46 protein-coding genes and 2 pseudogenes are annotated in these 57671 nt (G+C 62.8%); 24 read left to right on the top strand and 24 right to left on the bottom strand.

Going from position 1 to position 57671, the window contains the following annotated elements:
* The first annotated feature begins 6 nt into the window (after window positions 1-6).
* The 4 genes from CAG22_RS23410 (at window position 7) to CAG22_RS23395 (ending at window position 4415) form a co-directional block, all read left to right on the top strand.
* Window positions 7-708 (top strand): NAD(P)H-dependent oxidoreductase, encoded by a 702-nt coding sequence (locus CAG22_RS23410; RefSeq protein WP_025338748.1) that lies wholly within the window; start codon window positions 7-9, stop codon window positions 706-708.
* A gap of 236 nt (window positions 709-944) precedes the next feature.
* Complete coding sequence (locus CAG22_RS23405; RefSeq protein ID WP_085706272.1) at window positions 945-2048, top strand: polyamine ABC transporter substrate-binding protein; 1104 nt, start codon at window positions 945-947, stop codon at window positions 2046-2048.
* A gap of 34 nt (window positions 2049-2082) precedes the next feature.
* Entirely contained in the window at window positions 2083-3495 is a 1413-nt protein-coding gene (locus CAG22_RS23400) for an aminotransferase (protein WP_085706271.1), read from the top strand.
* 53 nt (window positions 3496-3548) lie between these two features.
* Entirely contained in the window at window positions 3549-4415 is an 867-nt protein-coding gene (locus tag CAG22_RS23395) for a LuxR C-terminal-related transcriptional regulator (protein ID WP_237140983.1), read from the top strand.
* A 138-nt stretch (window positions 4416-4553) separates the two neighbouring features.
* On the opposite strand, the gene CAG22_RS23385 is transcribed toward CAG22_RS23395, so the two are convergent.
* From CAG22_RS23385 to CAG22_RS23365, 5 genes are all read right to left on the bottom strand, one after another.
* Complete coding sequence (locus tag CAG22_RS23385; protein WP_085706270.1) at window positions 4554-5633, bottom strand: helix-turn-helix transcriptional regulator; 1080 nt, start codon at window positions 5631-5633, stop codon at window positions 4554-4556.
* Between the two features lie 228 nt (window positions 5634-5861).
* Window positions 5862-6833: a PDR/VanB family oxidoreductase gene (locus tag CAG22_RS23380; protein ID WP_085593086.1), complete on the bottom strand. Its 972-nt coding sequence runs from the start codon at window positions 6831-6833 to the stop codon at window positions 5862-5864.
* 77 nt (window positions 6834-6910) lie between these two features.
* A complete protein-coding gene (locus tag CAG22_RS23375; RefSeq protein WP_085706269.1) occupies window positions 6911-8032 on the bottom strand; it encodes an aromatic ring-hydroxylating dioxygenase subunit alpha in 1122 nt (373 codons plus the stop codon).
* Window positions 8033-8172: 140 nt separating this feature from the next.
* Window positions 8173-9771: a BCCT family transporter gene (locus CAG22_RS23370; RefSeq protein WP_025338755.1), complete on the bottom strand. Its 1599-nt coding sequence runs from the start codon at window positions 9769-9771 to the stop codon at window positions 8173-8175.
* Window positions 9772-9965: 194 nt separating this feature from the next.
* Window positions 9966-11057, bottom strand: coding sequence for a tartrate dehydrogenase (locus CAG22_RS23365; protein WP_085706268.1), 1092 nt, complete (start codon window positions 11055-11057; stop codon window positions 9966-9968).
* Window positions 11058-11154: 97 nt separating this feature from the next.
* On the opposite strand from CAG22_RS23365, the gene CAG22_RS23360 reads away from it, so the two are divergent.
* A complete protein-coding gene (locus CAG22_RS23360; RefSeq protein ID WP_025338757.1) occupies window positions 11155-12066 on the top strand; it encodes a LysR substrate-binding domain-containing protein in 912 nt (303 codons plus the stop codon).
* Between the two features lie 178 nt (window positions 12067-12244).
* On the opposite strand, the gene CAG22_RS23355 is transcribed toward CAG22_RS23360, so the two are convergent.
* Both CAG22_RS23355 and catR read right to left on the bottom strand, forming a co-directional pair.
* Window positions 12245-13579, bottom strand: a complete 1335-nt coding sequence (locus tag CAG22_RS23355; RefSeq protein ID WP_085706267.1) for a D-serine ammonia-lyase — start codon at window positions 13577-13579, stop codon at window positions 12245-12247.
* 214 nt (window positions 13580-13793) lie between these two features.
* The gene (catR, locus tag CAG22_RS23350) at window positions 13794-14666 is read right to left on the bottom strand and encodes an HTH-type transcriptional regulator CatR (protein WP_085692766.1); all 873 of its coding nucleotides are present in this window, start codon (window positions 14664-14666) and stop codon (window positions 13794-13796) included.
* A gap of 135 nt (window positions 14667-14801) precedes the next feature.
* On the opposite strand from catR, the gene CAG22_RS23345 reads away from it, so the two are divergent.
* From CAG22_RS23345 to CAG22_RS23320, 5 genes are all read left to right on the top strand, one after another.
* Window positions 14802-15923: a muconate cycloisomerase family protein gene (locus tag CAG22_RS23345; protein ID WP_085692767.1), complete on the top strand. Its 1122-nt coding sequence runs from the start codon at window positions 14802-14804 to the stop codon at window positions 15921-15923.
* A gap of 234 nt (window positions 15924-16157) precedes the next feature.
* On the top strand, window positions 16158-16448 hold the full coding sequence (gene catC / locus CAG22_RS23335) for a muconolactone Delta-isomerase (RefSeq protein ID WP_013973066.1): 291 nt from the start codon (window positions 16158-16160) through the stop codon (window positions 16446-16448).
* 43 nt (window positions 16449-16491) lie between these two features.
* Complete coding sequence (catA, locus tag CAG22_RS23330) at window positions 16492-17427, top strand: catechol 1,2-dioxygenase (protein ID WP_085692769.1); 936 nt, start codon at window positions 16492-16494, stop codon at window positions 17425-17427.
* 221 nt (window positions 17428-17648) lie between these two features.
* Window positions 17649-18143, top strand: coding sequence for a GNAT family N-acetyltransferase (locus CAG22_RS23325; protein ID WP_025338763.1), 495 nt, complete (start codon window positions 17649-17651; stop codon window positions 18141-18143).
* Window positions 18144-18270: 127 nt separating this feature from the next.
* Window positions 18271-20367 (top strand): bifunctional diguanylate cyclase/phosphodiesterase, encoded by a 2097-nt coding sequence (locus tag CAG22_RS23320; protein ID WP_085692770.1) that lies wholly within the window; start codon window positions 18271-18273, stop codon window positions 20365-20367.
* A gap of 173 nt (window positions 20368-20540) precedes the next feature.
* On the opposite strand, the gene CAG22_RS23315 is transcribed toward CAG22_RS23320, so the two are convergent.
* Window positions 20541-21365, bottom strand: a complete 825-nt coding sequence (locus tag CAG22_RS23315) for an aldo/keto reductase (protein ID WP_085706266.1) — start codon at window positions 21363-21365, stop codon at window positions 20541-20543.
* Window positions 21366-21612: 247 nt separating this feature from the next.
* Here CAG22_RS23315 and CAG22_RS23310 point away from each other — a divergent pair, with 247 nt between their 5' ends.
* Window positions 21613-22491, top strand: a complete 879-nt coding sequence (locus tag CAG22_RS23310) for a DMT family transporter (RefSeq protein WP_015270753.1) — start codon at window positions 21613-21615, stop codon at window positions 22489-22491.
* Between the two features lie 106 nt (window positions 22492-22597).
* On the opposite strand, the gene CAG22_RS23305 is transcribed toward CAG22_RS23310, so the two are convergent.
* The gene (locus CAG22_RS23305; RefSeq protein ID WP_085593106.1) at window positions 22598-23194 is read right to left on the bottom strand and encodes a hypothetical protein; all 597 of its coding nucleotides are present in this window, start codon (window positions 23192-23194) and stop codon (window positions 22598-22600) included.
* Window positions 23195-23293: 99 nt separating this feature from the next.
* Entirely contained in the window at window positions 23294-24199 is a 906-nt protein-coding gene (locus CAG22_RS23300) for a LysR family transcriptional regulator (protein WP_085593108.1), read from the bottom strand.
* Between the two features lie 451 nt (window positions 24200-24650).
* On the opposite strand from CAG22_RS23300, the gene katG reads away from it, so the two are divergent.
* A complete protein-coding gene (gene katG / locus CAG22_RS23295) occupies window positions 24651-26909 on the top strand; it encodes a catalase/peroxidase HPI (protein WP_085692773.1) in 2259 nt (752 codons plus the stop codon).
* Window positions 26910-27119: 210 nt separating this feature from the next.
* Window positions 27120-28448, top strand: a complete 1329-nt coding sequence (gene pssA / locus CAG22_RS23290; protein WP_085593112.1) for a CDP-diacylglycerol--serine O-phosphatidyltransferase — start codon at window positions 27120-27122, stop codon at window positions 28446-28448.
* Window positions 28449-28531: 83 nt separating this feature from the next.
* On the opposite strand, the gene CAG22_RS23285 is transcribed toward pssA, so the two are convergent.
* The gene (locus CAG22_RS23285; RefSeq protein ID WP_085692775.1) at window positions 28532-29536 is read right to left on the bottom strand and encodes a DMT family transporter; all 1005 of its coding nucleotides are present in this window, start codon (window positions 29534-29536) and stop codon (window positions 28532-28534) included.
* 259 nt (window positions 29537-29795) lie between these two features.
* Entirely contained in the window at window positions 29796-30143 is a 348-nt protein-coding gene (locus CAG22_RS23275; RefSeq protein WP_039613879.1) for a hypothetical protein, read from the bottom strand.
* Between CAG22_RS23275 and CAG22_RS28580 the strand changes: the two genes are divergently transcribed.
* Complete coding sequence (locus CAG22_RS28580; RefSeq protein WP_155951618.1) at window positions 30142-30285, top strand: hypothetical protein; 144 nt, start codon at window positions 30142-30144, stop codon at window positions 30283-30285. The genes CAG22_RS23275 and CAG22_RS28580 overlap by 2 nt on opposite strands.
* A 165-nt stretch (window positions 30286-30450) precedes the next feature.
* Window positions 30451-31593 carry a GGDEF domain-containing protein gene (locus tag CAG22_RS23265; RefSeq protein ID WP_085692776.1) on the top strand — a complete coding sequence of 381 codons (1143 nt, stop codon included), beginning with the start codon at window positions 30451-30453 and terminating at the stop codon, window positions 31591-31593.
* Window positions 31594-32004: 411 nt separating this feature from the next.
* Here CAG22_RS23265 and ppnN read toward each other — a convergent pair whose 3' ends face one another.
* Window positions 32005-33378 carry a nucleotide 5'-monophosphate nucleosidase PpnN gene (gene ppnN / locus CAG22_RS23255; RefSeq protein WP_085623623.1) on the bottom strand — a complete coding sequence of 458 codons (1374 nt, stop codon included), beginning with the start codon at window positions 33376-33378 and terminating at the stop codon, window positions 32005-32007.
* Between the two features lie 209 nt (window positions 33379-33587).
* A complete protein-coding gene (locus tag CAG22_RS23250) occupies window positions 33588-34649 on the bottom strand; it encodes a YeiH family protein (RefSeq protein WP_085706264.1) in 1062 nt (353 codons plus the stop codon).
* 111 nt (window positions 34650-34760) lie between these two features.
* Between CAG22_RS23250 and CAG22_RS23245 the strand changes: the two genes are divergently transcribed.
* Window positions 34761-35648, top strand: a complete 888-nt coding sequence (locus tag CAG22_RS23245; RefSeq protein ID WP_015270743.1) for a LysR family transcriptional regulator — start codon at window positions 34761-34763, stop codon at window positions 35646-35648.
* A gap of 114 nt (window positions 35649-35762) precedes the next feature.
* Here the strand turns inward: CAG22_RS23245 and CAG22_RS23240 are convergent.
* From CAG22_RS23240 to CAG22_RS23225, 4 genes and pseudogenes are all read right to left on the bottom strand, one after another.
* Window positions 35763-36290 (bottom strand): annotated as a pseudogene (locus CAG22_RS23240) (nicotinate phosphoribosyltransferase); the annotation flags it as partial.
* A gap of 459 nt (window positions 36291-36749) precedes the next feature.
* Window positions 36750-38246, bottom strand: coding sequence for an FRG domain-containing protein (locus CAG22_RS23235; protein WP_085706263.1), 1497 nt, complete (start codon window positions 38244-38246; stop codon window positions 36750-36752).
* A 172-nt stretch (window positions 38247-38418) separates the two neighbouring features.
* On the bottom strand, window positions 38419-39783 hold the full coding sequence (locus CAG22_RS23230) for a reverse transcriptase domain-containing protein (RefSeq protein WP_085706262.1): 1365 nt from the start codon (window positions 39781-39783) through the stop codon (window positions 38419-38421).
* Window positions 39780-40346 (bottom strand): SLATT domain-containing protein, encoded by a 567-nt coding sequence (locus tag CAG22_RS23225; RefSeq protein WP_085706281.1) that lies wholly within the window; start codon window positions 40344-40346, stop codon window positions 39780-39782. Before CAG22_RS23225 ends, CAG22_RS23230 begins: the two co-directional genes overlap by 4 nt.
* Before the next feature lie 579 nt (window positions 40347-40925).
* On the opposite strand from CAG22_RS23225, the gene CAG22_RS23220 reads away from it, so the two are divergent.
* Together CAG22_RS23220 and CAG22_RS23215 are read left to right on the top strand one after the other, a co-directional pair.
* Window positions 40926-41978: a nucleoid-associated protein gene (locus CAG22_RS23220; protein WP_085706261.1), complete on the top strand. Its 1053-nt coding sequence runs from the start codon at window positions 40926-40928 to the stop codon at window positions 41976-41978.
* On the top strand, window positions 41947-43446 hold the full coding sequence (locus CAG22_RS23215) for a hypothetical protein (RefSeq protein ID WP_178081532.1): 1500 nt from the start codon (window positions 41947-41949) through the stop codon (window positions 43444-43446). Before CAG22_RS23220 ends, CAG22_RS23215 begins: the two co-directional genes overlap by 32 nt.
* A 330-nt stretch (window positions 43447-43776) precedes the next feature.
* Here CAG22_RS23215 and CAG22_RS23210 read toward each other — a convergent pair whose 3' ends face one another.
* From CAG22_RS23210 to CAG22_RS23200, 3 genes and pseudogenes are all read right to left on the bottom strand, one after another.
* Entirely contained in the window at window positions 43777-44805 is a 1029-nt protein-coding gene (locus CAG22_RS23210) for a DUF4238 domain-containing protein (RefSeq protein ID WP_085706260.1), read from the bottom strand.
* Between the two features lie 285 nt (window positions 44806-45090).
* Window positions 45091-46290: pseudogene (gene pncB / locus CAG22_RS23205) on the bottom strand (nicotinate phosphoribosyltransferase).
* Window positions 46287-46937 (bottom strand): isochorismatase family protein, encoded by a 651-nt coding sequence (locus CAG22_RS23200; protein ID WP_085706259.1) that lies wholly within the window; start codon window positions 46935-46937, stop codon window positions 46287-46289. The pseudogene pncB and the gene CAG22_RS23200 overlap by 4 nt, the downstream one beginning before the upstream one ends.
* 138 nt (window positions 46938-47075) lie before the next feature.
* Here CAG22_RS23200 and CAG22_RS23195 point away from each other — a divergent pair, with 138 nt between their 5' ends.
* Window positions 47076-47780, top strand: a complete 705-nt coding sequence (locus CAG22_RS23195; RefSeq protein WP_025338779.1) for an NUDIX domain-containing protein — start codon at window positions 47076-47078, stop codon at window positions 47778-47780.
* A gap of 219 nt (window positions 47781-47999) precedes the next feature.
* Here the strand turns inward: CAG22_RS23195 and CAG22_RS23190 are convergent, their stop codons facing one another.
* Entirely contained in the window at window positions 48000-48929 is a 930-nt protein-coding gene (locus CAG22_RS23190) for a DMT family transporter (RefSeq protein WP_025338780.1), read from the bottom strand.
* Window positions 48930-49224: 295 nt separating this feature from the next.
* On the bottom strand, window positions 49225-49818 hold the full coding sequence (locus CAG22_RS23185; protein ID WP_075044957.1) for a cupin domain-containing protein: 594 nt from the start codon (window positions 49816-49818) through the stop codon (window positions 49225-49227).
* A gap of 314 nt (window positions 49819-50132) precedes the next feature.
* Between CAG22_RS23185 and glnT the strand changes: the two genes are divergently transcribed.
* The 5 genes from glnT to CAG22_RS23160 all read left to right on the top strand — a co-directional run bounded on the left by glnT (window position 50133) and on the right by CAG22_RS23160 (window position 55940).
* Window positions 50133-51467 (top strand): type III glutamate--ammonia ligase, encoded by a 1335-nt coding sequence (glnT, locus tag CAG22_RS23180; protein WP_015270738.1) that lies wholly within the window; start codon window positions 50133-50135, stop codon window positions 51465-51467.
* Between the two features lie 66 nt (window positions 51468-51533).
* A complete protein-coding gene (locus tag CAG22_RS23175; RefSeq protein ID WP_085706258.1) occupies window positions 51534-52439 on the top strand; it encodes a glutamine amidotransferase family protein in 906 nt (301 codons plus the stop codon).
* A gap of 27 nt (window positions 52440-52466) precedes the next feature.
* Window positions 52467-53141 (top strand): protein glxC, encoded by a 675-nt coding sequence (locus tag CAG22_RS23170; protein WP_025338783.1) that lies wholly within the window; start codon window positions 52467-52469, stop codon window positions 53139-53141.
* Window positions 53142-53156: 15 nt separating this feature from the next.
* Window positions 53157-54482, top strand: a complete 1326-nt coding sequence (locus CAG22_RS23165; protein WP_085706257.1) for an FMN-binding glutamate synthase family protein — start codon at window positions 53157-53159, stop codon at window positions 54480-54482.
* Between the two features lie 153 nt (window positions 54483-54635).
* A complete protein-coding gene (locus CAG22_RS23160; RefSeq protein ID WP_085706256.1) occupies window positions 54636-55940 on the top strand; it encodes an ammonium transporter in 1305 nt (434 codons plus the stop codon).
* A 124-nt stretch (window positions 55941-56064) separates the two neighbouring features.
* On the opposite strand, the gene CAG22_RS23155 is transcribed toward CAG22_RS23160, so the two are convergent.
* Window positions 56065-57477: a cytosine permease gene (locus tag CAG22_RS23155; protein WP_025338785.1), complete on the bottom strand. Its 1413-nt coding sequence runs from the start codon at window positions 57475-57477 to the stop codon at window positions 56065-56067.
* Window positions 57478-57671 lie beyond the last annotated feature (194 nt).

The raw sequence follows: 57671 nt of genomic DNA, 5'->3' as shown, positions 1-57671 counted from the left end.
ATGTTTGTGAATGTACTGATCGTCCACGCTCACCCCGAGCCGCAATCGTTCACGGCTGCCCTGCGTGACCAGGCCGTGGAAACCTTCCGCGCCCAGGGCCACCAGGTGCAGGTCAGCGACCTGTACGCCATGGGCTGGAACCCGGTGGCCAGTGCCGATGACTTCAGCCAGCGCGAGAACCCCGAGTACCTGGTGTATGCCCTGGAGCAGCGCCAGGGGGTGAAGCGTGGTGCCATTGCCGCGGATATCCAGCAGGAGCTGGACAAGCTGCTGTGGGCCGACTTGCTGGTGCTGAACTTCCCGATCTTCTGGTTCTCGGCGCCGGCCATGCTCAAGGGCTGGATCGACCGTGTGCTGGTGTCGGGGGTGTGTTATGGCGGCAAGCGCTTCTACGACCAGGGCGGGTTGGCGGGCAAGAAAGCGCTGGTGACCGTGACCCTGGGCGGGCGCGAGCACATGTTTGGCGACGGGGCGATTCATGGGCCGCTGGAAGACATGCTGCGGCCGATCTTGCGCGGCACGCTGGCCTACGTGGGGTTCGAGGTGCTGCCGCCGTTCGTGGCCTGGCATGTGCCGTACATCAGTGACGAGGCGCGGCAGGCGTTTTTGCAGCAGTACCGGCAGCGCCTGGAGCAGCTCTCGGACGACCAGCCACTGGTTTTCCCGCGCCTTGAGCAGTTTGATGAGGCGCTTTACCCGCTGGCGTGATTGACTGTTCTGGCCCAATCGCCGGCAAGCCAGCTCCCACAGGGAAATCACAGGGCTTCAGGACTGTGGAGGACCTGTGGGAGCTGGCTTGCCGGCGATTGGGCCTGTGGCCTTCATACAAAATTCACCTGCCAAAAAAACGACCACCCACACATTCGGGGTATGTCCCCCTTCGGCAAATCCCTCGATAGTGCCCCCATCGGCTCGATCCCGAGCACTCACACGATGGAGTTGCCATGCGCAAGGTACTGAAGGTGATTGGCGGTCTGCTGCTGGCGTCTGGCGCCAGCCTGGCCCAGGCGGCAGAGGTGGACAGCGGTAACACGTTGCGGTTGTACAACTGGACCGACTACATCGGCGAAACCACCCTGGCCGACTTCGAGAAGGCCACCGGCATCAAGGTCATCTACGACACCTTCGACGGCTACGAAACGGTACAGACCAAACTGCTCACCGGCCGCTCCGGCTACGACCTGGTCATGCTCAACGCTTCCCTGGTACCCCCGCTGATCAGCGCCGGGGTATTCCAGGCGCTGGACAAGCAGCAACTGCCCAGCTGGCACAACCTCGACAAGCAGGTGGTGAACAACCTGCAAGGCTACGACCCCGGCCTGAAATACTCGGCGCCCTACACCTGGGGCAGCTCGGGGGTAACCTACAACGTCGACAAGATCACCGCGCGCATGCCCGATGCCCCCATCGGTTCGCTGGCCATGCTGTTCGACCCCAGTATCGTCTCGCGCTTCGCCGACTGTGGCGTCACCCTGATGGACGCGCCGACCGAAGTCATCCCGCTGGCCCTGCAGTACCTGGGCAAGGACCCACGCAGCGCATCGCCGGCCGACCTCAAGGCGGCCGAACAACTGCTGCTGGGCATTCGCCCATACATTCGCAAGTTCGACTCGGTCAATTACCTCACCAGCCTGCCCAACGGCGATGTCTGCCTGGCCCTGACCTGGTCCGGTGACTACGCCACCGCCCAGGCCCGCGCGGTGGAAGCGAAGAAGGACATCAAGCTGTCGTTCTTCATCCCCCAGGAAGGCTCGCTGATCTGGTTCGACAACCTGTACATCCCCAAGGATGCGCCGCACGCGGCCAACGCCCACCGCTTCATCGAGTTCCTGCTGCAGCCGCAAACCATGGCCAAGGTCACCGACTACATCCACTACGCCAACAGCAACGCCGCCGCCACTGCGCTGGTGCGCGACGAGATCCGCCAGGACCCGGCCATCTACCCCGACGCGCAAACCCGCGAGCGCCTGTTCGCGCAGAAAACCCAGAGCCCGAAGGACATGCGCGCCATCACCCGGGTCTGGAGCACGGTCAAGACCGGTTTCTGAACACTGCCCAACGATCACTGCCAAGGAGCTGCCCATGGCCACCCCAAGCAAAGCATTCGCCATTGCCCACGACCCGCTGGTGGAAGCCGACAAGGCCCACTACATGCACGGCTACCACGTGTTCGACGAGCACCGCGAGCAAGGCGCGCTGAACATCGTTGCCGGCGAGGGCGCCTACATCCGCGATACCCACGGCAACCGCTTCCTCGATGCCGTCGGCGGCATGTGGTGCACCAACATTGGCCTGGGCCGCGAGGAAATGGCCCTGGCCATCGCCGACCAGGTACGCCAGCTGGCCTATTCCAACCCGTTCTCCGACATGGCCAACGATGTGGCCATCGAGCTGTGCCAGAAGCTTGCGCAGCTGGCGCCGGGTGACCTGAACCATGTGTTCCTCACCACCGGCGGCTCGACCGCGGTCGACACTGCCTACCGGCTGATCCAGTACTACCAGAACTGCCGTGGCAAGCCGCACAAGAAGCACATCATCGCCCGCTACAACGCCTACCACGGCTCCACCACGCTGACCATGTCGATCGGCAACAAGGCCGCTGACCGGGTGCCGGAGTTCGATTATCACCACGACCTGATCCACCACGTGTCCAACCCCAACCCGTACCGCGCCCCGCACGACATGGACGAGGCCGAGTTCCTCGACTTCCTGGTGGCCGAGTTCGAGGACAAGATCCTCTCGCTGGGGGCCGACAACGTGGCGGCGTTCTTCGCCGAGCCGATCATGGGCTCGGGCGGGGTGATCATTCCGCCCAAGGGCTACTTCCAGCGCATGTGGCAGCTGTGCCAGACCTACGACATCCTGTTCGTCGCCGACGAAGTGGTGACCTCGTTCGGGCGCCTGGGCACCTTCTTCGCCAGCGAGGAACTGTTCGGCGTCACCCCCGACATCATCACTACCGCCAAGGGCCTGACCTCGGCCTACCTGCCGCTGGGGGCGTGCATCTTCTCCGAGCGCATCTGGCAGGTGATCGCCGAGCCGGGCAAGGGCCGCTGCTTCACCCACGGCTTCACCTACAGCGGCCACCCGGTGTGCTGCACTGCGGCGCTGAAAAACATCGAGATCATCGAGCGCGAACATTTGCTGGCGCACGTCAAGGACGTTGGCGGCTACCTGGAGCAGCGCCTGCAAAGCCTGCGCGAGCTGCCGCTGGTGGGGGATGTGCGCTGCATGAAGCTGATGGCCTGTGTCGAGTTCGTTGCCGACAAGGCCAGCAAGGCGCTGTTCGCCGACGAGGTGAACATCGGCGAACGCATCCACAGCAAGGCCCAGGCCAAAGGGCTGCTGGTGCGGCCGATCATGCACCTGAACGTGATGTCGCCGCCGCTGATCATCACCCATGCGCAAGTGGACGAGATCGTCGAAACCCTGCGCCAGTGCATCATCGAAACCGCGCGCGAACTCACGGCGCTTGGCCTGTACCAGGGCCGATGAACCTGGCGCAAAGGGCTGTGCGCGGGCGTGCCTGGCAGGCTAGACTGCCGGGCATGACCCAGGCCTCTCCCGACACCCCGCTTACCCTTTCACTGGGCGCGCTGCAGCAATGGCATGCGGCGCTGCAGCGCGCACTGGCCCACAGCGAAACGCCCGAGGCGCTGGCGCATGTGGCGGCCGCCATCGGCCAGCTGGTGCAGGTGGAATCGATGATGATCAGCCTCGAGTGCCAGGGGCGGGCACCGCAACTGCTGTACCAGCAAGGCATCCCCGACCTGCACCGCGCCGCCGTGCTGGAGCGCTACTTCACTGCCGGCTACCTGCTCGACCCGTTCTGCCTGGCCGTGCAGAGCGGCCTGGCCGAGGGCTTCTACCACCTGCAGGAAATCGCCCCGGACAACTTCTTCGACAGCGACTACTACAAGGCCTATTACCTGGGTACCGGTTGCAGTGAAGACAGCTATTACATCGTCGACCTCAGCGCTGGCCGCAAGTTGTCGCTGAGCCTGTTCCAGGGCTGCAGCGGCACGCGCCTGAGCGCCGGGCAGATCGACCTGCTGCGTGCGCTGGAGCCGATGGTACGCGAGCTGCTGGGGCGCTACGCCCGGCACCATCTGGAGCCCGGCCCCGCTTCGGCGGAGCGTGGCAGCCTGCAGGCGGCGTTCGACAGTTTTGGCTGCCAGGTGCTGACCGACCGTGAGCGGGAGGTGGCGCACATGATCTTGCGTGGGCATTCGGTGAAGTCCACCGCGCTGGAGCTGGGCATCTCGCCGGAAACCGTGCGCATGCACCGCAAGAACCTGTACCTGAAGCTGGAGATCAACTCGCAGTCGGAGTTGTTTGCGCGGTTTATCGACTGGCTGCGCGGCGATCACCTGCCGGCCTGGCAGCAAAGGAGCAACTGCCTTACTCAAATCTGAAAGCTGGCGCGGTCCCTGTGGGAGCGGGTTCACCCGCGAAGCAGGCACCGCGGTGGATGGCACGGGCTTCGCCCGTGTTCGCGGGTGAACCCGCTCCCACACGGATCGCGACAGACTTGGGTTTTCGGGTAAGCCTTGTCACGAAGCAGCCAGGCGGGCCTCCAGCGCGGCAATATGCGCCTGCAGCCGTTCATGTTCCTGGCGCTCGGCGCTGATGTCTTCGAACACGCTGATCAGGTGCTCCGGCTCGCCGTTGTCGCGGCGTTGCAGCGAGGTGCGGGCGCGTACCCAGATGTACTCGCCATTCTTGTGGCGTACGCGTTTTTCCACCTCGTAACGCTCGGTTTCGCCGGCCAGCATGCGCTGCAGCAATTGCAGGTTCTGCGCCAGGTCATCGGCGTGGGTGATCTGCTGGAAGGTCATGCCGTACAGCTCCTCGGCACGGTAGCCCAGCAGCTCGCACAGGCTGTTGTTGACCCGTTGCCAGGTGCCGTCGGGGTCGATGTAGGCGAGGGCGCCCCAGGCCAGCTCGAAGATCGTGCGGAAGCGTTCCTCGCTTTGGCTCAAGGCCTGCTGGGCCATCTGGCGCTCGGTGTTGTCCATGCTGATGCCGACCATCTTCACCGATCGCCCGGCGCTGTCGCGTACCACCGTGGCGCGGGAGGAGATCCAGCGTACTTCACCGTCGGGGCGGGTGATGCGGAAGTCGCACTCGCAGCCGTTGCCCTTGGCCACTGCCTCGGCATACATCGCCTGCATGCGCTGCACGTCTTCGCTTGGCAGGTGTTTCCAGAAGTCTTCGTTATGGTGCACCGGCCAGCCATATACCTGCTCGACATTGGGCGAGTAGGTGACCTCGTCGCTGATCAGGTTCCATTCCCAGGTGACGATGCGTGCGCCTTCCTGGGCCAGTTTCATGCGCGTTTCGCTTTCCATGATCTCGGCCGTCAGGCGCCGCCGCAGGTCGGTCATCGGCAGCTCGACCACCTGTGGTTGCTGGATGTTCTGCAGCGCCTCGTCGCCATAGCGCAGCCAGATCCAGTTGACCTTGAGAAAGTCGGCCAGCTTGCGCAGGTTGTCGTAGTCGATCTCGCCGCCACGGGTCCACTTGTGCACCGCGGTGCGCGAAATGCCCAAGGCCGTGCCCACGGCTTGCAGGGTCAGCTTGTGATGTTCGAGCAGTTCCTTGAGGCGGAAGGCGAAGCTGTTTTCCAACATCGGCAGGGTGTCCTGATCTGGGCCAAGAGCCTGCCAGTATACCCAAGCTGTCAACTTTTGGTTGACGGATCAGTGGTCCTCTCTCTCGACCTTGTGTTGCCTGTACTGGCCTCATCGCCGGCAAGCCGGCTCCCACATCGACCGCATCGCCTTCAAGCCATGTGCAGTACCTGTGGGAGCTGGCTTGCCGGCGATGAGGCCAGTACAGGCAGCATCAGCCGGGGGTTATTACAAGTCGAGCACCAAGCGGGCAGTACGAGCACGCGAGACGCACAGCATGATGCTCTGCTGGGCAGCCTTTTCTTCGTCGCTCAGGTACTGGTCGTAATGCTCGGCTTCACCCTCGAGGATGGCCGTCTCGCAGGTGCCGCACACGCCTTCGCGGCACAGGCACTCGACCTTGGCGGCTTTGGACTTCTCGATGGCCTGCAGGATGGTCATGCCTTCTTCCACCTGCAGCTCCACACCCGACTGCGCCAGCACCACGGTAAAGGCACTGCCGGTGACCGGAGTGGCGGCAAACTGTTCCCAATGCACGCGGTGCTCGGCAATGCCGGCCTCGGCGGCGCAGGCGATGACCGCGTCGATCAGTGGTTTGGGGCCGCACACGTACAGGTGCGCCTGCTCGTCCAGGCCCGCGCACAGGGCGGCCAGGTCGAGCTTGCGGTCGAGGCTGTCGATGTAGAAACGGGTGTTGGCGGCGTGCGGGCCGTTGGCCAGCTGGTCCTGGAACGCCCCGTGCTCCGGCGCGCGGAAGGCATAGTGCAGTTCGTAGTCGGCACTGGCGCCTTCCAGTTCATGCAGTTGCGCCAGGAACGGGGTAATGCCGATGCCGCCGGCAATCAGCACATGGCGGCCGGCGGTCGGGTCCAGCGCGAACAGGTTGTTGGGCGAGGAAATGGTCAGGCGGGTGCCCACTTCCACCTGCTGGTGCATGAACGCCGAGCCGCCCTTGGACTGCTCCTCCAGGCGCACGCCAATCTGGTAGCTGCGGGTGTCGCGCGGGTCGCTCATCAACGAGTAGGCGTTGCTGAACTGGCTGCCGTCGGTGCCGTGCATCTGCACGATGACGTGGCTGCCACCGGTGAAGGCGGGCATCGCCGCGCCGTCTTCGCGGGCCAGGGTAAAGCGCTTGATCAGCGGCGTGGCTTGTTCCACCGCGGTAACCTGCACGCTGAACATTTCATATGTGTTGGCCATGGTTCACCTCGACTGCCTGGGTGCGCGGCAGGCCCTGCCGCGCACCTTTACGTGCAAAAAACGTGGAGCGGTTGCCATCAATCGTCGAGGTGGGCCACGGCGATCAGGTTGTGGAAGTGGGCAATGCCGTGTTCGCTCATGCCGCTGCGCTCGCGGTCGGCCATGATCCGGCCCTGGCCACGGTAGCCACGGGACTTCAGGCCCTTCTGCACGCTTTCGACCAGGCGCAGGTCTTCCGGGCGGAACACTTCGCGGTACCAGTCGATCAGCTTCTGCTGCTCTTCGCTGATGTCCTTGTTGAGGAAGTAGATGTCGTAGTGCTGCAGGGTGGTTTCGGCATCGACCGGGAACTCGTAGATCACGGTCATGAAGTTGGCTCCTGGCGGCACGTTGAACATGGTGCAAGGCCAGGCCCAGAAACCGGCGAACGATGGGTCTTTCACATTCTCGTCGAACTTGAACGACTGCTCCGAAGGCTTGGCCAGGCCGTATTGCAGGGTCCAGTTGCCGTGCAGGCTGTGGCTGTACTGGCCAACGTCCACCGAGTCGGAGAAGCCCGGGTGGGCAGGGGCGCAGTGGTAGCACTCCAGGTAGTTGTCGACGATCGACTTCCAGTTGGCCGGGGTGTCGCTGACGAAGCGCGCGGCCAGGTGCAGGTCGTCGATCACCGCGCAAGCTTCACGCATGCGTGCCTGCAGGCCTGGCAACTGGTCTTCTACCGAGCCTGCGTCCATGTCCATGTTGATGAAGATGAAGCCGGCGTATTCCTCTACGCGCAGCTGCACCAGGGTGGAGTTTTCCTTGTCGAAGTTGACCACGTTGTCGCAGTTGCGGGCGTGGGCCAGTTCGCCGTCGAGCTTGAAGGTCCAGGCGTGGTACGGGCAGGTGATGACGTTCTTGGCCTTGCCGCTGCCGCTGAGCAGCTGGTGGCCGCGGTGCGGGCAGACGTTGTAGAACGCGCGCAGCACGCTGTCACGGCCACGTACGACGATGATGCTTTCGCCAATCACTTCGCGGGTGATGTAGGCGTTGTTCTCTGCCACTTCACTACGGTGGCCCACGCAGATCCAGCTGCGAGCGAAGATCGCTTCCTTCTCGTGCTCGAACACCGCGGCCTGGGTGTAGAAATTGGCGGGGATGGTGAAGGCCTCGTCGGCGTTCGCGCAGAAATCGGCGGGCAGGCGTTTGAAGTCGTTCATGACAGGTTTCTCACAAGCTCGGTTTGTATTTATTGGTTAACGCGTATCTGTTGGTTAACAGATCAGGCAAAAAAATTTGCAGCTATCCTGGGGCTGCCTGGCAGCCCCATCGCGAGCAAGCTCGCTTTCTACAGCATCGGTCAGTGCACCGCAGCGGCGCTGCGCGGGGCCTGCTCGGTTGGCTCTTCGCCAGCCATGCGGGCCGCTTCTTCGTCGATCAGGTGGGCCGATACCTGGCCGTAGTCGGCGATCATCCACTTGAAGAAGCCGTAGATCTTCACCAGCAGGATCACCATGAACGGGATGGCGGTCAGCACCACGGCGGTCTTCATGGTCGACAGCGAGGCCTTGGCGAACAGCATGGCCAGTGGCACCAGGGTCAGCACCACGCACCAGAACAGGCGGTGGGTCGGTGTCGGGTCGTCGCCTTCACGCAGGTTGCGGGTGCTGGTGGCGGCTACCGCATAGGCTGCGGCATCCATGTGCGAGGCACAGAAGATGGCCATGATGAACAGGTACACACCGAGGAACACCTGGCCCCATGGCAACGCCAGCAGCAGGTGGGTCACGGCCGATTCGCCGCCTTGTTCGGCGAGCATCTTCGGTACATCCACCGCACCGGTGATGAACTGGTGCATGCTGTAGCTTTCCAGCGCGCCGAAGAAGAACCAGCAACCGAAGCTGCCACCCAGCAGCAGGGCCAGCACCACTTCCTTGATCTGCCGGCCGCGCGAAACGCGGGTCACGAACATGGCCACGCCTGGTGCGTACGACACCCACCACAGCCAGTAGAACACCGTCCAGTTGCGGGTGAAGGCACCGTCGCCGGCCGGGTCGGTGAACAGGCTCATGTGCACGTAGTTCTGGATCATCAGGCCAATCGAGTTGGCGGTGTTGTTGATGGTGAACTGGGTCGGGCCGACCAGCAGGATCACCGCGGCGAACACCAGCGCGCCGATGCACACCATCTTGCTCAGGCGCTGCAGGCCGCCATCGATGCCGATGTAGGAACTGAGCGAGAACATCACTGCCACGCCACCGATCACCAGCAGCTGCACGGTGAAGGTGTCCGGGGTGCCGGCCAGGTCGTGCAGGCCGCGGGTGAGGGTGGAGGCGGTGAGGGCCAGCGACACGGTCAGCGCGCCCATCATGGTCAGCAGGAAGATCAGGTCGACGCTACGGCCTACCGGCCCGGTAGCCTTGAAGCCGGTCACCGCTTCGACGATCGAGGCCAGGTTCAGGCCGCTCTTCTTGCGCACATGGAAGTGGTAGGCCATGGCCAGCGAGGCCAGGGCATAGATCGACCAGGCGCTGATGCCCCAGTGGAAGAACGAGTAGCCAACGCTGTACTCGAGCGCCTTGGGGCTGGCCGCGGCGATGTTCAGGCCTGGGGTCTGGTAGTAGTAGGCCCATTCCATCACGCCCCAGTACAGGGTCGACGAGCCCATGCCGGCGCAGATGAACATGAACACCCAGGTGGCGGTGGCGTATTCGGGCTTGCCGCTGCCCAGGCGGATGTTGCCGTACTTGCTGAAGGCCAGGTACAGCACGGCCAGGGTACTGCCGAACACCAGCACCTGCACGCTGGTACCGAAGGTGCGGGTGGACAGTTCGAACAACTGGTTGGCGGCGCTTTCCGCCTGGGCGGGGAAGGCTGCAAGGCCGATCACGGTGAGCAGCACGGCAATCAGGCTCACGGTAATCAGGAACACATCAATCTTTTTATTCTTGTGCGACATCATCGTCTCCTGGGACGTTGGCGTACTTGTTTTACCCGGCAGGCATCCGGGGTGTTGCAGTACCACTCCTTCCTTGGTCGTTAACCTATGGTTTACGAATATCTAATGGTTAACGGATTTTGCATACAATCCACGCCGCTCGCAAGAGCCAAAGGGCCGATTGTCAGACACTTCTGACAATCGGCCCTGGTGGATCAGGCCTCGACCAGCGCGGTAATTGCCTGGCCCACTTGCTGGGTGGACTGCTGCCCGCCCATGTCGCGGGTCACGTCACCGGCGGCGATGACCTGCTCGATGGCCTTGAGGATGTCGTCGTGGGCGGCGCGATAGCGCGGGTCGGCGCCGTCGTTGCCGAGGAAGTCGAGCATCAGCGCACCGGACCAGATCATCGCGATCGGGTTGGCGATGTTCTTGCCGTAGATGTCCGGCGCCGAACCGTGCACCGGTTCGAACAGCGACGGGAACTTGCGCTCGGGGTTGAGGTTGGCCGATGGCGCGATGCCGATGGTGCCGGCGCAGGCTGGGCCGAGGTCGGAGAGGATGTCGCCGAACAGGTTCGAGGCCACCACCACGTCGAAGCGGTCCGGTTGCAGCACGAAGCGCGCGCAGAGGATATCGATGTGCTGCTTGTCCCAGCTGATTTCCGGATAATTGGCAGCCATCGCCGCCGTGCGCTCGTCCCAGTACGGCATGCTCACGGCCATGCCGTTGGACTTGGTGGCCGAGGTGACATGCTTGCGCTGGCGGGTCTGGGCCACATCGAAGGCGTACTTGAGGATGCGGTCGACGCCGCGGCGGGTGAACACCGACTCCTGCAGCACGAACTCGTTCTCGGTGCCGTCGAACATGCGCCCGCCCAGCGACGAGTACTCGCCCTCGGTGTTCTCGCGAATGACCACGAAGTCGATGTCACCTGGCTCACGGCCAGCCAGTGGGCAAGGTACGCCGGGGAACAGGCGCACCGGGCGGATGTTCACGTACTGGTCGAAGTCGCGGCGGAACTTGAGCAGTGAACCCCACAGGGAGATGTGGTCCGGTACCTTGTCAGGCCAGCCCACTGCGCCGAAGTACAGGGCGTCGAAACCCTTGAGCTGTTCGAACCAGTCGTCCGGCATCATCTTGCCGTGGGCCAGGTAGTAATCGCAGCTGGCCCACTCGAAGAACTCGAAGCTGATGTCCAGGCCGTGCTTGCGCGCAGCGGCCTCGACCACGCGAATGCCTTCAGGCAGTACTTCGTTGCCGATGCCATCGCCGGGGATTGCCGCGATTCTGAAAGTCTTGCTCATGGGGTGCACTCGTTGTCTAGGGAACAGGTGCTGGCCATGCTATAAGGGCTTGATCCGGAGATAATCTAGCCATTCATGGATTCTTGGAACACGCTACGTGAATAATCTGCCCAACCTCGACGACCTCAACATCTTCCTGCAAGTGGCCAGGCGCGCCAGCTTCGCGGCCGTGGCCGATGAGCTGGGCATGTCGGCGGCGTACATCAGCAAGCGCATTCGCATGCTCGAGCAAACCCTGGAAGTGCGCCTGTTGCACCGCACCACCCGGCGGGTAACGGTGAGCGAGGAGGGCGAGCGGGTGTACCAGTGGGCGCTGCAGATTTTCGATGCGGTGCAGCGCATGGGTGATGACATCAGCGCCCAGCACCGCGAGCCGGCCGGGCAACTGCGCATCGCCAGCAGCCTGGGCCTGGGCCGGCGCTTCGTGGCGCCAGCCTTGTCGGAGCTGGCCGAGCGCTACCCGCGGCTGGACATTCGCCTGGACGTGCATGACCGCCTGGTGGACCTGATCGCCGAAGGCGTCGACCTGGATATCCGCGTGGGCAACGCCATCGCCCCCAACCTGATTGCCAAGCCGCTGGCGCGCAACCGCCGGGTGCTGTGCGCCGCGCCGGCGTACCTGGCCCGGCGCGGCACGCCCAAGGTGCTGGGCGACCTGGCCAGCCATGACTGCCTGGTGATCAAGGAGCGCGACCACCCGTTTGGCGTGTGGCAGCTGATGGGCCCGGAGGGTGAGGAGGGGGTGCGGGTAACCGGCGGTTTGTCGAGCAACCATGGCGAAGTGGCGCACCAGTGGTGCCTGGACGGGCGCGGGATATTGCTGCGTTCCTGGTGGGATGTGCACGACAGCCTGCAGGACGGGCGCCTGGTGCAGGTGCTGGAGGACTATCACCAGCCGGCGGATATCTGGGCGGTGTACACCACGCCGCTGGCAAGTTCGGCCAAGGTGCGGGTGGCGGTGGACTTTTTCCGGCAGTACTTTGCCGAGCGTTATAGCCTGCCGGGGTAGGTCGAACTCGAATCCTGCCCGGTATGCTTCTGCTTTTTTGTGGGAGCGGCCTTGCGTCGCGAAAGGGCTGCAAAGCAGCCCCAGGATGTCAGCGGTGTCGCATGGATTGCCGGGGCCGCTGTGCGGCCCTTTCGCGACGCAAGGCCGCTCCCACAAGCATCAAAGCAGAGACGATTCCTCAGCCCCTTCCTTTGGCCAGATAGGCCGCAAACTCCGCCTCCGGCACCATGCTGCCACCGGTCCCCCACACCAGGTGCGTGGCCCGCTCCATGCGCCCAGCCGACAGGCCCATCCGCGCCAGGTACTCAGGCGATTCAAGTACCCTGACCATGCCCGGCATCCCCGCCAGCGCCGAAGGCTCCAGCCGCGCGTTCTCCTGGTCATGGGCCAGCACCAACAGCCGGTACAGCGCCTCGTCGCTGACCGTGTAATAACCATCGAGCAAACGCTGCATCGCTTTGCCGACAAAGCCGGAAGGGCGGCCTACCGCCAGGCCGTCGGCGGCGGTCAGGTTGTCGATGCCGAAATCCTGCACGCTGGTGGCGTCATGCAAACCGCTATACACCCCCAGGAACATGCAGGGCGAGTGGGTGGGCTCGGCGAAGATGCAGTGCACATGGTCGCCCCAGATCAGCTTCAGGCCGAACGCCACGCCACCCGGGCCGCCGCCGACCCCGCAGGGCAGGTAGACGAACAGCGGGTGCTCGGCATCCACCTTGATACCCGCGGCCTCGAACTGGACGGCCAGCCGCTCGGCCGCCACTGCATAGCCGAGGAACAGGTGTGGCGAGTTCTCGTCGTCGACGAAGTAGCAGCTCGGGTCCGCCGCCGCCTGCTGGCGCCCTTGCTCCACTGCCACGCTGTAGTCGCTTTCGTACTCGACCACCTTCACGCCATGGGCGCGCAGTTTGTCCTTCTTCCATTGGCGGGCATCGGCCGACATGTGCACGGTGGCCTGAAAGCCCAGCCTGGCGCTCATGATGCCGATCGACAGCCCGAGGTTGCCGGTCGAGCCGACCGCAACCTTGTACTGGCTGAAGAATTGCCGGGCCTGGTCGCTGGCCAGTTCCCGGTAATCGCTGTCGAGGCTGATCAGGCCGGCCTCCAGAGCGAGGTCTTCGGCATGCTTGAGCACTTCATGAATACCGCCGCGGGCCTTGATCGAACCCGAGATCGGCAGCTCGCTGTCGGCCTTGAGCCAGAGTGAACCGCTGGCTGGCAGGCCCGCTGCCTGCAGCAAGGTGGCGTGCAGGGTGGGCAGCGGGCGCAGTGGCGACTCGATGATGCCGCCGGTGGCGGCGGTATCCGGGAACACGCTGGCCAGGTAGGAAGCAAAGCGTGCCAGCCGGGCACTGGCGGCACTGACATCGGCTGCGCTCAGGCCGACATCGGCCAGGGCCCGGGCGGCAGGAGCGATGTGCGGGTTGAACCAACGGGTTTCGCGCAGGGCCACCAGGTCTTCGATCAGGGGGTGGGAGCTGCACCATGCTTGCAGTGTCTTGCCGTGAATCATGCTGGTTTTTCCTGTTGGTTGATGATGACCAGGGGGCGATATCAGGCCGTTCCTGCGGATTGGCGGGGACCCTGTGGGAGCGGGCGTGCCCGCGAAACAGGCGATACGGTGGCTGGCACGGGCTTCGCCCGTGTTCGCGGGCACGCCCGCTCCCACAGGGTCCGCGCAAGCTTCAGGTATCTAGACAGACTGTCGATCCTGCAGGAGCGCGCGCTCATTCGGCCTGTTGTGCAATCAATGCCAGGCAGCGCTGCACGATCGGGCTCACATCGCCCATGCGCCGGCTGAGGATGATCGGGCTGACGGCGCCGCTGTCGAGCAGGCTTACATATTCGATATCGGTGCGGTGCTGCTGCTGCACCGACGCCGGCACCAGGGTCACGCCTACGCCGACGGCCACCAGGCCGATGGCGGTCTGCAGTTCGTTGGCCCACTGGCTGACGCGGATGCTCATGCCGTGGTGGGCGAACAGTGCCAGCACATGGTCGGCATAGCTGGGCCGCGGGTTGGCCGGGTAGAGGATGAACGCCTCGCCAGCCAGCTGGGCAAGGGTAAGCGGGCTGCTCGCCAGCGGGTGGCCCTTGGGCAATACAGCCACCAGCGGGTCCTCGCACAGCACTTGCTGGTGAATGGCCGGGTCATCGATGCGAATGCGCCCGAAGGCGATGTCGATGCGCCCGCTTTTCAGCGCCTCCACCTGCTGCAGCGTGGTCATCTCGTTCAGGCCCAGTTCCAGCTCGCTGTCCTGGCGCAGTTCGCGGATCAGCTCCGGCAGCACCTTGTACAGGGTCGAGGGGGCAAAGCCGATCCCCAGCCACTGGCGCTGGCCCTGACCGATGCGGCGGGTATTGTCGCTTATGTTCTCCAACTGCTGCAGCACGGTGCAGCTCTGCTCGTAGAAGAATCGGCCCGCCTCGGTCAGCCGCAGCGGGCGGTCGCGCACCACCAGCAAGGTACCGAGCTGGTCCTCGAGTTGGCTGATCTGCCGGCTCAGCGGTGGCTGGGCAATGTGCAGCAGCTCGGCGGCGCGAGTGAAGTTCAGGGTTTCGGCCAGGACCTTGAAGTAACGCAGGTGGCGCAGCTCCATCAGACCTCCAGGGTATGGTGGGAGATTCATTCGATATTGGACGGCTATCAGGGTCTCGCGCAATCCTTGAACAAGCAAGTAAATGCACTACTCGGGCCTGCGGCTGGCAGCCCGAAACCACGGGACCTGGCAACAATGACAAGCGCGCTGATTGAACGTATAGAGGCAATTATCGTCGACCTGCCGACCATTCGCCCGCACAAGCTGGCGATGCACACCATGCAGCAGCAGACCCTGGTGGTATTGCGTGTTCGCTGCAGTGATGGCGTGGAAGGCATCGGCGAGGCCACCACCATCGGCGGCCTGGCCTATGGCTACGAAAGCCCCGAGGGCATCAAGGCCAACATCGATGCGCACCTGGCGCCGGCGCTGATCGGCCTGCCGGCAGACAACATCAACGCCGCCATGCTCAAGCTGGACAAGCTGGCCAAGGGCAACACCTTTGCCAAGTCGGGTATCGAGAGCGCCTTGCTCGATGCCCAGGGCAAGCGCCTGGGCCTGCCGGTCAGCGAACTGCTGGGTGGCCGCGTGCGCGACAGCCTGGAAGTGGCCTGGACCCTGGCCAGCGGCGACACCGCCCGCGACATTGCCGAAGCCCAGCACATGCTGGAGATTCGCCGGCATCGGGTGTTCAAGCTGAAGATCGGCGCCAACCCGTTGGCCCAGGACCTCAGGCACGTGGTGGCGATCAAGCGCGAGCTGGGCGACAGCGCCAGCGTGCGGGTCGACGTCAACCAGTACTGGGACGAATCCCAGGCCATCCGTGCCTGCCAGGTGCTTGGCGACAACGGCATCGACCTGATCGAGCAACCGATTTCGCGCATCAACCGCAGCGGCCAGGTGCGCCTGAACCAGCGCAGCCCGGCGCCGATCATGGCCGACGAGTCGATCGAAAGCGTCGAGGACGCCTTCAGCCTGGCCGCCGACGGCGCGGCCAGCATCTTCGCCTTGAAAATAGCCAAGAACGGTGGCCCGCGCGCCGTGCTGCGCACCGCGCAAATCGCCGAGGCTGCCGGCATCGCCCTGTATGGCGGGACCATGCTCGAAGGCTCGATCGGCACCCTGGCTTCGGCTCACGCCTTCCTGACCCTGCGCCAGCTCACCTGGGGCACCGAGCTGTTCGGGCCGCTGCTGCTGACCGAAGAAATCGTCAACGAGCCGCCGCAGTACCGCGACTTCCAGCTGCACATTCCAAGTACCCCGGGCCTGGGCCTGACCCTGGACGAACAGCGCCTGGCGCGCTTCGCCCGCCGCTGAGTCACGCTGGCTGAAAGAACACACAACCCCTGTGGGAGCAACTGTCTTGCTCAAATTTTAAAACTTGGCGCGATCCCACAGGTACAGCGACAACCTCGAGAGCAACGCTGTTCCTGTGGGAGCGGCTTTAGCCGCGAAGCAGGCGACGCGGTGGATAGCACGGGCTTCGCCCGTGTTCGCGGGCTCGCCCGCTCCCACAGTGTTCGCGCCAAATCAGAGAAAGGAGATACCAGCATGCTGTTCCACGTGAAGATGACCGTGAAACTGCCGGTCGACATGGACCCGGCCAAGGCCGCCCGGCTCAAGGCCGACGAAAAGGAACTGGCCCAGCGCCTGCAGCGCGAAGGCACCTGGCGCCACTTGTGGCGCATTGCCGGGCACTACGCCAACTACAGCGTGTTCGACGTGCCCAGCGTCGAGGCGCTGCACGACACCCTGATGCAGCTGCCGCTGTTTCCGTACATGGACATCGAGGTCGACGGCCTGTGCCGGCACCCCTCGTCGATTCACAGCGACGACCGCTGAGTCGCACCTGTCTACCTGACAAGAACAAGATGAGGCAAGCACGATGACCGTGAAAATTTCCCATACTGCCGATGTTCAGGCGTTCTTCAAGGAAGTGGCCGGCCTGGGCCATGCCGAAGGCAACCCACGCTTCAAGCAGATCATCCTGCGTGTGCTGCAGGACACTGCACGCCTGGTCGAAGACCTGGAAATCACCGAAGACGAGTTCTGGCATGCCGTCGACTACCTCAACCGCCTGGGTGGCCGTAACGAAGCCGGCCTGCTGGCGGCGGGGCTGGGCATCGAGCACTTCCTCGACCTGCTGCAGGATGCCAAGGACGCCGAGGCCGGCCTGACTGGCGGCACCCCGCGCACCATCGAAGGCCCGCTGTATGTGGCGGGGGCGCCGCTGGCGCAGGGCGAAGCGCGCATGGACGACGGCAGCGACCCGGGCGTGGTGATGTTCCTCCAGGGCCAGGTGTTCGATACCGAAGGCAAGCCGTTGGCCGGCGCCACCGTTGACCTGTGGCACGCCAACACCCAGGGCACCTATTCGTACTTCGACTCCACCCAGTCCGAGTACAACCTGCGCCGGCGCATCATCACCGATGCCGAAGGGCGTTACCGCGCGCGCTCCATCGTGCCGTCGGGGTACGGCTGCGACCCGCAGGGGCCAACCCAGGAGTGCCTGGACCTGCTTGGCCGTCACGGCCAGCGCCCGGCGCACGTGCACTTCTTCATCTCGGCGCCGGGGCACCGCCATCTGACCACGCAGATAAACCTGGCCGGCGACAAGTACCTGTGGGATGACTTTGCCTATGCCACCCGTGACGAGCTGGTCGGCGAGCTGCGCTTTGTCGAGGATGCTGCGGCGGCGCGTGATCGCGGCGTAGAGGGCGAACGCTTTGCCGAGCTGGCGTTCGACTTCCACCTGCAGGCGGCCAAGGCGCCGGACGCCGAGGCGCGCAGCCACCGCCCGCGTGCGTTGCAAAACAGCTGAGCCCTGAAGGGATCCCTGTGGGAGCGGGCGTGCCCGCGAAGAGGCACCGCGGTGTATGGCACCGGCTTTGCCGGTGTTCGAGGGCATGCCCGCTCCCACAGGGGCGCCTAGCAATCGATGACTGGTTTTGGCCTGGGCCTTTCCGTGCGGGGAGGGCCTGGGCTTTTTGCTGCCAGGGGCTGTTGATCTAGAATCCGCCTTTTTACCCGAGCCCTCGCACCATGCTGCCCATCGAACTGCTGGCAACCACTGCCGACCAGGCCCCGCTGATTCGCAACCTCTACCAGTTCTACGCCTACGAGTCCTCGGACTGGGAGCAGGAAGACGTCGAAGTGGACGGCCGCTTCTATATCCATGACGAGCACCTGCAACGTTACTGGCAGGCCGATGGCTGGGGCGCGTACCTGGTGCTGGCAGATGGTTTCATCGCCGGTTTCGTGCTGGTCGAACGCAGCGAGCTGCCGGGCATCGACGCGTTCGAACTGGCCGACCTGTTCATCCTGAAAAAGTACCGCCGACAGGGCATCGGCCGGGCGGTGGCATTGCAACTGCTGGGCGGCGAGGGCGACTGGCTGATGCGCTGTTACGCACAGGACATGCCTGCCGTGGCCTTCTGCAATGCCGTGCTGGCCGAGCTGTCGCGCCCGGCGCAGCCCATAGCCCTGGATGACGAACCGGGCTTGCTCAACTTCCTGGTGACGGGCGCCCGCCATTGAGGGGTTGCCAGCCTTCGTTCGCAAATTGAAGGGATCGTGGCTTTTTGTGAGCTACTTCACAAAATCGTCATCGGAGGCATAATGCCACCAATCCTTTTCACGCCTTTCGAAGGCCCAGGTAAAGTTCATGTCGCTAGTCGCAAGCCCCGACATCATGTACCGGCTGTTGATCCAGAGTGTGGTGGACTATGCCTTCTACCTGCTCACCCCCGAAGGAATCGTCGCCAACTGGAACCCCGGCGCCCAGCGCGCCAAGGGCTACCTGGCCGAGGAAATCGTCGGCCAGCACTACTCGTTGTTCTATACCGATGCCGAGCGCGCCGCCGGGCTGCCCGCGCTCAACCTTGAGCAGGCGCGCAGCACCGGGCGCTTCGAAGAGACCGGTTCGCGCCTGCGCAAGGACGGCACGACCTTCCATGCCCATGTGGTGATCGACGCGGTGTACGACGATGCCGGGCAACTGGTGGGCTTCGCCAAGGTCACCCGCGACATTTCCGAGCACCACCGGCAAGAGCTGGAACTGCTGCAGGCCAAGGAACTGGCCGAGCAGTACAGCCAGGAAATGACCAAGCTGTCGCAGTTTCTTGATTCGGTGATTGCCAACATCCCCGCCAGCGTCATTGTCCAGGACCTCGAAAGCCAGCGCATCCTGCTGGCCAACCAGCAGGCCGAACGCCTGTTCGGCGGGCCGCAGCGCAGGATGACCGGGCAGTTGCCCGGCGAATGCCTGGCACCGGGTGTTGCCGGTTACCTGGAACAGCAACTGGCCCGTGGCGCCCGCAGCACCAAGGGCCATGCCGCCGAAACCCGGGTCGACACGGCCTGCGGCCCACGCACCCTGCGCAGCCGCACCTTGCTCAGCCAGAACCGTGAAGGCCAGGCCGACTACGTGCTGTTCGTTGCCGAAGACGCCACAGAAGAGCTGGCCGCCCACGCGCAGATCCACCACATGGCGCACCACGATGCGCTGACCGGGCTGCCCAACCGCACCCTGTTCAACGAACGCCTGCGCCAGGCGCTGGTGCGTGACAGCGAGCACGCCAAGCTGACCGCCGCCCTGTGCCTGGACCTGGACAACTTCAAGAACATCAACGATTCGCTGGGCCACGCCTTTGGCGACAAGCTGCTGCGCGCGCTGGGCAAGCGCCTGCGCCGCGAGCTGCGCGAACACGACACCCTGGCCCGCCTGGGCGGCGACGAGTTTGCCGTGGTGCTGACCGGCCTGGAGGGCCGGGAGGCCGCATGCAACACTGCGCAGCGCCTGATCAACGCGATCTGCCCGCCGTTCCAGATCGAGGGGCACCAGTTCACGGTGGGGGTGAGCATCGGTATTGCCATTGCGCCTGATGACAGCGACCAGGCCGAGCAACTGCTGGGCTACGCCGACATGGCGCTGTACGAGGCCAAGCGCAACGGCCGCAACCGCTACGAGTGCTTCAACGTCGAACTGGACGTCGCCGCCCGCCAGCGCCGCCTGGTGGAAACCGACCTGCGCACCGCGCTGCACCTGGGCCAGTTGCAGCTGCACTACCAGCCGGTGGTCGACCAGCAGACCAGCAGCGTTACCGGCTATGAGGCGTTGCTGCGCTGGGAGCACCCGACCCGCGGCATGGTCATGCCCATGGACTTCATCCCCATCGCCGAGGAAACCGGGCTGATCCACGAACTGGGCAACCGGGCGCTGAACCTGGCCTGCCAGGAGGCGGCCAGCTGGGACAGTGAGCAGACGGTGTCGGTCAACCTGTCGGCGGTGCAGTTCAAGAATGCCAACCTGGTGCACACCGTGGCCCTGGCGCTGGCCGACTCAGGCCTGCCGCCGCAGCGGCTGGAGCTGGAGATCACCGAGTCGGTGCTGCTGGGCAACAGCGAGGAAAACGTGCGTACCCTGCGTGCACTGAAGGACCTGGGCGTGTCCATTTCGCTGGATGATTTCGGCACCGGGTATTCCTCGCTGGGCTACCTGCGTTCGTTCCCGTTCGACCGGATCAAGATCGACAAGTCGTTCGTGCATGACATGTGCGACAGCCGCGAGGCGATGTCGATCATCCGCGCTATTACCGACCTGTCCAACAGCCTGATGATCAAGACCACGGCCGAGGGGGTTGAGTCGGAAGAGCAAATGCGCCGGTTGGCGGCGGAGGGTTGCTCGCACTTCCAGGGTTACCTGTACGGGCGACCGGCACCGGCGAACGAGCGGTTGAAGCAGGTCATGACGCCGGCATAGTGCCCTTGCGCGGGCCTGCAGAATCACCGCAGCCGATCGGCCCGGCGCAGTACCTGTGGGAGCGGGTTCACCCGCGAAGCAGGCGACACGGTGGCTGGCACCGGCTGCGCCGGTGTTCGCGGGTGAACCCGCTCCCACATGGGCCGTGCAAGCTTTCAAGGCTTGATCAAGGCTTAGCTGTCCCAGTCCGGCGCAAACGCCGGGCTCACCACCCGCTGGTCCTTCGGCAACCCGGCGATCGCAGCGCGGTCCTCGTCATCCAGCTGCACGTTCGACGCCGCCAGGTTGGCCAGCTGGTTCTCGCGGCTGCCGGCCTTGGGGATCACCGCCACGCCGTCCTGGTCCAGCAACCACTGTAGTGCCACCTGGCTGGGCAGTACGCCATGCTTGCGGGCGATCGCCTGGATCACCGGCTGCGCCGCCGCCTGCCCACGGGCCAGCGGGGTGTAGGCGGTGAGCAGCAGGTCGTGGCGGCGGGCGTAGTCCAGCAGCGGTTGCTGGCCGAGCAGCACGTGGTATTCCACCTGGATCGCCGACAATGGCGCGCCCAGGGTTTCCACCACCTGGCGCAGCAGCCCCAGCGGGAAGTTGGCCACGCCGATGCTGCGCGCCTTGCCCTCGTCACGCAGGGCCACCAGGGTTTCGATGCTGCGGGCCAGGTCCCAGTCCTGGCCGGGCCAGTGGATGTGGAACAGGTCGACCTGCTCGGTACCCAGCGCGCGCAGGCTGTCCTCCAGCGACTGGCGCATGGCCTTGGGCGCCAGGCGATCCCACCATACCTTGGTGGTCAGGTGAATCTGCTCGCGCGGTACATCGCTGTCGCGCAGGGCCTGGCCGACGGCGGCTTCGTTGTCATAGGCAGTGGCGGTGTCGATGTGCCGGTAACCCACTTCAAGCGCCTGGCGCACGGCCTGGGTGCACTCGCTGCCGGTCATTGGCCAGGTGCCCAGGCCGATCGCGGGCAGGTCCAGGCCGTTTCGGGTGGTGAGCCTTTGCATGTAAATTCCTTGTAGGGTGGGCAGGGTTCGCATTCGATGGTCGGCGATCAGCACGCCACGGGCCATGCGCGCGGGGCGGAAAGTGGTCGATCAGCGAACAGAAATTGCAGTCGGCCTTGGCTGGCGGCAATTGAACTTCCTTATTCTTTGGCATCTCTTCTAGAATCCGAGCTGTTGCATCCGCCAGGCAACGCCTGCGCGGCCTTCCCTGGGCGCCGCATCCAGCCGCGCCGTCATCGAGAGTGCCATGAGTTCCAGCACACCGCTGTCCGGAGTCAACCAACCCCTGCGCGGCATCGCCCTGGTGGTGGTGGCTACGTTCCTGTTCGCCAGTCACGATGCCCTGTCCAAGTTCCTCGGCGGCCTGTACCCGATCATCATGGTGGTGTGGGCGCGGTATGTGGTGCACACGCTGTTGATGGCCGGCATCTTCCTGCCCAAGGCCGGCCTCAACGTGCTGCGCACCCGCCGTCCGCTGTTGCAGACGTTACGTGCCCTGAGCCTGTTGAGTACCAGCCTGCTGTTCACCACCGGCCTGCAGTACCTGCCGCTGGCCGAGGCCACGGCGGTCAACTTCCTGGCCCCGGTGCTGGTCACCGCGCTGTCGGCGCCGTTGCTGAAGGAGCGGGTGACGGTGGGGCAGTGGGTGGCGGTGGTGATGGGTTTCATCGGTGTGCTGGTGGTGGTGCACCCGGGCGGGGCGATGTTCACCCCGGCCATCCTGTATCCGTTCGGTTCGGCGCTGGGCTTCTGCTTCTATCAGTTGCTGACGCGCATCCTGGCCGCGCATGACAGCCCGACCACCAGCAACTTCTATGCGGGGTTGTGCAACACCCTGGCGATGAGTGCGCTGGTGCCGTTCTTCTGGGAGATGCCGCGTTGGGACCATGCGCTGCTGATGCTGGCGCTGGGTGGCTTTGGCATGACTGCGCACCTGCTGCTGACCCAGGCCTTCCGCCATGCGGCACCGGCCTTGCTGGCGCCGTTCAGTTACTGCCAGATCGTGTTTGCCGGGTTGCTTGGGTTGGTTGTCTATAGCCAGGTGCCGGATACCCTGAGCCTGGTGGGCATCTCGGTGATCTGCCTCAGTGGGCTGGGGGCGGCGTGGATGCAGCGGGGTAAGTGACAACCTGTAGTGGCCTCTTCGCGGGTAAACCCGCTCCCACAGGTACAGCGCAGCCCGTGGACAGGGCGCTGTACCTGTGGGAGCGGGTTCACCCGCGAAAGGGCCCTCAAACGCGACCCTTCAACAACGCCTGCAACGAATCGTCAAAGTCGCGCAAGGCATCCGCCTGCACCGCCCGTTCATCCTCGGCCACCCGCGCCACATCGTCCAGGCGCTTGCTGGCTCGCCCTTCAGCGCGGCCGATGTAGGTCAGCTGGTCATCGAAAAAGCGCGCTACCACCCGGCTTTCGATATCCGCGCTGGCCAAACGGCTTTCGGTGTCCAGCAGCACGATCACATCCGGGTGGTCACCCAGCAGCGTGTCCAGGTCGTCATAGAAAGTCACTTCGGCAAACTGCTGCGCCAGTGACCGCGCCAGCCAGTCATACGCCTGGCTCTCGCTGCCCAGGGGCGCAACAGGGGCACGCTGGCCTTGGGTCGGCGCGGCTGCCTGGGTGCGATGGCTGCCGAGGTATTCGAGGGTTGCTTCGGCGTCTCGCCCCAGCAGCACCGCCACCCGTTGGCCGGGGGCCAGGGCGACACTGGAAATGGCCGTGGCCGAATAGAAGTGCCCGTAGGGCTGCGCGTCGGTAGCGGCAGGGCTGGCACAACCGCCAAGGGCGGCCAGCAAGGCGAGCAGGGCAGCGATCATGCCGGTTTTCATGGGAGGCCTCATCAATCAGCGAATGCCGCCATCTTCCGCCCGGGCTGGCCGCAGCGGAACTTGATGGCATTCATGGTGGCTATCGATGAGGTCGATGCATCACTGCGTGGCCATGAACTGCAGGATGCGCTCGCGCAGCCAGCGCTCGGCCGGGTCATTGTCCTGGGCGCCGCTCCAGACCATCGACAGTTCGGCCTCGGTGATGTCGAACGGCGCCGGGTCGGCGCGCAGGCTGCCGTCGTCGGCCAGGGCGCAGGCGGCATAGTCCGGCACCGTGGCGATCAGCTCGGTGTTGCGCAGCAGGGCGCGCAGGCTGCCGAACTGCGGCACCGCCAGCACCACCTTGCGGCAGCGGCCGATGCGCGCCAGGTCGAGGTCGATATTGCCGCTCATGTCGCCCGAGAACGACACCATCACATGCGGGCGGGCGCAGTATTCGTCGAGGGTCAGCGGGCCCGGGCGGTCATCGGCGCGCAGCACTCGCACGCCGATGTTGCGCAGCTTTCGGCGCTTGGCGGTGGCCGGCAGGTCCGTGGTGTAACTCACGCCCACCGAGATCTCGCCGCTGGCCAGCAGCCCCGGCATCAGCAGGAAGTTGGCCCGGCGCACCACCACGCTGATGTTCGGGGCCTCTTCGCGCAGGGCCTGCAGCAGGGCCGGGAACAGGCCGAACTCGGCATCGTCCGACAGGCCCAGGCGGAACACGTTGCAGCTGTGGACCGGGTCGAATTCGCGCGCGCGGCTGATGGCAGCGGAAATCACATCCATGGCCGGCCCCAGCTCGGCGAAGATCTGCATGGCCCGTGGCGTGGGCTCCATGGCCCGGCCGTTGCGGATCAGCAGCGGGTCGTCGAACAGCTCGCGCAGGCGGGCAAGGGCGGCGCTGACGGTGGGCTGGGTGATGAACAGTTTTTCGCCGACCCGGGTCAGGTTGCGTTCGATCATCAGGGCTTCGAACAGTACCAGCAGGTTCATGTCGACGCGGCGCAGGTCGTTGCGGTTCATGAGGGGGGCGGGTTCCGGAGTAGAGGGGGTGGCGGTGTATTGAAGCATGTGGCCAGCCTGATTGCCTTGTATGGATGTGCCGGCCTCTTCGCGGGCATGCCCGCTCCCACAGGTACTGCACAGTTCTCGAGACCTGCGCAGGTCCTGTGGGAGCGGGCGCGCCCGCGAAGAGGCCAGTACAGGCATGACCCTGACAGAGCCAACCTATCACCCCTCAATAGCCACTCTATTAGAACTCTGTCCAAGCTCGGCTAGTCTTTCCCCTGGCCCCGCGAATTCCGCGAGCGGGCGGCGTGTCAGCACTTGCGTGCAAGACCGCACCAACCCCGTCGTGACAGCTTCGCAAGCCCCGTGTAGACCTGATGAGGGGTAGCACGAGCCCACGCGCTCGGCTGAAAGAACACCTGGCAAAGACCGGAAATCTGGATAACCGACCCAAAGGTACCCGCAGATGTCGAACGAATCGAAATGCCCGTTCCATCAAACCGCAGGTGGCGGCACCACCAACCGTGACTGGTGGCCTGACCAGCTCAACCTGAGAATTCTTCACCAACATTCCTCCAAGTCCGACCCGATGGACCCGGGTTTCGACTATGCCAAGGCGTTCAAGAGCCTCGACTTCCAGGCCCTGAAGAAAGACCTGACCGCCTTGATGACGGACTCCCAGGACTGGTGGCCCGCCGACTTCGGCCACTACGGCCCGCTGTTCATCCGCATGGCCTGGCACAGCGCCGGTACCTACCGTATTGGCGATGGCCGGGGTGGTGCAGGCTCTGGCCAGCAGCGCTTCGCCCCGCTCAACAGTTGGCCGGACAACGTCAGCCTGGACAAGGCCCGGCGTCTGCTGTGGCCGATCAAGCAGAAGTACGGCAACAAGATTTCCTGGGCCGACCTGATCGTGCTCACCGGCAACGTCGCCCTCGAATCCATGGGCTTCAAGACCTTCGGTTTCTCCGGCGGGCGTGCCGATGTGTGGGAGCCGGACGAAGATGTGTACTGGGGTTCGGAAAAGGTCTGGCTGGGCGGTGACATCCGTTATGGCAATGAGCAGGTCAAGGCCCAGCCGCCAGGCCAGGGTGACCTGGTGGCAGAGCCAGCCAAGCACCCAGAGGAGCAAAGCCGGGACCTGTCCGGCGAGCGCAACCTGGAAAACCCCTTGGCTGCTGTGCAGATGGGCCTGATCTACGTGAACCCGGAAGGCCCGGACGGCAACCCCGACCCGGTAGCCTCGGGCAAGGACATCCGTGACACCTTCGGCCGCATGGCCATGAACGATGAAGAAACCGTGGCGCTGATCGCCGGGGGCCACGCCTTCGGCAAGACCCACGGTGCCGGCCCTGCCGACAACGTTGGCCCGGAGCCGGAAGCTGCAGGCCTGGAGCTGCAGGGGTTGGGTTGGGCCAACAAGTTCGGCAGCGGCAAGGGTGGCGATACCATCACCAGCGGCCTGGAAGTGACCTGGACTTCCACCCCCACCCGATGGAGCAACGAATACCTCAACAACCTGTTCAACTTCGACTGGGAACTGACCAAGAGCCCGGCCGGTGCCCACCAGTGGCGGCCGAAGGAGGGCAAGGGGGCAGGCACCGTGCCGGATGCCCATGACCCGGCCAAGCGCCACGCGCCTTCCATGCTCACCTCCGACCTGGCGCTGCGCTTCGACCCGATCTACGAGCCGATCGCCCGCCGCTTCAAGGACAACCCTGAGCAGCTGGCAGACGCCTTCGCCCGAGCCTGGTACAAGCTGATCCACCGCGACATGGGCCCATTGGCGCGCTACCTGGGCCCGGAAATGCCCAACGAAGAGCTGCTGTGGCAGGACCCGCTGCCAAAAGTCGACCACCCACTGGTGGGTGAGCAGGACATTGCCGCGCTCAAGGCCAAGGTGCTCGCGGCGGGCCTGAGCGTTGGCGAGCTGGTGTCCACAGCTTGGGCGGCGGCGTCGACCTTCCGCGGTTCGGACAAGCGTGGCGGGGCCAATGGCGGCCGCCTGCGCCTGGCGCCGCAGAAGGACTGGCCGGCGAACCAGGGCACAGGCAAGGTGCTGGCGGCGCTGGAGAAGATCCAGGCCGAGTTCAATGCCGGCGGCAAGAAAATCTCCCTGGCCGACCTGATCGTCCTGGCTGGCGCCGCCGCAGTGGAAAAGGCTGCCAAGGACGCCGGGCACAACGTCAGCGTGGCGTTCCGCCCGGGGCGTACCGATGCCTCCCAGGCGCAGACCGACGTCGAGTCGTTCGCCGTGCTGGAGCCGCTGGCCGATGGCTTCCGCAACTTCACCAAGGCCCGCTACAGCGTCAAGGCCGAGAAGCTGTTGCTGGACAAGGCCCAGTTGTTGACCCTGACCGCGCCGGAAATGACCGTGCTGATCGGCGGCCTGCGCGTGCTCGGCGCCAACCATGGCGGCAGCCAGCAGGGCGTGTTCACCGACAAGGTCGGTACCCTGAGCAACGACTTCTTCCGCAACCTGCTGGACATGGGCGTTGAGTGGAAGCCGACCTCGGCGGATAACGAAACCTTCGAAGGGCGCGACCGTAAGACCGGGCAGGTGAAGTGGACCGGTAGCCGGGTTGACCTGGTATTCGGCTCCCATGCCCAGTTGCGGGCGTTGAGCGAGGTGTATGGCAGCAGTGATGGCCGGGACAAGTTCGTGCGGGACTTTGTGGCTGCCTGGGAGAAAGTGATGGAGCTGGATCGCTTCGACTTGAAATAGCTTCGTCAGAAATGGGGGCGCTTTGCGCCCCTATCGCGACACAAGGCCGCTCCTACAAGCCACCGCCGAATGCGGCGCCGAACCTGTAGGAGCGGCCTTGTGTCGCGACAGGGCTGCAAAGCAGCCCCATGCTCTCCGAGGGCTGGACCATTTCAATCTTCCTGTGCAAGCTGATGCACGACAGTGATTGCACACAGAAGGTGATCGTTCGTGAACCCCGAAACCATGCTGGCGGCATTGCCAGGCTACGCCATGTCGGCCGAGTCGATACAGGTGCTGCCCGATGCCAAGGCCTACCGCGCCTGCCTGCTCGAGCGCATCCGCGCCGCAACCCGGCGTATCGTCATCGTTGCGCTGTACCTGCAGGAAGACGAGGCCGGCCAGGAAGTGCTGGATGCCTTGTACCAGGCCAAGGCCGCGCGGCCGGGGCTGGAAATCACCATCGTGGTCGACTGGTTCCGTGCCCGCCGCGGCCTGCTGGGCGCCGGGCGCCAGCCGGGTAACGCCGCCTGGTACCAGGCCCAGCGCCAGCACCATGGGCTGGACATCGTCATCCATGGCGTACCGGTGCAGACCCGCGAGCTGTTTGGCGTGTTGCACCTGAAGGGCAGCATCATCGACGACTGCGTGATCTACACCGGCGCCAGCCTTAACAACGTGTACCTGCACCGTTTCGATCGTTATCGCCTGGACCGCTACCACCTGTTCCAGTCACCAGAGCTGGCCGACGCGATGGTCGGGCTGGTGCGGCGCCTGCTGCACCACACCGCCACGCCGCGCCTCGACCTGCCGGCGCCACCCTCCACCCGCAGCCTGCGCGGCGACATCCGGCGCTTGCGTGCGCGGCTGCGGCGCATGGCCTATGAGGCACCGGCCAGCGCAGCGGGGCAGGGCCTGCGGGTGATCCCGCTGTTGGGTGTGGGCCGTGGCAACCCGCTGAACCGGGCACTGTGCGCCTTGCTGGCGGCGGCGCGCTCGCAGGTCATCATCAGCACGCCGTATTTCAACCCGCCCCGGGTGCTGATGCGCGAGCTCGACCATGCCCTGGCGCGTGGCGTGCGGGTGGAGCTGATCGTTGGTGACCGCACGGCCAACGACTTCTATATCGCCCCCGGCGAGCCGTTCAGTGCCAGCGGCGCGTTGCCCTATCTGTACGAAGACAACCTGCGCGCCTTCACCCGACGTCGCCACGCTGCGATTGCCAGCGGCCAGCTGCAGGTGCGGATCTGGAATGACCCCGGGCATACCTTTCATGCCAAGGGCGTGTGGGTAGACCAGCGCTATTCGTTGTTGACAGGTAACAACCTGAACCCGCGCGGCTTCAACCTGGACCTGGAGAACGGCCTGCTGATCGATGACCCGCAAGGGCAATGGCTGGGGCCACGAGAGGCAGAGTTGACCGAGTTGCGCCGGCATGCGCCGAAGATCGGCTCGGCAGAGGAGTTGGGGGTCAAGGCCGAGCACCCCAAGGAAGTGCGCAAGTTCCTGCGGCGGCTGCGCTATAGCCGGCTGGAGCCGCTGATCAAGCGGGTGCTCTGAGGGAATTCAAGCGTTTTTGTGGGAGCGGCCTTGTGTTCGCGAAAGGGCCGCAACGCGGCCCCTCGATTTCAGCGTCAACGCCGCTATTGCTGGGGCTGCTTTGCAGCCCTTTCGCGACACAAGGCCGCTCCTACAGGGGCCGTGCCAGGCTGTGCCACCTTTGTTTCCTGTTTGCCCCGCGGCTTGAGCCGCGACACCGCAAACAGCACCACCGCCAACCCGACGACCTGATACAGCGAAATCTCCTCGCTCAGGATCGCCCACGATGCCAGCACCGTCAGCACCGGCCCCAGGTTGCCCACCGCGGCAGTATGGGTCGGCCCCAGGCGCTGTATCGCCAGCGCCACCCAGTAGATCGGCAACACCGTGGAAAACACCGCCATCAACCCGGCATTGGCCCACACTGCGCCTGGCAACTGCCACAACTGCCCGACCGGTGCCACCACCAGGTAATGCGCCAGCACCATCAGCGAGGACGCAGTACCGCACAGCCCGGCCAGGCGCATCGAGCCCATGCGCTTGAGCATCATGCCGGTGCCGGAGTAATACAGCGCGTAGGTCACCGCACTGGCGAACACCCACAGCGAGCCCAGCACCACCTGCTGGCCAGCCCCGGCCACACTGACGTCGTGGACAAAGGCAATGCCCAGCCCCAGGTAGCACAGGCCCATGGCCGACAAGGTGCGCAGGCTTGGCCGCTCACGCAGGGCGATGGCCTGGAACACCAGTACCAGGGTCGGGTAGGTGAACAGGATCAGCCGCTCCAGCCCGGCACTGATGTACTGCAGGCCATAGAAGTCGAACAGGCTGGCCAGGTAGTAGCCCAGCAGCCCGAGCAACGCGACACGCAGCCCATCACCCAGGTTGAGCGGTGCGCTGCCCTGACCACGGCTGGCCCACACCAGCCAGGCGAACATCGGCAGCGACAGCCCCATGCGCAATGCCAGCAGGCTGATGGCGTCCACCGGCCCTGCGGCATAGGCGAGCTTGACGAAGATGGCCTTGAAGCTGAAACCCAGGGCCGCCAGCACGGCGTACAGGGCGCCGCTTTGCAGTTGGCGCTGGATCAGGCTGCGTAACGCGTTCATGGGGTACCCGTGGCAGAAGAAAGACAGGGTTATTCTGAACTGAAGGCAGCCTTACTAGCAGCGCTTTATCGAGGAATTGGCGATGAACCTGGCCATGCTGCCCGCACAGCCGCCGTGCGCGCCGAGCAGGAGCTGCCGGTGCGTCGGGTGGCCCTGGCGGAAAGCTGGGCCACCCTGGAGCTACGTTTGTGTTTCCGCGACTGGGAGCGCCTGAGCTCACATGGGCGGCAACTGGTGAGCTTTTTGTCCGGGCAATGGCTTACTGCGCCGGGGCCAGGCGAATACCACTCACCTGCACCTGATCACCGGGCTTGAAGCGGGCATTGGGCGAGCGATAACGCTGGGTACTGCCGTCGTCATGGCGTACCACGTAGGCCGCGTCGCTGTGCCCGCTGCCTTGTTGCACGGCGGCGCCGCCAAATGCACCCAGGGCTGCACCGGCGATGGCGCCGAACGGGCCACCGAGCGCGGCGCCGACCATCAGGCCGCTGACGCCGCCGGCGCCATAGCCCACCGTGTTGTCGGGGCTTTCCGAGAGCACCTCGTCGGCGCAGGCGGGCAGGGCGATGGACAGGGACATCGCCAGAGGGAGGAGGATATTTTTCATGATGGTTATTTCCGCAAGGCAGGTAGTGGCGAAAGAGAATGGTTCAGCTTTCGTGCCAGCTGGGCAGCCCTTGCAGATGGGCGTGTTGCGCTGGTGTGTTGTCATAACGACAGCGGTTTTTGTGGTGCAAATGACAGGCTGATGTCAATATGACATTCACTCGCACGGGTATTGGCCAGGGCTGGGCTATCATTTGCAGGCTGGTGGTGTAAGGCTCCTCTGAAAAGTCATCACGAGCGCATACAATCGGGCCTTTTCCTCGTCAACCAGATAGGCCAAACCGTTCATGGCGCTTGATCCACCCACGATGCTGACTATCTCGATCGCCCTGGCTGCCGCGGCTGCGTTGTACCTGGCGATCGAGTGGCGAAGCGTACGCGAGCCGTCGCTGCTGTTCTGGAGCGCAGGCTTTGCCACCATCACGATTGGTTCCACCCTGGCATTGCTGCGCGGCATCGGTTTGTTGCTGATCGGTATCTGGTTCGCCAACGGCTTGCTGGTGGTGGCGCACTGGTTCTTCCTGATGGGGGTGTTGCGCTTCACCCAGGTGCGGCTGTCGCGTATCTGGTTATCGGTCGTGCTGGTGTGGTTTGCCTTGCTGCTGTTGCCTGTTGGGCCGCAGTGGTCGAAGGTGATGCTGATGGTCAACTCGTTGCTGGTGGCGCTGTTGACGCTCAAGGCCAGCTGGCTGTTGCGGCCGCATGGCAAGTCGCTGAGTGTTGGCGCGGTGCAGTTGCGCTATGTGTTGCTGGCGCATGGGTTGTTCTATGTGGCCAAGGCGATCATTGCGATTACACCGGGTACGCTGATTGACCTGGCCACCTTCGGCGGGCTGATCATTCAGGTTTCGTTGGTCGAAGGTGCGATGGCGATCATGCTGATTGCCTTGTCGATGACCGGCACCGTGCGCTACCGGCGCGAGGAGCGGATTGCCCGCCTGGCGGCCCGTGACCCGTTGACGGCGCTGTACAACCGACGCGCACTGGAGGTGCGGGCGGGGCCTTTCTTCAAGGCAGTGGATCCGGCGCAGCCCGGGGCCTTGCTACTGATCGACATCGACAACTTCAAGCTGGTCAACGACCTGCACGGGCATGTTGCAGGGGACCGCTTGCTGATTGCCCTGAGCGAGATGATTCGCACGGTGCTGCCCGAGCGCTCGCTGGCGGCGCGGCTGGGCGGTGATGAGTTCGTCATTCTGCTGTGTGGTGCGAGCAGCGAGCGGGTCATGGAGCTGGGTGGACTGCTGCGCGAGCAGTTCCAGCAGTATGCCAGCAAGACGGTACCTACGCCGCAGCCGGTCACACTTAGCATCGGCGCCAACCTGTTCGACCAACCGCCGACGAGCCTTGCGGCCTTGATCGAGCAGGGGGATGTCGCCTTGTACCAGTCCAAGCGCGGTGGGCGCGACAGCATCCGCTTTGTCGAACGACCGATGGCCGACCTCAGTTAGTAGCAGTTTTGCCTTTGCCTTTGCTTTTGCTTTTGCTTCTAAGCGCGCGATAGTTCAGGCGCCGCCGATTGCGACTTCAGGAGGCCGAGCGAAGGGACTGCGGAGGGAGGTGACGGGCATGGATGCCCGTCAAGCGCTGAGGCCCCATGGATGGGGCCTGCAGCGCGTACTCCCGGGAGCAGGCCCGTAGCGAGGGAACCCCGGAGCGCAGCGGAGGGGCCGGATGATGGGAGCCGACGGTTTTTGGTTCCTTTTTGCCACGACAAAAAGGGACCCGCCGTAAGGGCGGAAAGGTGACTTGGCGCCACCATCGCGAATGAATGTCTACTCGATGCAAATGCCCACATCCAAAAAGCCAAATAGCTGCAGGCCCCATCCATGGGGCCTCAGCAAGTCAGCAAGAATGGCGAATCAGGTCACCACCTGGTAGCACGGTACATACGCCGCGCCGCCAGGCAACTTCATCCGATGCTGGTCGACGAACGCCTGCAACAACCGGCCCAGTGGGTCAAGCACGGCGCTGTCGCCACGGATCTGATACGGCCCGTGTTCCTCGATCAGGCGGATGCCCTTGTCCTTCACGTTGCCGGCGACGATACCGGAAAACGCCCGGCGCAGGTTGGCGGCCAGTTCGTGGGCCGGCAGCTCGCGGCGCAGGTCGAGGTCGGCCATGGCCTGGTGGGTCGGGTCGAACGGCCGCTGGAAGCTCTCCTCGATCTTCAGCAGCCAGTTGAAGTGGAAGGCATCGTTGCGCTCGCGGCGGAACTGCTTCACCGCCTTGAGCCCTTCGACCATGTGCCGGGCAACTTCCGCCGGGTCATCGATGATGATCTCGTACAAGCGATGCGCCGCTTCACCCAAGGTGGCGCCGACGAACGCGTGCAACTGTTGCAGGTACGGCTCGGCACTGCGCGGGCCGGTGAGTACCACCGGGAACGGCAGCTCCTGGTTGTCCGGGTGCATGAGGATGCCCAGCAGGTAGAGGAACTCCTCGGCCGTGCCGGCACCGCCCGGGAAGATGATGATGCCGTGGCCGACACGGACGAAAGCTTCCAGGCGCTTCTCGATGTCCGGCAGGATCACCAGTTCGTTGACGATCGGGTTGGGCGCTTCGGCGGCGATGATGCCCGGCTCGGTCAGGCCCAGGTAGCGGCTGCCGTGCATGCGCTGCTTGGCGTGGGCAATGGTGGCGCCCTTCATCGGGCCCTTCATCACACCCGGGCCGCAGCCGGTGCACACGTCCAGCTTGCGCAGGCCCAGCTCGTGGCCGACCTTCTTGGTGTACTGGTATTCCTCGCTGCTGATCGAATGGCCACCCCAGCACACCACCATCTTCGGCTCCACGCCCGGGCGCAGGGTGCGAGCGTTGCGCAGCAGGTGGAAGACATAGTCGGTGATGCCCTGGGAGCTTTCCAGGTCGATGCGCTGGCTGGCCAGCTCGCTTTCGGTGTAGACGATGTCGCGCAGGGCGCTGAACAGCATTTCACGGGTGCTGGCGATCATTTCGCCATCGACGAAGGCGTCTGCCGGGGCATTCAGCAGCTCCAGGCGCACGCCGCGGTCCTGTTGATGAATACGCACCTCGAAGTCCTGATAGGCCTCGAGGATGGTCTTGGCATTGTCGACATGGGCGCCGGTGTTGAGGATGGCCAGGGCGCACTGGCGGAACAGGGTGTAAAGGCTACCGGTACCGACTTCACTCAGTTGCTGCACTTCACGTTGTGACAGCGTCTCCAGGCTGCCTTTGGGGCTGACGGATGCATTGATGACATTGCGTTGAGGCATCTAAGTCTTTCCTGTGCGGGTAAAACATCCTTCTTTGACAACACCATACCGAGAAATGTGGACGGCAACGAGGGGGGAGTGGAAAAAGCTTGAGACCAGGCTGGCTTCTTCGCGGGCTTGCCCGCTCCCACAGGGGCCGCGCTGCTTTCAGGCTTGCGCTGGACCTGTGGGAGCGGGCAAGCCCGCGAAGCAGGCGACTCGGTCTCAAGTCATCCCAACAGCTTCTGCACGCCAAGGGTAATCGCCACGCCACCAAACACCAGCCAGAGGTTGAGAAGCGCCCCGGTGGCCAGCGCCCGCGGCCCGGCCTGGCGAATCTGGCTGAGGCGCGTCTCCATCCCCAGCGCGGTCATGGCCATGGTCAGGGCGAAGGTATCCAGGCTGTTGACCGCCTGGGTCACGCTGCCTGGCAACACCTGCAGCGAATTCACCAGCACCAGCGCGAGGAAGCCGAAGGCGAACCAGGGCATGGCGATGCGCCCGTTGCCCTGTGCCTGGCCCGGCTGGCGCGCCCGGCTGATCCAAAGGCCCACCACCAGCAGCACCGGTACCAGCAGCATCACCCGGGTCATCTTGACGATGGTGGCGATATGCGTGGCCTCGGGGCTGACGTTGCTGGCCGCACCGACCACCTGGGCCACCTCGTGAATGGTGCCACCCAGGAACAGCCCGGCACCCATGGCGTCCAGCTGCAGCCAGCCGGCATTGAGCGCCAATGGGTAGAGGAACATCGACAGGGTGCCGAACAGCACCACGCTACCAACCGCCATGGCGCTTTTGTGCGGTGCACTGCGCAGCGCCGACTCGAAGGCCAGAACCGCGGCGGCGCCGCAGATGGCGCTGCCAGCTGCGGTCAGCAAGGCGGTATCGCGGTCCAGCTTGAACAGCTTCATGCCGCACCACAGGCCGATCAGCAGGGTGCTGGACACCACCAGCAACGACACGATGAGCCCGGACCAGCCGACTTCGGCAATTTCCTGCAGGCTTACCCGCAGGCCGAAGAAGGCCACGGCAATGCGCAGCAGGCCGCGGGCGGAAAAGTTGATACCCGCCGCCCAGCTTGCCGGTACACCGTCACGCAGTGCATTGCCGTAAAGCGCACCGGCGACGATACCGACGATCAGTGGGCTGATACCCAGGTTGGCGATGGCGGGCAGGGCGGCCAACTGGGTGACCGCAAGCGCGAACAGCGCGACGAACAGGATGCCATTGAGCCGCCCTCGGGTAGAGAGGGTAGGTGCAAAGGCGGGGTTGGACGGAGCCGTGGCCATGTGAGTCCTCCGGAAAGGTGTTTCGACATGGCTTACGTTAATCTGGTTATAAGCTTATAAAAAATCGTAATTTAGGATGGCAAATATCCGTTTAGCTGATATTTTTCATTCATGACCCCAGAACAACTGATAACGTTCGCCACCGTCGCCGAGCACGGCAACATCAGCCATGCGGCCCAGGCCCTGCATTTGTCGCAGCCGGCGGTGTCTGGCCAGCTCAAGCTGCTGCAGGAGGCCTTTGGCGAGCCGCTGTATCAGCGCGCCGGCCGTGGTGTGCGGCTGACAGCAGCCGGCGAGCAATTGCTGGCCCATGCCGAGCGCCTGCGCGAAACCTTCCGTCAGGCCCAGGCATTGCGCGAGGCCATGCGCGGGCTGGAGCGCGGTACCTTGCGCATCGGCGCCAGTACCACGCCGGCCAGCTACCTGCTGCCTTACCTGATTGCCGATTTCCATGCCCGCTACCCGGAGGTGCTGGTGAGCACTTCCAACGGCAATACGGCAGAAATCGTCGCTGCGCTGGACAGCGTCGATATCGCCCTGATCGAAGGGCCGCCTGGGCAGGAACTGCCATTGGGTACGGCGGTGACGGCGTGGCGGGAAGACGAGATCGTGGCCATCGTGCCACGTGGTCATCCGCTGGCTGGCAGTGACCGACAGACGCTGGCGTCGCTGGGGGCTTACCCGTTGGTGCTGCGCGAGAGCGGCTCGGGTGTGCGACAGATCGTCGAGCGGGCATTTGCCCGCAGTGGCGTGGCGATGCGCGTGGCGCTGGAAATTGCCGGCGTGGAAGGGGTGAAGGAGGCAGTGCGGGCCGGGATGGGTATTGGTTTTGTGTCAGCGATGTCGATCCGGCATGAGGATGGGGCGTTGCAGCGGTTGCAGGTTGTGCCGCAGGCGTTGGTGCGGCGGTTTTCCATTCTGGTGCCGCATGCAGCCACCCCGTCGCGGGCTGCAGCGCGGTTTCTGGAGTTGTGTGTTGGCCTGCAAGAGGTGGGGTGACTGTGCTGGCCTCTTCGCGGGCTTGCCCGCTGCCACAGGTTTCTCACGGTTCTTGAATGCGGTGCAGTACCTGTGGGAGCGGGCGAGCCCGCGAAGAGGCCGGCACAGGCAACCTCAATCCACCCGAAAGACATGCTTCAGATAGGCCACGAAGTTCTCATCCCGGCACTGTGTCTTGCCCGGGCTGTCGGAAATCTTGGCCACCGGTGCCCCATTGCAGGCCGTCATCTTGATCACGATGTTCATCGGCTCCACCCCCGGGATATCGCAGGTCAGCCTGGTACCAATGCCAAAGCTCACATTGATCTGCTCATGCAACGCCCGGTACAGCCCCAGCGCCTTGGCAAGGTCCAGCCCGTCGGAAAAGATCAGGGTCTTGCTCTTCGGGTCGATCCCCAGCCGCTCATAGTGGGCAATAGCCTTTTCCGCCCAGGCCAGCGGATCGCCCGAATCGTGCCGCAGGCCATCGAACAGCTTGGCGAAGTACAGGTCGAAGTCGCCCAGGAACGCGTCCATGGTGATGCAGTCGGTCAGGGCGATGCCCAGCAGCCCCCGGTATTCCCGCACCCAGCATTCCAGCGCGGCAGCCTGGCTGTCGACCAGGCGCGGGCCGAGTTGCTGTTGGGCCATGAACCACTCGTGGTTTCGCTAATTTGCCCGAACGGGTGCAAGAATTGCCAAAAATGCACCTCGCCCACCCCAGAGCTGTCTATTCAGGCCTTTTCCTACCTCGCCTTAGCCTTGCGCTCCTGCCTTCGACCCCAGGGCCTGAGGCCTGCATACGGCCGTGAATGGAAGGCAAAAAATTGCTGATGGTTGAGGGGCTTTCAGTTGAAAAACCTGACAGGGTGTGACAGCCCGCTCTTCAGTAGAAACTCATCTCCTGCTAGCTGAGGATGTATGTTGGCAGGACTTGCGGCGGAGGAAATATTTTGTGCCAAGTTGCCGCTCGTAAGGCGCTTGCTGACTCCTTGCAAGCGCCATCCTCGCCTCCCGTTTTGAACGGTCAAAAGGCCGTCTCTCTGGCTTTTGCTGATTTCGAGGGCCTGCATCTAACCAACTGCCTAAGCCAATGAATGTCGAGTGTCGTTAGTGAATACTCTATGGAATATTAAGGACTACTAGGTCAGCTGGGTTATACAGCACCAAAGATCGCTTCATGGCTAACTGCGATGGAATGATCTCGCGAGCGAAAATGCTCGATAGCTGACTGAAGTCGAACATTAGGCGAGGGTCGTGAGTTTTACGAAGCGCTCCTACTATCGAGAGCACCGATCCTGGGTCTTTAAGGCTTGAAATCCACGTCGGATCTAATGCGTTAAACAATTGGCTAGCTGAACAGTATGCTTTGGAGTAAGGGTCGCCCTGGTATCCAAATTCGATATAGATGGCGTCCGGAATCCACTCCTGGAATATCCTGTTAACCTTATAGCCTTCAGGCGAATAACAATCTGGAATTGAGCAAAAGTTAATCAAGGCAGAAATGGCACAGGCGATGTCTTCATTCGTATAGGGAAGATTTCGCATACCGTTCCATGCTTGACGAGCCGTAGATCTCAGCAACGCCTCGTCAACTTCCTCTGGAAGTCCGGTAAAGATCCACTCTACTGCTTGGGCTCGAAGCCCTCGTTGTGTGTTCAGTGCCCCTCTTATCGAATGTTTCACCTGATCGGCAAGACTGGGGGCTGTGGCCCCGCTACGAAGGGGCAAAGGCATATGGCGGCCAACGGTCGAATAAAATTGTTCGTTTGGATTTACTCGCCATGGTTCGAGTGCCTCGTCGCTCCATTGCGCGGTGGGGCTCAGCGGAGCGATGAATGAATCTGAGTCGTAGGTTTCGGGCGTCTCGACATAGATATTGCGGAACAGGCTTTGCTTTCCTTGCTCTTCTGCCATGCCACGGAGCATGGCATGGTTCTCTATGCGTCGTTCATTGAAGAAATACGTGTCGAGTATTTGCTCCAAGGCGCTCTTGTGTGAAGGGTATATCTGTTCGCGCGATGGGAAGGCTGGAGCACCACTCCAAGGGAATACGATTCTATCCATGTCGTAAATCTGATACCATGGATGATTCGCGAACAAGAAGTGACCGTGCTGTGATTCCAGCCTCCAAAGATTAGGGACGTTAACCGTCACTGGCTCTGCAATAAATGCTATTCCTTCAAACGAAGGGGGCAGATGACTATAAAATTCTTTAAGGTCTGAAGTATCTAGGCAGTAGATAACGCAATTGCCAGGCTCCTCGGGTGGAGATTGAGTGTCAGATGCAAAGAAGCCTGCAATTGTAGGTTCGGTGCTAAAGTCAATATAGTTCGTAGGGAATCCATAATGCTGAAGCACAGCGAATAGAGAATCGACGTGCTCTTCCTCTGCAAGATAAGCGAGAGCTGGCTGCTCGATCACCCAGTTCGTGAACCTCAGCAGCTTCTCATCAAGCTGAGATTTAGCGACCGGGTCGTGAAGTACTTTGCGCTCCAGCGACGAACTTGGCATCCACTCGCGGAGCTGTCCTCGAAACCAATCGTAGCGTCCTTCGGCTTTGAAACTCTCAGCAAGCGCAACTGCGTCTTCTACGTTCGCTGCTTTAAATACTGTCATCGATGATATCCATATATCAAATTATGCAGTCGATAGTTTGACCGCCTTGCACCAGTTTGTTCACTAAGCCCGTAACCTGAATTATTTGCCGTGGAGCATCAAGCCACTGCGCGGGTGACTGCTAGCCACGGCAAATTCAGAGTAGTAATTGATCTGGGCCCAAACTCCAGCTTCAGGAGGTTTGTGCGATATCTTCCTCCAGCTCCCGCACCGCTTTACTGGCTTTGATCTCAAAGCGGCGTTCGACCTCTGAATCGCTCAATTTTGCCGCTTCTGCGCCAAGCCACATAGCGAGCTTCTCGCGCTTCTGGGGCACCGTGAGAGCGTCAAGGTTTGGAATGTACCCATCGCCTGCCTTCATGCCTCGTTGAAGCTCGTAATAGGTCTTGATCAGCGACTTTGGGTGAATCTCGCCGCCAGGACAGAATCGATCGGTAAGCTTCCTGATGGTGTGATTCACGGAGCGTAGTTGTGCAGTCGTGGTGATCTGCGAGAAGTAGGCTGCCCAGCCGAGCCGCTTGCCCTTGAAAATGCAACCGGTGATCCTGAGGTTGAGCTTCCATTGGCAATAGGCAAGCGCACGCTCTTTATCTGCCATGCTACGGGCGGTCAGCAACTTGTGACGGTAAGCAGTGAAGATCTTGGCCACCGATGCTTCGAATCTCAGGATGCTCTCGTGACGTATCAGTACGTTGCCGCTCTCAATCTGATAACCCAAGAAACTGAAGGGCTCAGTCAGTGGCGCGACTTTGGATTTCGACTCAGGCCCAAAGTCATGAGGGTTGAGCTTCAACCCCTTTAGCTGGGTAATCAGCTCGTTCGCTGTTGAGCGTGCCAAGCCTGCGGGCGCGAGGATCAGGATGTCATCCACGTAGCGCTTGTACCAAATGCCCGGCCTTGATCCAAAGGTGGCATCAATGCTTTGCAAGGCAATCTCTGCAAGTACGTTGGAGATTGCCAGGCCCTGCGGTACGCCAATAGTAGGGCGATCAGCACCTTTACCTCCCCTGGATTCAGGCACAGTGGGCGTGGTGAGGGCGCTGCTGATCAGCTTGCGAAGCTCTGGTTTTCTGATCTTTTTCTTTGTTGCCGAGGCTACAAGGTCATGGGGAATGGATGGATAGAACGTTTTCAGATCGATTTTGGCGTATTCAGCGTAAGCGCCTGAGTCGAGCGCTTTTTTCAGCGAGTCGATGACGGTCTGAGGGAGTGTGAGTTTCGCAAGGGGGAACACGTCAGAGAGGCAATTGCAGAGCGCGCGCAGGACGATACGGTCTCGGGCTGTGGGGATGGATATCTGCCTGGGAAGAGATGATGCCCCTTTGAGTATCAGTTTTTCCTTGTAGGCGGTGAAGCGGTACTCACCTTGGTGAACCTTTTCGTGAATGTGGTCGATTTCCGCACTCAGAATCTTGTTGAGGTTAGCCGGGCGCATACGGTCGAGCCCGATTGCACCAGATTGCTTGATTTTCTCGGTGTAGATTTCCAAAAGGTGCTCACGGCTGAAGCGCTTTTTGAAACTCAGGGCCGCGCTCATGGCTTGTTCCAAAACGAGTAAAGCCCGACTACCACAGGCAGTGCATAAAGCATCGTCGTGATCAAAAAGCGCATCGTCAGCCAGAACACTGCATTGAAGTACTCGAAACCCGTTGGAATTCGACTGGTAAGCCCAGTTGCGAACACCCGCGCTATGCGATCGTCGATCTCTCGATGATTTTCGGACTCAGCGAGCAATTCGTCGTAGCGGTTTACCTGCGCAGGTGTGGGCTTCGGGGCGTCAGGTTCAGATGAGTCGTTGGGCAAATCACGATGAAGCTTCTGCAGCTCCAGATAATTCGTACGCATCAGCATCGCACGACCTCGGAAATCCCGATTCGCTACCGCGAGTGAGATGCCCAGCAGCGCGACGGATAGAATGGTCGCCATGACATCAGTGTCGGGGCCCAGCACTGTGCTGTGTCGTATGGTTAGCACCCCCAGGGCCGTGCTTAGAATCGCATACCAAACCAGCAAGAGCTGTGAGTGAAAGTCCAGCCACTCTAGGCGTTTATGAGCCTGAATTCGCGCCTTGTAAGTGAACCAGACGTTGTCCTTTTTCACGCACATCTCTCCATAGAAAAGGGGAGAAGGGGTGGGAGGATTTGAGTACCGTTGAACATCCCTAATGGGATCAGCGGGCCGAAGCCCAACAGCCGAAACTGTTTATTATCAGAACCGCCCTCGCTTGCGCGAGAGGAAGAGCCCACCCCTCCGCGAGTGATTCTACCGTGCCAGTATCACCGGTGGAACTGGTTCCACCTAACGGGCTAAGCATTTTGTGAAATGCCGGATGAAGGGCACGGACTCAGATTCAGCCGCTGAAAACCAGCTAGAGTACAAATGTACTCTTCTGTGTAAGGTCTGACGCCTAGAGAGGGTGTCAAACTGAAATGCAGGCCGGCGTCGCTTCTACGGGATGCTCATGTACTCCTAATCCGGCAAATGCGTCATGCAGCGTGGCGTGCTGGCTGCTGGCCATCCTTTCCGGATATGCTCCGGCCACAGCATCACATCCAGCCCTACGCGGAGGTGGCCATCGGCCCTGCAGGCTGCAATTGATGCGTAATTGTCGCCTGGGCGCATGTCGAGGCGGGTGGTTCCTCTTCCTGGTCAGGCGGGGGCAGATTCCATGGAGATGGCATGAGCTTTTTTTCGGACGAAGAGATTGATTCACTCAAGATCACACGGATGATCTTGCATGTCGTGGGTACCAAAGACTTCGCGGCCATGCCAGAGCGGGCTCTGGAGGAGGAAGCGTTCTTCATCGGCAAGATCGTGGACATGGCCACCGCGCCGGTGTTCATGTTCAAAGCGGTATCGGTGACCCGTAACGAGGTCGAGGCGATCGCAAGTGAGGACACGTCCTTCGTGGCCGGCGCTCAGGCCCTAGCCGCCAGTTTCAACCGTGCGCACGTGGGTGGCAGTGCTGATGGCGTTCTGTTGATGTTCGAGCTGTCGGTCGCAGACCCGGATGTGAAGATCTATAGCCTGATCAAGTACGACTACAAGCTTGCGTTGGAGCAGAATGATGGTGCTCCAGGAAAGAAGCTGCGGCGTATCGTGAATGCCTTGGTGGACGAGAAGAAGGCCATTCAAAAAACGGCGCTGATTCGGGTGATCAGCGGGGTTGCTGACCAGAACATTTCGGCCACCGACCGCACCAAGCAAGGGGTTGATCTTGCCGACTACTTCGCCGATTTCTTGGCTGTGAGCAGGGCAGTTTCGGACACCGAGCTGAGCGAGATCACCCGCAAAGTCCTCAAGGCGGCACTGCAGACCTGCATTGAGAACCTGCCCGGTCAGGATATAGCCAAGGCGCTGCAGCGGGCCCAAGCCAACCTGGGCACTCGCCGGCGCATTGATGAAGAGGCGATCGTTGAGGCAGTGATGCTGGCTGCGGGGCATCCTGAGGATGAGAAAATCGCCAACCGCCTGGAGCGTGAGACGCGTAGTCGTGTCAGGAAAAGCAAGCTGCACGAGCTGAGCTTCAAGCCTGATCGCCGGATCCTCCGACAGCCCTACATGCGCAAGATCGTCACGGCTGAGGGCGTCACGATTCTCTTCCCCGATCGGAAGGAAAACCCCAACGTCCAGGTGATACAGCTCGACGGAGATAAGAAACAAATCATCGTCGACACAGACCGAGTCAAGGAGGACAGCGTTGTCACACCAAAGCCTGGCCAGCCTGCTTAACGAGCTATCGCGCAAGCGTCAGGCGCTAATCACAGAGGGCAACCTGACGCTCATCGTTTCCGACCTATCTGCGGAAACTGCTCGGTCGATCAAGAAAGCCGCCGTCACTGCTGCCTGGTCATTCACGATCTACGACTGCGCGAGCAGCGAAACTGACGTCGATGATGAGGATGAAGATTTTGGGCCGTTTCGCGTTGAGCTGGAGAAGCCACTTCCGGAAGACCATGTCCAGGAACAGGCCCTCTATGTGGCGACGGAAGTAGGCTTCAAGGCGTTCCTGGTCAATGGACACGCTGCTGCACGTTGGCACCTGCTTGGCCTCACTCAGCCTTTCGTTACCAGAGCGAGGGCATATTGTGGTTGGGGTGAAGAGGGCGACTACACCGAATCACAGGCGACCAAGTCACCCCGCCTCCTGGTGAAAGAATCAGCGACCCTCCGCAAAGTACCGGAGGATGTGCGCCTTTGGTTGCTCGCAGAAGGACATCATCTCGATGAGGCTGATCCTTTACACATGCTCTGGGCAGGTCAGGCATTCGGTGCCCTGAGCCGTTGTTTTGCGAATGAAATCGACACCAGTGGTAGCAAGCTCACCTTCAAGGGGCCGCCCAAGCTCAACCTTGCGATCCCAGAGGCGGTAGAGGGTCATGCTCCCATCTCGCTTAAAGACTTCGAGGTTGTCCAGGAAGCAGCGGCATGGGTGTTCGATAACGCGCGGGAAGCAGAGGTGAAGCACATCCTGTTGTCCGCCGAAATCGCGCGTTCCGGTCGGGCGGACGGGGAGGTACAGGAGTACTTCAGGGAGAACCTGGCCGCTGCCTTGGATTGCGCGAGAATCGCTTATCAGATGGCGGTCTCGGAAATCACCAAGGACACCCTGAAATCCCTGACAGATCTTCGTAAGGCTGTGACGGAGGAAACGTCGAAGGCCACAGACGCGACCCGGCAAGCAATCGCAGCGATCTCCACGGCGCTGACCGTTGGCCTGGGCCTGATCGCCGCGAGGCTCACATTGCAGATCAACCCGTACCTGATCTCGATCGTCATGGCGGTTGCATTTGGCTACACGGTACTGAACGTGATGTCAGGCCGTAAGTTCATCAACATCCAGCGCAAGCTACGCAAGGACTGGCAGCCAAAGCTGTATCGCTTTCTGTCTGAAGCCGAATTCAAGAAAATGGTAGGTGATCCCATTGAGCAAGCCGAAAGGCTCTTCTACAAAGTGAGTTGCCGGGGTATCGCGATGCTTGGCGTCGCGGGTCTGGGTATTTCTATTTACGCTTTTGCCTACACCCCGGCACCCTCATCGAAGACGCCTATAGTTCCCCCATCCCAAGCTCCAGCTCCGGCAACCCCGCAGCCGTCTGCCAGCGACCCGGTGACTCAGCCTCAAATGAATTCTCAGCCAGCCCCTGCCTCTCAGCCCGAAATGACCCGCAGCGAGGGCCGGCGCCTCAGTCTGAGATAAGGCCACAGCCAAACCCGGAGCCGAAAGAAAACGTCCCGTCGAAACCTTCAGAAAAAGGGGGGGAGCCCTGTCAGTTTTGAGCAGGGGATATTTGCTGCGCGGTCGATTACCTGCAGCCCAGCCAGGGCTACGTGAAGGTCGGATAGGTTCGGGCTACCGACTGAGCAAAAACGAAAAAGGCCCCGCGAAGGAATCTGCTCGATCTCTCCGCAGCTGTTCTCGAAAGCCTGTAGGTTGGGCAGGAGTAAATGCCAGTTTCTCGGGGCGACCATGCGGTAATGCAGCAGCGATAGTGACCAGTAGTTTGCTATCCGTAGTGGCGTCCAAGTCTCATCTGGCTTGCATTTCTCGCTCTGCTGCACACTGCTCTACGTGCCAGCGATCCCAAGCTGCCCGCTCTTGCTTGCAAGTTTCTGGACATACCATCCGGGGGCGGATCAGGTGAATATCTCCAGGCTCCTTGGCAAACACATACTGGTGGGCGTGCTCAATGATGATCCTCCGAATACCCTGGGCCAACTCGGAGGTGAGAGTGGTTCCGCGCGGCCAACCTCTCTGACCGATGCAGGTATGGAGCAGATGTTTCGGGCTTAGCGGAAGCAGAATATCGCCTCGGTTCACGCCCCAACCGCCTTTAGTGTCGTAGTTCTTTGAGTCTTGGTAGTTGAGCTTTATGAGAGGATTGTCGGAGGTTGGCCAAGACAGACCTGGAGGAGCGTGCAGAATTGTCCATCGATGTTTGGGCAGTTTTTTAATGGTCTGCGTAAGGATCCGCTTCATGTTCCAAATCCACATCTGCCGCCCCACGATCGTCTCAACCTTCACGGCTCCTCCGCCCTCCGGCAGTGGTTCAATAGACGTCTTGAACAGCGGGAACGGATCGATGTCATCTGTTTCCATCTGAGGCATAGGTATGCCTCGCTGCACCGCATCCTCCATCTCGTGGATAGAGCGCTGCATGACCTCATCCATCAAAGGCTTTAGTGTTGCATTTTGACTTCGAATAAACTCCTTTAGCCGTGCGGGAGTACGGACATCTTGGGCCATTGCGAACCGCACCAAACGCCGCCAATGCTCTGGTTCTAAGCGGTCTTCCTGTACGACCCTGCGAATAGCCTCGTGGGCAGGACTCTCGAACTCTCGGTCTAGCCAACACTCGAACTCATCAGTCTCCTCACCTCCCGCCCAGTAGGTGTAGAGATGCTTTTGGTAGCCAATACCCTTCAAGGAATGCTTTTTCCAGGCACCAACATTCTCGTTGGGCACCAGCAATCGATACGTAAGGACACCATCCTTATCCGCCCATTGCTTGAGGTAGAGCTCAGGTACGTAGTGGTTATCCTTGCGCAACTGCTGCATCACAGATTCCTTCTGGTGGAGCTGATCTCGCCCGGATTGACGATGAAAGTATTAGAAACGTAATGCCCATATTACGCCAAGTGTATGGAGTAGCCGTCCTGGCCATGCTGAGCAGCTTCGATATAGCCCAACGCTGCAGTCGTTTTCGGATGCAGGTAAGAGCTGGGAGCAGATTGTTGAAGGGGCAATGAGGCCTGGTGTTTTGCCTCAATAGACGTATGTCCGCTTTGGGGGACTGCATGCCTGTGAGCGGGTTTACCGGCGATGAAGCCGGCACAGGCGCCATCAATTCAGCTGGAAGACATGCTTCAGATAGGCCACGAAGTTCTCATCCCGGCACTGTGTCTTGCTCGGGCTGTCGGAAATCTTGGCCACCGGTGCCCCATTGCAGGCCGTCATCTTGATCACGATGTTCATCGGCTCCACCCCCGGGATATCGCAGGTCAGCCTGGTACCAATGCCAAAGCTCACATTGATCCGCTCATGCAGCGCCCGGTACAGCCCCAGCGCCTTGGCAAGGTCCAGCCCGTCGGAAAAGATCAGGGTCTTGCTCTTCGGGTCGATCCCCAGCCGCTCATAGTGGGCAATGGCTTTTTCCGCCCAGGCCAGCGGATCGCCCGAATCGTGCCGCAGGCCGTCGAACAGCTTGGCGAAGTACAGGTCGAAGTCGCCCAGGAACGCGTCCATGGTGATGCAGTCGGTGAGGGCGATGCCCAGCAGCCCCCGGTATTCCCGCACCCAGCATTCCAGCGCGGCAGCCTAGCTGTCGACCAGGCGCGGGCCGAGTTGCTGGTGGGCCATGAACCACTCGTGGGCCATGGTGCCGATCGGCTTGAGCTGGTATTCGCGGGCCAGGTGCACGTTGCTGGTACCGACAAAGCGGCCCGGGAAGTCACGCTTCAGAATGTGCACCACCTCTTCCTGCACCCGGTAGGAGAAGCGCCGCCGGGTGCCGAAGTCGGCCAGTTGGAAACCGGCCAGTTCTTCGGCGCTGGCCTCGGCCTTCAGCCAGTCGAGGTTCTGATACAGGCGCTCGCGGACCTGCTCGATCACCACCTCGCGATAGCGGTAGCGGTTGCGCACCTCGCTGATGATCGCCAGCAGCGGGATCTCGTAGAGAATCACGTGCAACCACGGCCCGCGCACGCGAATCGCCAGTTGCCCGGCATCATCCAGGCCTACCTGTACATAGCGCAGGTTGAAGCGGAACAGGCTGAGAAAGCGGATGAAGTCCGGTTTGATGAACGGGATCTTCTCCAGGTAGGCGAGCTGGTCATGCGTGATGCTGACATCGGCCAGTTGCTCGACCTGGTAACGGATTTCCGCCAGGTAAGGTGCGAGGTTCTCGCCGTTACGGCAGCGGAACTCCCACTCCACCTCGGCGTTGGGGTAGTTGTGCAGCACCGCCTGCATCATGGTGATCTTGTAGAAGTCGGTGTCCAGCAGGTTCTGGATGATGCGTGGGCCGAAAACGCTGTCGCTCATGGGCGGTCTTCCTTGATCAGAGAGAGCTGGTGGTCGAGCGCGGCTTCGTCGCCGCAGAGGATCACGCCGTCGGCGGCCAGGGCGCCACACGCCTCGATGGCGCCTGCCTGGGTGAGGGCGCGGCAGGCCGGCAGGTACAACAGCACCTGGAAGCCGGCCTGGCGCAATTGGCGGGCGGTGATCCTGACGCAATAGTCCAAGGCCAGGCCACCGACGATCACCGCGCCCACCTGCTGCACCTTGAGGTACTCGATCACCCCGGTGGAGCGGCGTTCGGCCAGGTCGTGGTAGCAGGCGCCGTAGGGGTGCAGGTCGGGCTCGACGCCTTTCCACACGAAATAGTCGTAGTCGATGGGGGCCGGCAGGCCGGGCAGCAACTCGAAGCCGGGTGTGCCGGGAACGCAGTGGCTGACCCAGGTCAGGTCGGCGTTGGCCAGCTGCAGGGGCTGCAGCATGTGCGCGGGGTCGGCGACTACCCAGGCGGCGTTGGCCGGGTGGGCGTCCTTGCTGCCCAGGCGCAGGTCGGCGCGCAAGGCCATGGTATTAAGATCTTCCGCGATTTCATTGCCTTCGGGAACCGGCAGCTCTTGCGGCACGTTGCTGGTGAAGCCGTTCTGGGCGTCGACATCGAAACTGGCGATCTTCATGGCGGTTCTCCTCGCTGGAATGGATACATAATTCACTTGGTGTAATAAGTATGTCAAGCAACTTTTGAAACGGGCTTTCTGCTTGCCTTACTTAGATGCTCTGGTGGATTATGATGAGCTTGAACAAGGAGTCGCCCGGTGAATGCAGTCGAAGTCCTGGCCAGCGTCGATATCGTCGCCCTGCGCATGGCCCCCGAAGCTCAGCATCTGCAGGTGCTGTTGCACCGTCGTGAGCGTGAACCGCATGCCGGCCAGTGGGCCTTGCCCGGGGTGATCGTCAATGGCCGCACCCCCGACACCAGCCTGGAAGCTGCTGCCGAACGCGCGCTGCGCGAGAAAACCCAGGTCGTACCGTGCTACATGGAACAGGTGGGCACCGAGGGCAATGCTTTCCGCGACCCGCGTGGATGGTCACTCAGCACCTATTACCTGGCATTGCTCGAACCCGGGCAGGTCGTCGAGGGCGAGCAACTGGCGTTTTTCGACTTGGACAGCGTATTGGCGCGCAAGGTGCTGTTGCCCTTTGATCACAACCTGTTGGTGGAGCGGGCCCGTGAGCGGCTGGCGGCGAAGACGGTGTACAGCAGCCTGCCGCTGTACCTGCTGGCGGAGAAGTTCACTGTGCTGGATGCGCTAGGTGCGGTGCAGGCGTGCCTGGGGCAGGCGGTGAACAACACCTCGCTGCGCAAACGCCTGGAGCGCTTGCGCGAGCTGGGGTGGGTCAGGGATACCGGGGAGAAGAACCAGCCCAGGCTGGGCCGGCCGCAGCAGTTGTATCAGTACACACCACAGGGGGAGCGGGCGTTCATGTTTGACCGCAGTCTGCTGCCTGAGGGCGCTTAGTCGCCTGTACCGACCTCATCGCCGGCAAGCCAGCTCCCACAGGTAAAGCATCAGGCTAGAGCCCTGTGATTACCCTGTGGGAGTAACTGTCTTGTGCTGCCTGTTCTGGCCTCATGGCCGGCAAGCCAGCTCCCACAGGTACTGCACAATGCTTGAGGCCTAAGCGTCGGGTGGGAGCCGGCTTGCCGGCGATGAGGGCCGTTCAGGCAAGCACATTCATCAATGCGCGCAGCGGCTGGTATCGCCTTGTTCCGCTGGTGCCTTGCGCGCCGCCGCCAGGATGGTCGCCAGCACGATCAGCGCAGCGCCAGCGGCCATGCGCAGGCTTGGCTGTTCACCGAACAACCACCAGGCGCCGATGATCGCGTACACCGGCTCCAGCGCGATGATCATGCCGGCCGTGCGCGCTTCCAGGCCTTCCAGGCTCTTGACGAACAGGAACTGCGACAGCCCGGTGCAGAACACGCCCAACAGCGCCAGGTTGACCCAGTCACTGCCAGCCAGGCTGGTGTTGCCCAGGTGAGTGAAGGCAAACGGCGCCACCAGCGCGGCCACCACCACGTTCTGCCAGAACGCCACCTGCATCGCGTTCATGCTCGAGCCGTTGCGGCGGTTGGCCACGGTCAGCAGGGCGAACGCCAGGCCCGAACCCAGGCCCCAGAGCAGGCCGACGGTGCCTTTGTCGAGCAAGTCGAAGGTCGGTACCACCAACACCAGACCGGCCGTGACCATCAGCAGCAGCAAACCTTGCACGGCACCGATACGCTGGCCGAACACGCCGCGCTCGATCATGGCGATGAACGCCGGGAAGCTGGCGAAGCCCAGAGTGGCCACGGCCACGCCGCCAACCTTCACGGCGATGAAGAAGGTTACCCAGTGGGCAGCCAGCAGGGCGCCGGTCAGGCCCAGCACCGGCAGGTTGCGCAGGGTGAGGGCGTCGAGCAGGCGCGTGCCCTTGAGCCCGGCGACGAAACCCAGGGCGATGAAGGCGAAGGTGGCGCGGCCGAAGGTGATGATGCTGGCGTCGGCCTCGATCAGGTGACCGAGGATACCGGTCAGGCCGAACAGCACAGCGGCGATATGGGCAACGCACAGGGCGTTACGGTGGCCGGTGGCAGCACCGGCTACGGGGATTGAAGTCGCGATCATGGCAGTCAAGTCTTCACAATGTGGCGCGCGCAAACACTCCCGGCTGGCGCGGCGCGGGTCTCTAGTACTGGGAGTTTTATCGTTATGAGCCCGGACGAACTGCCCGGTGCAAAAAGGCGCCACAGCGTTGGAATTGTGAAGCGAGGCTGTTTTACTCGCGAATACCGCACCGATCAGCCCACGGCGCGGGGCTGGTCGATGTGTGTATTATTTTTGTAGACACAGTTCCGAAGCCGATCGCGGGCGACGTGTGCTTGTCTGATCGCGACATCGGTTGTTGCCTTGCTGCGCCGCGTCACTCGTCGCCGTAGTTCATGATCGACAACAGGCGGATGGGCACCTGCACCAGCTGCTCGGGGCCGTGCGGGGTCTCGCCGTCGAAGGTCAGGCTGTCGCCGGCCCGCATGTGATAGAGCTGGTTGCCGTGGCGGTACACCAGTTCACCCTCCAGCAAGTGGAGGAACTCGGTGCCGGGGTGGGCGAAGGTCGGGAACTCTTCGCTGGCGTCGTCCATGGTCACCATGTACGCCTCGAAGTTCTTCTTCGGCCCCCTGGCGTGATTGAGCAAATGGTAGGTGTGGCCTTTCTCGGTACCGCGGCGCACCACCTCCAGCCCTTCACCGGCTTTCACCAACAAGGCATTGCCGTCGGGCTGGTCATATTGGCTGAACAACTTGGCCATCGGCATGCCCAGCACATCGCACAGGCGGCTGAGGGTGTCGAGGCTGGTTGATACCTGGGCGTTCTCGATCTTGCTCAGCATGCCTTGGCTGATGCCGGCGATGCGCGCCACGTCGGCGAGCTTGAGGGACTGGGCCTGGCGCTGGCGCTTGATCTGCAGGCCCAGGTACTGCTCCAGGCGAAGGCGCGGTTCGGTTTCGGTTGGCATCGAATGTCCTGCACGGTTTCAGTTCAAGAATAAAGTTTTCGCACTGGGAAAGTGCGAAATACAGCTGCGGTGGCTGCATCTTTCCTCGGGTGAAAACAAGTTTCCCATAAATGGAGCATGGAAATCTGCTTGGGTTTTGTGCTGGCCGTACCGGCCTCTTCGCGGGCACGCCCGCTCCCACAGGCCCGCGAAGAGGCCCGAACAGGCAATGCAAGGTTGCACCCTGAACAAAGTTGGCAAGCACATTGCATTCCTGTGAGGAAAGTAAGTTTCCCATGTGGAATCATTGCCCCTTGCCCAGGAGTGTTCAACCCATGTTGCCAGCAGAAACCCAGCGCACCCTCGATCAGCACGGCATCAAGTACGTGCTGGCGCAGTTCGTCGATATCCATGGCTCGGCGAAGACCAAATCGGTGCCGGTCTCGGGCCTGAAGATGGTGGCCGAGGAGGGCGCCGGCTTTGCCGGGTTCGCCATCTGCGGCATGGGCATGGAACCGCACGGCCCCGACTTCATGGCCCGCGGCGACCTTTCCACCTTGATCCCGGTACCGTGGCAGCCGGGTTACGGCCGGGTGGTGTGTGTAGGCCACGTAAACGGCCAACCCTGGCCCTACGACAGCCGCTACGTGTTGCAGCAGCAGGTGCAGCGCCTGGCCGACAAAGGCTGGACCCTGAACACCGGCCTTGAGCCCGAGTTCAGCCTGTTCCGCCGCGACGAGGATGGCAAGCTGCAACTGGTGGACGCTTCCGACAACCTCGACAAGCCGTGCTACGACTACAAGGGCCTGTCGCGCTCGCGGCTGTTCCTCGAGCGCCTGACCGAGGCGTTGCAGCCGGTGGGTTTCGACATCTACCAGATCGACCACGAGGACGCCAACGGCCAGTTCGAGATCAACTACACCTACAGCGACGCCATGGAGTCGGCCGACCGCTTCACCTTCTTCCGCATGGCCGCCGGCGAGATCGCCAACGACCTGGGCATGATCTGCTCGTTCATGCCCAAGCCCGACCCCAAGCGCGCCGGCAATGGCATGCACTTCCACCTGTCGCTGGCCAGCAGCACCAACAAGAACCTGTTCCATGACCCGTCCGACAGCAGCGGCATGGGCCTGTCGAAGCTGGCCTACCACTTTGCCGCAGGCCTGTTGGCCCATGGCCCGGCGCTGTGCGCCTTCGCCGCGCCCACGGTCAACTCGTACAAGCGCCTGGTGGTCGGCCGCTCGCTATCCGGCGCCACCTGGGCCCCGGCGTTTGTCGCCTACGGCGCCAACAACCGCTCGGCGATGGTGCGCATCCCCTATGGCCGCCTGGAGTTCCGCCTGCCGGACGCTGGCTGCAACCCGTACCTGGTCACCGCCGCGATCATCGCTGCCGGCCTCGATGGCATCGACCGTCAGCTGGAGCCGGGCGAGATGTGCAACGAGAACCTCTACAACCTGAGCCTGGAAGAGATCGCCGCACGCGGCATCAAGACCTTGCCGCAGTCGTTGAAGGAAGCCGCCGACGCCCTGGAGGCCGACCCGCTGTTCCGCGAAGTGCTGGGCGCCGAGATCGTCGACGAGTTCATCAAGCTCAAGCGCATGGAGTGGGTGGAGTACTGCCGCCACGTCTCCGACTGGGAAATCCAGCGTTACACCGAATTCTTCTGACCGCCCCCAATCCCTTGGGCGGCCAGCACGAACGCGGTCGCCCACTGCCTAGTAAGGAGCATCACCATGTGTGGAATCGTAGGTCTGTACCTGAAAAAACCCGAGCTGGAAGCCCAGCTCGGCAAGCTCTTCGAACCCATGCTCGAAGCCATGACCGACCGTGGCCCGGACAGCGCCGGCTTTGCCATCTACAGCGACGAAGTGGCCGATGGCTGGGTCAAGCTGACCCTGCAGGCCACTGACATCAACTACCCCTGGGCGGCGCTGATGGGCCAGCTGGAAGGGCGCCTGGGCTGCTCGCTGGACTGGTTCCAGAACGCCAGCGCCGCCGTGCTCAAGGTGCACACCAACGAGGCATCGGCCCGCCAGGCTTTGAGCGAACTGGCCCCTGACGTGCGCATCATGAGCGCCGGGCAGAGCATCGAGATCCTCAAGGGCATGGGCCTGCCGGCGGAAATCTCCAGCCGCTTCGGCCTGGCCGGCATGAAAGGCAGCCACATCATCGGCCATACCCGCATGGCCACCGAAAGCGCCGTGACCATGGAAGGCAGCCACCCGTTCTCCACCGGCGCCGACCTGTGCCTGGTGCACAACGGCTCGCTGTCCAACCACTTCCGCCTGCGCCAGGAGCTCAAGCGCGAAGGCATCAGTTTCGAGACCGACAACGACACCGAAGTGGCCGCCGGCTACCTGACCTGGCGCCTGCAGCAGGGCGACAGCCTGGCCCAGGCCCTGGATGGCGCCCTGGAAGACCTGGACGGCTTCTTCACCTTCGCCATCGGCACCCGCAACGGCTTTGCCGTGATCCGCGACCCGATCGCCTGCAAGCCCGCCGTGCTGGCCGAGACCGACGACTACGTGGCCATGGCCTCGGAGTATCAGGCGCTGGCCAGCCTGCCGGGCATCGAGAACGCCAAGGTCTGGGAACCGGCCCCGGCCACCCTGTACGTCTGGGAACGCGAAAGCGCCTGACCTGCCACCGAACCACTGGAGAACCACATGAAGACGATCGACCTTTCCAGCACCTCGGTGCGTGTCCTCAACCAGTCCTTGCACGGTGAGGTGCAGGACCACGAATGGCGGGTGACCCACCCCGACGGCAAGCACAACCTGGCCGTGGGCATCAACGCCGCCGTGGCCGTGGATATCGAAGGCCACGCCGGCTACTACTGCGCCGGCATGAACCAGCAGGCCAGCGTCACCGTGCATGGCAACGTCGGTGTCGGCGTGGCCGAGAACATGATGTCCGGCTCGGTGCGGGTCAAGGGCAGCGCCTCCCAGGCCGCCGGCGCCACCGCCCATGGCGGGCTGCTGGTGATCGAGGGCGACGCCGGCGCGCGTTGCGGTATTTCCATGAAGGGCGTGGATATCGTCGTCGGCGGCAGCATCGGCCACATGAGCTGCTTCATGGGCCAGGCCGGGCGTTTGGTGGTGTGTGGCGATGCCGGCGATGCGCTGGGCGATTCGCTGTACGAGGTGCGCATCTACGTCAAGGGTGCGGTGCAGTCGCTGGGCTCGGACTGCATCGAGAAAGAGATGCGCGCCGAGCACCTGCAAGAGCTGCAGGAACTGCTGAACAAGGCCGGCCTGGACCACAAGGCTGCCGATTTCAAACGCTACGGCTCGGCTCGCCAGCTGTACAACTTCAAAGTCGACAACGCCAGCGCGTACTGATCCAGGAGCATTCCCATGAGCGAGCAATTCCCCCCGGTACTGCGTGAGTCGGCCACCTTCGACCGCCTGACCATCCAGGAAATCCAGCGTGCCGCCGAAACCGGCATCTACGACATCCGTGGCGGCGGCACCAAGCGCCGCGTGCCGCACTTCGACGACCTGCTGCTGCTCGGTGCCAGCGTGTCGCGCTACCCGCTGGAAGGCTACCGCGAGAAATGCGGCACCGATGTGCTGCTGGGCACCCGCTTCGCCAAGAAGCCGATCCACCTGAAAATTCCGGTAACCATCGCCGGCATGAGTTTCGGCGCGCTGTCGGCCAACGCCAAAGAGGCGCTGGGCCGTGGTGCGAGCATCGCCGGCACCAGCACCACCACGGGCGACGGCGGCATGACCCCGGAAGAACGCGGCCAGTCGCAGCACCTGGTGTACCAGTACCTGCCGTCGCGCTACGGCATGAACCCCGACGACCTGCGCAAGGCCGATGCCATCGAGATCGTCCTCGGCCAGGGTGCCAAGCCGGGCGGTGGCGGCATGCTGCTGGGCATGAAGGTGACCGAGCGCGTGGCCGGCATGCGCACCTTGCCGATCGGCGTCGACCAGCGCAGCGCCTGCCGCCACCCGGACTGGACCGGCCCGGATGACCTGGCGATCAAGATTGCCGAGATCCGCGAGATCACCGACTGGGAAAAACCCATCTACGTGAAGATCGGCGCCAGCCGCCCGTACTACGACGTAAAGCTGGCGGTGAAGGCCGGTGCCGATGTGATCGTGCTCGACGGCATGCAGGGCGGTACCGCCGCGACTCAGGAAGTGTTCATTGAACACATCGGCATCCCGATCCTGCCGGCCATTCCGCAGGCAGTGCAGGCGCTGCAGGAAATGGGCATGCACCGCAAGGTGCAGCTGATCGTTTCCGGTGGTATTCGCAATGGTGCCGACGTGGCCAAGGCCATGGCCCTCGGGGCTGATGCGGTGGCCATTGGCACTGCGGCGTTGATCGCGCTGGGTGACAACCACCCGCGGCTGGATGCCGAACTGAAGAAGATCGGCTCGGCGGCCGGTTTCTATGACGACTGGCAGAACGGTCGCGACCCAGCCGGCATTACCACCCAGGACCCGGAACTGGCCAGGCGCCTGAACCCGGAGGAGGCCGGGCGCCGCCTGGCCAACTACCTGCGGGTGCTGGTGCTGGAGGCGCAGACCATGGCGCGGGCGTGTGGCAAGTCGCACTTGCACAACCTCGACCCGGAGGACCTGGTGGCGTTGACCGTGGAGGCTGCGGCGATGGCGCGAGTGCCGTTGGCGGGGACCGCCTGGGTGCCGGGGCAGGCGCAGTATTGAGTTGACCGTCGGGGGCCGCTTTGCGGCCCTTTCGCGACACAAGGCCGCTCCTACAGGGGACCGCGTATCGCCCCCCTGTAGGAGCGGCCTTGTGTCGCGATGGGCTGCAAGGCAGCCCCAGGGCACCCCCACCATTCACACAGGAGTGACTCCATGAAGCACCTCACCCTCGCTGTAATGTTGTTAGCCCTGACCACCCGGGCCCACGCCGCCGACCCCACCCTGGACACCGGCAACACCGCCTGGATGATCTGCGCCGCGATGTTCGTGCTGATGATGTGCATCCCGGGCCTGGCACTGTTCTACGGTGGCATGGTCCGGGCCAAGAACTTCCTCTCGGTATTCACCCAGCTGTTCGCCGTTGCCGGGGTGATCGGCATTCTCTGGGTGCTGTTCGGCTACAGCCTGGTGGTAGACACCACCGGCATGGTCGAGGGGCAGTTGACCGTCAACAGCTTCATCGGCGGGCTGGACAAGGCGCTGATGCTGGACATCGGCCATGACAGCCTGGTCGGTAGCATCCCCGAAGGCGTGTTCGCGGTGTTCCAGCTGACCTTCGCCATCATCACCCCGGCGCTGATTGCCGGTGGTTTTGCCGAGCGCATGAAGTTCAGTGCTTCGTTGCTGTTCATGGCCGCCTGGTTCGTGCTGGTGTACGCGCCTATCGCGCATATGGTCTGGGGCGGGCCGGGGGCGTTGATGGTCAACTGGGGCGTGCTGGACTTTGCCGGTGGTACCGCCGTGCATATCAACTCCGGTGTGGCAGCGCTGGCTGCGGCGTTGATGCTGGGCAAGCGCAAGGGCTACCCGCAGGTGGCAATGCCGCCGCACAACCTCGGCTTCACCCTGGTGGGCGCCGGGTTGCTGTGGGTGGGCTGGTTCGGCTTCAACGTCGGCTCGGGGCTGGCGGCCAACCAGGCGGCGGGGGTGGTGATGCTGGCGACCATGGTGGCGGCCTGTGCGGGGATTGTCGGCTGGTTGCTGACCGAGAAGGTGGCGCATGGTCGGCCGACGGCCTTGGGTGCGGCTTCAGGGGCTTTGGCAGGGTTGGTCGGGATTACCCCGGCCTGCGCATTTGTCGGGCCGCTGGGCGCGCTGGTGATCGGGCTGTTGACCGGGGCGATCTGTTTCTTTGCCGTGACCCGGTTGAAGCAGGCGCTGGGCTACGACGACAGCCTGGATGTGTTCGGCCTGCATGGCGTGGGCGGAATGGTCGGCGCGATCCTTACCGGGGTCTTTGCCGCGCCTGCGTTGGGCGGTTATGTGGAGGGTGCGTCACCGGTCGGGCAGGCATTGGTGCAGGTGAAGGGGGTGGCGTTCACCTTCGTGTATTGCTTTGTGGTGAGTTGGGCGATTCTGGGGGTGATCAAGCTGACCATCGGGCTGCGGGCCAGCCGGGAAGAGGAAGAACAGGGGCTGGACCTGGCTGAGCACAATGAGCGGGCCTACAACCTCTGATTGATGTGTTGCCTGTACCGGCCTATTCGCGGGCTTGCCCGCTCCCACCGGGACACCACAGCCTTCGAGGCCGGTGACATCCTGTGGGAGCGGGCAAGCCCGCGAAGAGGCCGGCACTGGTGAATCAGTGCCCCATGGCCACCTTGGCACTCATCTGCCGGCGACGGTAGGCGCTGTCACGGCTGGCCAGCCACCAGTACAGCGGCGAAGTAACCGCCAGCCCCACCAGCCACGACAGGTCCGCTCCGTTGATATGCTCGGAAATCGGCCCGACATACAGCGGCGTGTTCATGAACGGGATCTGCACCACGATACCCACGGCATAGGCAATCAGCGCCTGCGGGTTGTAGCGCCCGTAGATACCGCCATCGACCTGGAAGATCGACTGGATATCGTAGTCACCCTTGTGGATGGCATAGAAGTCGATCAGGTTGATCGCTGTCCACGGTACCAGCACCACCAGCAGCACCAACACCATGTCGACGAAGTGGCCGATGAAGTCCGCCGAGGCGAACACCGCCACCACGCAGCAGGCCGTCAGCACTACCAGCGACAGCACGGCGCGGCTCTTGGCGGTGGGGATCCAGCGGTGGGCGAAGGTTTGCACCAGGGTGATGATCGACAGCACTGCGCCATACAGGTTGAGGGCGTTGTGGCTGATCACGCTGAGCAGGAACAGCACCAGCATGATCGGGCCGAGGGTACCGGTGGCCAGCTTGACTGCGTCCATGGTGTCCATGCCGGCCGGGATCGCCAGCACCGCCACGGCGCCGAAGATGAACGACAGGCTCGAACCCAGGGCCGAGCCCAGGTAGGTAGTCCAGAACGTCGAGCTGACCTTCACGTCCGCCGGCAGGTAGCGCGAGTAGTCCGACACGTAGGGCGCAAAGGCGATCTGCCACAATGCCGCCAGCGACACGGTAGCCAGCCAGCCGGCCAGGTTGAAGCCGCCGCGGGTGAGGAAGTCGTCGCTCTGCACGTGGCTGAAGATGTAGCCGAAGCCGACCACGATGCCGATACCCAGCACCCAAGTGCCGATGCGGTTGAGCACGTGGATGAAGCGGTAGCCGATGATGCCGATGATGCCCGAGCCCAGCGCACCGATGACGATGCCCACCGGTACCGGCACGGCATCGACCACGCCGTGCAGCGACTTGCCGGCGAGAACGATGTTGGAGGCGAAGAAGCCGATGTACATGACCCCGGCGATCACCACCACCAGCAGCGCGCCGAGCGAGCCGAACTGGGCGCGGCTCTGGATCATCTGCGGGATGCCCATCTGCGGGCCCTGGGCCGAGTGCAGCGCCATCAGTACGCCACCGACCAGGTGGCCGACCAGGATGGCGACAATGCCCCATACCAGGTTCAGGTGGAACAGTTGCACGCCCAGGGCGCCGGTGACGATGGGCAGCGGCGCGATGTTGCCGCCGAACCACAGTGTGAACAGATCCCTTACCTTTCCATGGCGGTCTTGCGGGGGCACGTAGCCGATCGTGTGTTTTTCTATGAGGGGTGCCGAATTGGCTGCACTGGTCATGACTGACTCCAAGGCAAGGTAGGGCATCGGGAGCTGCCCGGGGGCGTGCCGGCGAAGGGCGACGCGTTCTTGTTGGAGCGATGATGCGGGGCGCGGGGATAACGAGAAATTAGTAAATATGTGCCCATAAACCTTAAAAAACCTAAGGCTGACAAAAGGTTAAGCGGGGGACGGTAGCAAGGAGGGTGCCAGGG

It is taken from the genome of Pseudomonas sp. B8(2017) (assembly GCF_002113575.1).
In the GTDB taxonomy this organism is placed as follows: domain Bacteria; phylum Pseudomonadota; class Gammaproteobacteria; order Pseudomonadales; family Pseudomonadaceae; genus Aquipseudomonas; species Aquipseudomonas putida_Z.
Note: the sequence above shows the minus strand (reverse complement) of the source record. Positions and strands in the feature narration are given on the sequence as shown.

Excerpts from the sequence above, each read along its gene's own strand:
- CAG22_RS23400 (WP_085706271.1), top strand. The coding sequence starts at position 2,083 with ATGGCCACCCCAAGCAAAGCATTCGCCATTGCCCACGACCCGCTGGTG.
- CAG22_RS23185 (WP_075044957.1), bottom strand. The coding sequence starts at position 49,818 with ATGCCAACCGAAACCGAACCGCGCCTTCGCCTGGAGCAGTACCTGGGC.
- CAG22_RS23265 (WP_085692776.1), top strand. The coding sequence starts at position 30,451 with ATGCTGACTATCTCGATCGCCCTGGCTGCCGCGGCTGCGTTGTACCTG.
- CAG22_RS23405 (WP_085706272.1), top strand. The coding sequence starts at position 945 with ATGCGCAAGGTACTGAAGGTGATTGGCGGTCTGCTGCTGGCGTCTGGC.
- CAG22_RS23245 (WP_015270743.1), top strand. The coding sequence starts at position 34,761 with ATGACCCCAGAACAACTGATAACGTTCGCCACCGTCGCCGAGCACGGC.
- ppnN (WP_085623623.1), bottom strand. The coding sequence starts at position 33,378 with ATGCCTCAACGCAATGTCATCAATGCATCCGTCAGCCCCAAAGGCAGC.
- CAG22_RS23275 (WP_039613879.1), bottom strand. The coding sequence starts at position 30,143 with ATGAAAAATATCCTCCTCCCTCTGGCGATGTCCCTGTCCATCGCCCTG.
- catR (WP_085692766.1), bottom strand. The coding sequence starts at position 14,666 with ATGGAGCTGCGCCACCTGCGTTACTTCAAGGTCCTGGCCGAAACCCTG.
- CAG22_RS23325 (WP_025338763.1), top strand. The coding sequence starts at position 17,649 with ATGCTGCCCATCGAACTGCTGGCAACCACTGCCGACCAGGCCCCGCTG.
- CAG22_RS23165 (WP_085706257.1), top strand. The coding sequence starts at position 53,157 with ATGAGCGAGCAATTCCCCCCGGTACTGCGTGAGTCGGCCACCTTCGAC.
- CAG22_RS23320 (WP_085692770.1), top strand. The coding sequence starts at position 18,271 with ATGTCGCTAGTCGCAAGCCCCGACATCATGTACCGGCTGTTGATCCAG.
- CAG22_RS23345 (WP_085692767.1), top strand. The coding sequence starts at position 14,802 with ATGACAAGCGCGCTGATTGAACGTATAGAGGCAATTATCGTCGACCTG.
- CAG22_RS23375 (WP_085706269.1), bottom strand. The coding sequence starts at position 8,032 with ATGAACGACTTCAAACGCCTGCCCGCCGATTTCTGCGCGAACGCCGAC.
- CAG22_RS23210 (WP_085706260.1), bottom strand. The coding sequence starts at position 44,805 with ATGCAGCAGTTGCGCAAGGATAACCACTACGTACCTGAGCTCTACCTC.
- CAG22_RS23395 (WP_237140983.1), top strand. The coding sequence starts at position 3,549 with ATGACCCAGGCCTCTCCCGACACCCCGCTTACCCTTTCACTGGGCGCG.
- CAG22_RS28580 (WP_155951618.1), top strand. The coding sequence starts at position 30,142 with ATGATGGTTATTTCCGCAAGGCAGGTAGTGGCGAAAGAGAATGGTTCA.
- catA (WP_085692769.1), top strand. The coding sequence starts at position 16,492 with ATGACCGTGAAAATTTCCCATACTGCCGATGTTCAGGCGTTCTTCAAG.
- CAG22_RS23355 (WP_085706267.1), bottom strand. The coding sequence starts at position 13,579 with ATGATTCACGGCAAGACACTGCAAGCATGGTGCAGCTCCCACCCCCTG.
- CAG22_RS23170 (WP_025338783.1), top strand. The coding sequence starts at position 52,467 with ATGAAGACGATCGACCTTTCCAGCACCTCGGTGCGTGTCCTCAACCAG.
- CAG22_RS23380 (WP_085593086.1), bottom strand. The coding sequence starts at position 6,833 with ATGGCCAACACATATGAAATGTTCAGCGTGCAGGTTACCGCGGTGGAA.
- CAG22_RS23385 (WP_085706270.1), bottom strand. The coding sequence starts at position 5,633 with ATGTTGGAAAACAGCTTCGCCTTCCGCCTCAAGGAACTGCTCGAACAT.
- CAG22_RS23285 (WP_085692775.1), bottom strand. The coding sequence starts at position 29,536 with ATGAACGCGTTACGCAGCCTGATCCAGCGCCAACTGCAAAGCGGCGCC.
- CAG22_RS23235 (WP_085706263.1), bottom strand. The coding sequence starts at position 38,246 with ATGACAGTATTTAAAGCAGCGAACGTAGAAGACGCAGTTGCGCTTGCT.
- CAG22_RS23220 (WP_085706261.1), top strand. The coding sequence starts at position 40,926 with ATGAGCTTTTTTTCGGACGAAGAGATTGATTCACTCAAGATCACACGG.
- CAG22_RS23300 (WP_085593108.1), bottom strand. The coding sequence starts at position 24,199 with ATGAACCGCAACGACCTGCGCCGCGTCGACATGAACCTGCTGGTACTG.
- CAG22_RS23230 (WP_085706262.1), bottom strand. The coding sequence starts at position 39,783 with ATGAGCGCGGCCCTGAGTTTCAAAAAGCGCTTCAGCCGTGAGCACCTT.
- CAG22_RS23370 (WP_025338755.1), bottom strand. The coding sequence starts at position 9,771 with ATGTCGCACAAGAATAAAAAGATTGATGTGTTCCTGATTACCGTGAGC.
- CAG22_RS23155 (WP_025338785.1), bottom strand. The coding sequence starts at position 57,477 with ATGACCAGTGCAGCCAATTCGGCACCCCTCATAGAAAAACACACGATC.
- CAG22_RS23200 (WP_085706259.1), bottom strand. The coding sequence starts at position 46,937 with ATGAAGATCGCCAGTTTCGATGTCGACGCCCAGAACGGCTTCACCAGC.
- CAG22_RS23310 (WP_015270753.1), top strand. The coding sequence starts at position 21,613 with ATGAGTTCCAGCACACCGCTGTCCGGAGTCAACCAACCCCTGCGCGGC.
- CAG22_RS23190 (WP_025338780.1), bottom strand. The coding sequence starts at position 48,929 with ATGATCGCGACTTCAATCCCCGTAGCCGGTGCTGCCACCGGCCACCGT.
- catC (WP_013973066.1), top strand. The coding sequence starts at position 16,158 with ATGCTGTTCCACGTGAAGATGACCGTGAAACTGCCGGTCGACATGGAC.
- CAG22_RS23250 (WP_085706264.1), bottom strand. The coding sequence starts at position 34,649 with ATGGCCACGGCTCCGTCCAACCCCGCCTTTGCACCTACCCTCTCTACC.
- CAG22_RS23305 (WP_085593106.1), bottom strand. The coding sequence starts at position 23,194 with ATGAAAACCGGCATGATCGCTGCCCTGCTCGCCTTGCTGGCCGCCCTT.
- CAG22_RS23315 (WP_085706266.1), bottom strand. The coding sequence starts at position 21,365 with ATGCAAAGGCTCACCACCCGAAACGGCCTGGACCTGCCCGCGATCGGC.
- CAG22_RS23175 (WP_085706258.1), top strand. The coding sequence starts at position 51,534 with ATGTGTGGAATCGTAGGTCTGTACCTGAAAAAACCCGAGCTGGAAGCC.
- katG (WP_085692773.1), top strand. The coding sequence starts at position 24,651 with ATGTCGAACGAATCGAAATGCCCGTTCCATCAAACCGCAGGTGGCGGC.
- CAG22_RS23365 (WP_085706268.1), bottom strand. The coding sequence starts at position 11,057 with ATGAGCAAGACTTTCAGAATCGCGGCAATCCCCGGCGATGGCATCGGC.
- CAG22_RS23160 (WP_085706256.1), top strand. The coding sequence starts at position 54,636 with ATGAAGCACCTCACCCTCGCTGTAATGTTGTTAGCCCTGACCACCCGG.
- glnT (WP_015270738.1), top strand. The coding sequence starts at position 50,133 with ATGTTGCCAGCAGAAACCCAGCGCACCCTCGATCAGCACGGCATCAAG.